The 48,139-nt window shown below is 72.1% G+C and carries 44 protein-coding genes and 1 pseudogene (1 of these 45 only partly in view); 21 read left to right on the top strand and 24 right to left on the bottom strand.

Going from position 1 to position 48,139, the window contains the following annotated elements; genetic code table 11:
* From ABZV34_RS23715 to ABZV34_RS23695, 5 genes are all read left to right on the top strand, one after another.
* Positions 1–660 (top strand): CoA transferase (locus tag ABZV34_RS23715; protein ID WP_356279997.1); only part of this gene is annotated, 660 nt, incomplete at its 5' end.
* A 222-nt stretch (positions 661–882) separates the two neighbouring features.
* On the top strand, positions 883–1,554 hold the full coding sequence (locus tag ABZV34_RS23710; RefSeq protein ID WP_356279994.1) for an enoyl-CoA hydratase-related protein: 672 nt from the start codon (positions 883–885) through the stop codon (positions 1,552–1,554).
* Positions 1,555–1,714: 160 nt separating this feature from the next.
* Complete coding sequence (locus ABZV34_RS23705; RefSeq protein ID WP_356280015.1) at positions 1,715–2,617, top strand: LysR family transcriptional regulator; 903 nt, start codon at positions 1,715–1,717, stop codon at positions 2,615–2,617.
* Between the two features lie 142 nt (positions 2,618–2,759).
* Complete coding sequence (locus tag ABZV34_RS23700; RefSeq protein ID WP_356279991.1) at positions 2,760–3,974, top strand: CoA transferase; 1,215 nt, start codon at positions 2,760–2,762, stop codon at positions 3,972–3,974.
* A gap of 40 nt (positions 3,975–4,014) precedes the next feature.
* Positions 4,015–4,782 carry a crotonase/enoyl-CoA hydratase family protein gene (locus ABZV34_RS23695; RefSeq protein ID WP_356279988.1) on the top strand — a complete coding sequence of 256 codons (768 nt, stop codon included), beginning with the start codon at positions 4,015–4,017 and terminating at the stop codon, positions 4,780–4,782.
* 80 nt (positions 4,783–4,862) lie between these two features.
* Here the strand turns inward: ABZV34_RS23695 and ABZV34_RS23690 are convergent, their stop codons facing one another.
* The 3 genes from ABZV34_RS23690 to ABZV34_RS23680 form a co-directional block, all read right to left on the bottom strand.
* Positions 4,863–5,294, bottom strand: a complete 432-nt coding sequence (locus ABZV34_RS23690) for a TIGR03668 family PPOX class F420-dependent oxidoreductase (protein WP_356279985.1) — start codon at positions 5,292–5,294, stop codon at positions 4,863–4,865.
* The gene (locus tag ABZV34_RS23685; RefSeq protein ID WP_356279982.1) at positions 5,294–6,118 is read right to left on the bottom strand and encodes an LLM class F420-dependent oxidoreductase; all 825 of its coding nucleotides are present in this window, start codon (positions 6,116–6,118) and stop codon (positions 5,294–5,296) included. Before ABZV34_RS23685 ends, ABZV34_RS23690 begins: the two co-directional genes overlap by 1 nt.
* Positions 6,119–6,560: 442 nt before the next feature.
* Positions 6,561–6,899, bottom strand: coding sequence for a MerR family transcriptional regulator (locus ABZV34_RS23680; protein ID WP_356279979.1), 339 nt, complete (start codon positions 6,897–6,899; stop codon positions 6,561–6,563).
* A gap of 483 nt (positions 6,900–7,382) precedes the next feature.
* Between ABZV34_RS23680 and ABZV34_RS23675 the strand changes: the two genes are divergently transcribed.
* A complete protein-coding gene (locus tag ABZV34_RS23675; RefSeq protein WP_356279976.1) occupies positions 7,383–7,757 on the top strand; it encodes a hypothetical protein in 375 nt (124 codons plus the stop codon).
* Between the two features lie 213 nt (positions 7,758–7,970).
* On the opposite strand, the gene ABZV34_RS23670 is transcribed toward ABZV34_RS23675, so the two are convergent.
* The 6 genes from ABZV34_RS23670 to ABZV34_RS23645 form a co-directional block, all read right to left on the bottom strand.
* Positions 7,971–8,288: an SCO5918 family protein gene (locus ABZV34_RS23670; RefSeq protein WP_356279973.1), complete on the bottom strand. Its 318-nt coding sequence runs from the start codon at positions 8,286–8,288 to the stop codon at positions 7,971–7,973.
* A 64-nt stretch (positions 8,289–8,352) separates the two neighbouring features.
* Entirely contained in the window at positions 8,353–8,601 is a 249-nt protein-coding gene (locus ABZV34_RS23665; RefSeq protein ID WP_356279970.1) for a hypothetical protein, read from the bottom strand.
* A gap of 207 nt (positions 8,602–8,808) precedes the next feature.
* Positions 8,809–10,374 (bottom strand): DEAD/DEAH box helicase, encoded by a 1,566-nt coding sequence (locus ABZV34_RS23660; RefSeq protein WP_356279967.1) that lies wholly within the window; start codon positions 10,372–10,374, stop codon positions 8,809–8,811.
* A 361-nt stretch (positions 10,375–10,735) separates the two neighbouring features.
* Positions 10,736–10,939, bottom strand: coding sequence for a cold-shock protein (locus tag ABZV34_RS23655; protein ID WP_030224351.1), 204 nt, complete (start codon positions 10,937–10,939; stop codon positions 10,736–10,738).
* A 362-nt stretch (positions 10,940–11,301) separates the two neighbouring features.
* A complete protein-coding gene (locus tag ABZV34_RS23650; protein WP_356279964.1) occupies positions 11,302–14,274 on the bottom strand; it encodes a CHAT domain-containing protein in 2,973 nt (990 codons plus the stop codon).
* The gene (locus ABZV34_RS23645; RefSeq protein ID WP_356279961.1) at positions 14,274–14,654 is read right to left on the bottom strand and encodes a hypothetical protein; all 381 of its coding nucleotides are present in this window, start codon (positions 14,652–14,654) and stop codon (positions 14,274–14,276) included. Before ABZV34_RS23645 ends, ABZV34_RS23650 begins: the two co-directional genes overlap by 1 nt.
* A gap of 76 nt (positions 14,655–14,730) precedes the next feature.
* Here ABZV34_RS23645 and ABZV34_RS23640 point away from each other — a divergent pair, with 76 nt between their 5' ends.
* The 4 genes from ABZV34_RS23640 (at position 14,731) to ABZV34_RS23625 (ending at position 19,146) form a co-directional block, all read left to right on the top strand.
* Positions 14,731–15,126, top strand: coding sequence for a hypothetical protein (locus ABZV34_RS23640; protein ID WP_356279958.1), 396 nt, complete (start codon positions 14,731–14,733; stop codon positions 15,124–15,126).
* Positions 15,105–16,031, top strand: a complete 927-nt coding sequence (locus ABZV34_RS23635) for a hypothetical protein (protein ID WP_356279955.1) — start codon at positions 15,105–15,107, stop codon at positions 16,029–16,031. The genes ABZV34_RS23640 and ABZV34_RS23635 overlap by 22 nt, the downstream gene beginning before the upstream one ends.
* A gap of 165 nt (positions 16,032–16,196) precedes the next feature.
* A complete protein-coding gene (locus ABZV34_RS23630; protein ID WP_356279952.1) occupies positions 16,197–18,248 on the top strand; it encodes a phosphocholine-specific phospholipase C in 2,052 nt (683 codons plus the stop codon).
* A gap of 52 nt (positions 18,249–18,300) precedes the next feature.
* Positions 18,301–19,146, top strand: coding sequence for a phospholipid scramblase-related protein (locus tag ABZV34_RS23625; protein WP_356279949.1), 846 nt, complete (start codon positions 18,301–18,303; stop codon positions 19,144–19,146).
* 66 nt (positions 19,147–19,212) lie between these two features.
* Here ABZV34_RS23625 and ABZV34_RS23620 read toward each other — a convergent pair whose 3' ends face one another.
* Together ABZV34_RS23620 and ABZV34_RS23615 are read right to left on the bottom strand one after the other, a co-directional pair.
* Positions 19,213–20,190 carry a DMT family transporter gene (locus ABZV34_RS23620; RefSeq protein ID WP_356279946.1) on the bottom strand — a complete coding sequence of 326 codons (978 nt, stop codon included), beginning with the start codon at positions 20,188–20,190 and terminating at the stop codon, positions 19,213–19,215.
* Positions 20,187–21,029 (bottom strand): phosphatase PAP2 family protein, encoded by an 843-nt coding sequence (locus tag ABZV34_RS23615; RefSeq protein ID WP_356279944.1) that lies wholly within the window; start codon positions 21,027–21,029, stop codon positions 20,187–20,189. The genes ABZV34_RS23620 and ABZV34_RS23615 overlap by 4 nt, the downstream gene beginning before the upstream one ends.
* A gap of 221 nt (positions 21,030–21,250) precedes the next feature.
* Here ABZV34_RS23615 and ABZV34_RS23610 point away from each other — a divergent pair, with 221 nt between their 5' ends.
* On the top strand, positions 21,251–21,865 hold the full coding sequence (locus tag ABZV34_RS23610) for a TetR/AcrR family transcriptional regulator C-terminal ligand-binding domain-containing protein (RefSeq protein WP_356279941.1): 615 nt from the start codon (positions 21,251–21,253) through the stop codon (positions 21,863–21,865).
* Between the two features lie 161 nt (positions 21,866–22,026).
* Here ABZV34_RS23610 and ABZV34_RS23605 read toward each other — a convergent pair whose 3' ends face one another.
* Positions 22,027–23,028, bottom strand: coding sequence for a DUF2510 domain-containing protein (locus ABZV34_RS23605; RefSeq protein WP_356279939.1), 1,002 nt, complete (start codon positions 23,026–23,028; stop codon positions 22,027–22,029).
* 433 nt (positions 23,029–23,461) lie between these two features.
* On the opposite strand from ABZV34_RS23605, the gene ABZV34_RS23600 reads away from it, so the two are divergent.
* Positions 23,462–26,143, top strand: a complete 2,682-nt coding sequence (locus tag ABZV34_RS23600) for an AAA family ATPase (RefSeq protein WP_356279936.1) — start codon at positions 23,462–23,464, stop codon at positions 26,141–26,143.
* A gap of 168 nt (positions 26,144–26,311) precedes the next feature.
* On the opposite strand, the gene pcaD is transcribed toward ABZV34_RS23600, so the two are convergent.
* The 4 genes from pcaD to pcaH all read right to left on the bottom strand — a co-directional run bounded on the left by pcaD (position 26,312) and on the right by pcaH (position 30,274).
* Complete coding sequence (pcaD, locus tag ABZV34_RS23595; protein WP_356279933.1) at positions 26,312–27,523, bottom strand: 3-oxoadipate enol-lactonase; 1,212 nt, start codon at positions 27,521–27,523, stop codon at positions 26,312–26,314.
* Positions 27,520–28,815 carry a 3-carboxy-cis,cis-muconate cycloisomerase gene (gene pcaB, locus ABZV34_RS23590; protein WP_356280012.1) on the bottom strand — a complete coding sequence of 432 codons (1,296 nt, stop codon included), beginning with the start codon at positions 28,813–28,815 and terminating at the stop codon, positions 27,520–27,522. Before pcaB ends, pcaD begins: the two co-directional genes overlap by 4 nt.
* A gap of 122 nt (positions 28,816–28,937) precedes the next feature.
* Positions 28,938–29,501 (bottom strand): protocatechuate 3,4-dioxygenase subunit alpha, encoded by a 564-nt coding sequence (gene pcaG / locus ABZV34_RS23585; RefSeq protein WP_356279930.1) that lies wholly within the window; start codon positions 29,499–29,501, stop codon positions 28,938–28,940.
* A complete protein-coding gene (gene pcaH / locus ABZV34_RS23580; RefSeq protein ID WP_356279927.1) occupies positions 29,498–30,274 on the bottom strand; it encodes a protocatechuate 3,4-dioxygenase subunit beta in 777 nt (258 codons plus the stop codon). Before pcaH ends, pcaG begins: the two co-directional genes overlap by 4 nt.
* 610 nt (positions 30,275–30,884) lie before the next feature.
* Between pcaH and ABZV34_RS23575 the strand changes: the two genes are divergently transcribed.
* Positions 30,885–31,355: a MarR family transcriptional regulator gene (locus ABZV34_RS23575; protein ID WP_356279924.1), complete on the top strand. Its 471-nt coding sequence runs from the start codon at positions 30,885–30,887 to the stop codon at positions 31,353–31,355.
* Between the two features lie 136 nt (positions 31,356–31,491).
* Complete coding sequence (locus tag ABZV34_RS23570; RefSeq protein WP_356279922.1) at positions 31,492–32,235, top strand: phosphotransferase; 744 nt, start codon at positions 31,492–31,494, stop codon at positions 32,233–32,235.
* A 137-nt stretch (positions 32,236–32,372) separates the two neighbouring features.
* On the opposite strand, the gene ABZV34_RS23565 is transcribed toward ABZV34_RS23570, so the two are convergent.
* Complete coding sequence (locus ABZV34_RS23565; RefSeq protein ID WP_356280009.1) at positions 32,373–33,293, bottom strand: DUF3048 domain-containing protein; 921 nt, start codon at positions 33,291–33,293, stop codon at positions 32,373–32,375.
* Positions 33,294–33,680: 387 nt separating this feature from the next.
* On the bottom strand, positions 33,681–34,751 hold the full coding sequence (locus tag ABZV34_RS23560) for an ATP-dependent DNA ligase (RefSeq protein ID WP_356279919.1): 1,071 nt from the start codon (positions 34,749–34,751) through the stop codon (positions 33,681–33,683).
* A 74-nt stretch (positions 34,752–34,825) separates the two neighbouring features.
* Between ABZV34_RS23560 and ligD the strand changes: the two genes are divergently transcribed.
* Both ligD and ABZV34_RS23550 read left to right on the top strand, forming a co-directional pair.
* Positions 34,826–35,848, top strand: coding sequence for a non-homologous end-joining DNA ligase (gene ligD / locus ABZV34_RS23555; RefSeq protein WP_356279916.1), 1,023 nt, complete (start codon positions 34,826–34,828; stop codon positions 35,846–35,848).
* A 265-nt stretch (positions 35,849–36,113) separates the two neighbouring features.
* A complete protein-coding gene (locus ABZV34_RS23550) occupies positions 36,114–37,160 on the top strand; it encodes a LacI family DNA-binding transcriptional regulator (protein ID WP_356279913.1) in 1,047 nt (348 codons plus the stop codon).
* A 215-nt stretch (positions 37,161–37,375) separates the two neighbouring features.
* Here ABZV34_RS23550 and ABZV34_RS23545 read toward each other — a convergent pair whose 3' ends face one another.
* Positions 37,376–38,167, bottom strand: coding sequence for a VOC family protein (locus ABZV34_RS23545; protein WP_356279911.1), 792 nt, complete (start codon positions 38,165–38,167; stop codon positions 37,376–37,378).
* A gap of 282 nt (positions 38,168–38,449) precedes the next feature.
* Here ABZV34_RS23545 and ABZV34_RS23540 point away from each other — a divergent pair, with 282 nt between their 5' ends.
* Positions 38,450–38,698 (top strand): WhiB family transcriptional regulator, encoded by a 249-nt coding sequence (locus tag ABZV34_RS23540; protein ID WP_168531122.1) that lies wholly within the window; start codon positions 38,450–38,452, stop codon positions 38,696–38,698.
* 115 nt (positions 38,699–38,813) lie between these two features.
* On the opposite strand, the pseudogene ABZV34_RS23535 reads toward ABZV34_RS23540, so the two are convergent.
* The 4 genes and pseudogenes from ABZV34_RS23535 to ABZV34_RS23520 all read right to left on the bottom strand — a co-directional run.
* Positions 38,814–39,473 (bottom strand): annotated as a pseudogene (locus ABZV34_RS23535) (hypothetical protein); the annotation flags it as partial.
* A 693-nt stretch (positions 39,474–40,166) separates the two neighbouring features.
* Positions 40,167–41,144: an acyl-ACP desaturase gene (locus tag ABZV34_RS23530; protein ID WP_356279909.1), complete on the bottom strand. Its 978-nt coding sequence runs from the start codon at positions 41,142–41,144 to the stop codon at positions 40,167–40,169.
* 321 nt (positions 41,145–41,465) lie between these two features.
* Positions 41,466–42,242, bottom strand: coding sequence for a dimethylargininase (gene ddaH, locus ABZV34_RS23525; protein ID WP_356279906.1), 777 nt, complete (start codon positions 42,240–42,242; stop codon positions 41,466–41,468).
* Positions 42,243–42,433: 191 nt separating this feature from the next.
* Positions 42,434–44,059 (bottom strand): ABC-F family ATP-binding cassette domain-containing protein, encoded by a 1,626-nt coding sequence (locus tag ABZV34_RS23520; protein ID WP_356279903.1) that lies wholly within the window; start codon positions 44,057–44,059, stop codon positions 42,434–42,436.
* 315 nt (positions 44,060–44,374) lie between these two features.
* Between ABZV34_RS23520 and ABZV34_RS23515 the strand changes: the two genes are divergently transcribed.
* Complete coding sequence (locus tag ABZV34_RS23515; RefSeq protein WP_356279900.1) at positions 44,375–45,055, top strand: GPP34 family phosphoprotein; 681 nt, start codon at positions 44,375–44,377, stop codon at positions 45,053–45,055.
* A 281-nt stretch (positions 45,056–45,336) separates the two neighbouring features.
* Here the strand turns inward: ABZV34_RS23515 and ABZV34_RS23510 are convergent, their stop codons facing one another.
* Positions 45,337–45,753 (bottom strand): SsgA family sporulation/cell division regulator, encoded by a 417-nt coding sequence (locus ABZV34_RS23510; protein ID WP_356280006.1) that lies wholly within the window; start codon positions 45,751–45,753, stop codon positions 45,337–45,339.
* Positions 45,754–46,021: 268 nt separating this feature from the next.
* Between ABZV34_RS23510 and ABZV34_RS23505 the strand changes: the two genes are divergently transcribed.
* The 3 genes from ABZV34_RS23505 to ABZV34_RS23495 all read left to right on the top strand — a co-directional run.
* The gene (locus ABZV34_RS23505) at positions 46,022–47,113 is read left to right on the top strand and encodes an oxidoreductase (protein ID WP_356279897.1); all 1,092 of its coding nucleotides are present in this window, start codon (positions 46,022–46,024) and stop codon (positions 47,111–47,113) included.
* 112 nt (positions 47,114–47,225) lie between these two features.
* Positions 47,226–47,915, top strand: a complete 690-nt coding sequence (locus ABZV34_RS23500) for an endonuclease V (protein ID WP_356279894.1) — start codon at positions 47,226–47,228, stop codon at positions 47,913–47,915.
* An 83-nt stretch (positions 47,916–47,998) separates the two neighbouring features.
* Positions 47,999–48,139, top strand: the 5' portion of a protein-coding gene (locus tag ABZV34_RS23495) for a hypothetical protein (RefSeq protein ID WP_356279891.1). The gene runs 24 nt beyond the window's last position; 141 of the gene's 165 nt are visible here — the first part of the coding sequence; the start codon lies at positions 47,999–48,001; the stop codon falls past the right edge of the window.

Here is a 48,139-nt window from a genome sequence, read left to right as displayed (position 1 = left end):
CACCGCGAACGGACCGGACAAGGCGCCAACGTCGGAACGTCGCTGCTCGCCACGGGCGTCTGGGCCACGGGAACACTCGTGGCCGGCGCACTCGCGGGCGGCACACCGTTCGAGCTGCACGACCGGAACGTACCGGTGAACGCGCTGACCAACCCCTACCGGACCGCGGACGGCCGGTGGTTCATGCTGGCCACCTCGTCCGCGCACTGGCCGGGACTGGCGCGGGCCATCGGGCGTCCCGAACTGCAGGCGGATCCCCGTTTCGCGGACATCGAGGACTTCGCGAAGAACGCCGCCGCGCTGAGTGAACTGCTCGACACCGCGTTCCGCACGCGTCCTTTCGCCCACTGGCAGGACGTCCTGACCCGGGAGCGCATCACCGTCGGCCTCATCCAGACACCGGAGGAGGCCGCGAAGGACCCGCAACTGCGCGAGAACGACGTCGTCGTGCCCCTGGAAGGGGTCGAGGGGCTGACGGAGACCATCAGCAGCCCGGTCAACCTCCGCGGAGTACCGAAGGTCCCGGCCAGGCGGGCACCCGACCTGGGCGAGCACAACGACGAGATCCTCGCCCAGCTGGGATTCGGCCCCGCCGAGATCACCGAACTGCGCGCTCGGGGCGCGATCCCCGGCACGACGGAAGCCGAAGCGGCGTCATGAGCGCGGGCGGCGGCCGGCAGACGGGGGCGACCCGCCGGCCGCGGTAACGGGTCCGTACGCGGGCCCGTACCCCCGGCGGCCTCGCCGGCGCCCACCGCACCGAAGCGGGTGCGGGCGTTCGCCCTGCACGCCGTTACGACACCTCCCATGCTGGAACTGCGACACCCCGCTGCCCGGTCTCGTCCGTCCCCCGACACCACGCAACCCCCGCAGGAGCGCACCATGCCTACCCTCGACCGCCAGGACAACGTCTTCGTGCTCGACCTCGGAGACGGAGAGAACCGCTTCCACCCCGACTGGCTCGCGTCCGCCGACGCCGCCCTGAACGAGGTGGAGAAGGCGGAAGGGCCGCGAGCCCTGGTGACCGCCGCGACGGGCAAGTTCTACTCCAACGGCCTGGACCTGGAGTGGCTGTCCGCCCACGCGGACCAGCACGACGACTACATCGTCTCCGTCCACAGCCTCTTCGCCCGCCTGCTGTCCCTACCGATGATCACCGTGGCAGCCCTCCAGGGGCACACCTTCGCCGCCGGCGCGATGCTCTCCCTCGCGCACGACTTCCGCGTCATGCGGAGCGACCGCGGCTTCTGGTGTCTGCCCGAGGCCGACATCAACATTCCCTTCACTCCCGGCATGTCCGCCCTGATCCAGTCCCGGCTGGCGCCACAGACCGCGCACGAGGCCATGCTCACCGCTCACCGCTACGGAGGGTCGGACGCCGCGGCCGCGGGCATCGTCGACCAGGCGGTCGCCGAGGACGTCGTACGGTCCACGGCCGTGGAGATCGCCCACGCTCAGCTGAGCAAGGCCGGCGACACACTCGGCACCATCAAGGCGCGGATGTACGGCCCGGCTCTGGCATCCCTGCGCGACACGGCCGGCCCACGCGGCTGAGAAGCGGGCTTTCCGGCGAGGCGGGTGACCGGGACCGCGCCGTGCCGGCGATCCCGCGACCGGCCGCGGGGCCTCCCACGGTTTCGCCGCGACAGCCACCGCGCCGACGCGCGACGCCTCGGAACCGACTCGTGGATCGGGTTAACGTGTCAGTGTGGAGATGCTGCATCTGCGCTACTTCGTCGCGGTTGCCGAGGAGCTGAACTTTTCCGCGGCGGCCCGTCGGCTGCACATGGCCACGTCACCGCTGAGCCAGCGGATCAAGGATCTGGAGCGGGAACTCGACCTCCGGCTGTTCGAGCGTGACACGCACAGTGTCAAGCTCACGCCGGCCGGAGAGGCGCTGCTCCCGATCGCACGGGACGTACTGGAGCGGGTCAACCGCATTCCGTGGCGGCTGCGCGAGGTGACGCGGGCGGAGCGCGGCACCATGTTCGTGGGCATTCCGTCCGGGCTCCACCCCAGACTGAGGGAACTCGTCAACATCCTCGCGGAGCGCGCCGACGAGTGGTGCGAACTCCTGCGCTGGCCCGGCACCTCCAAGGCTCTGGTCACCGGCGTGTGCGAGGGGAGGCTGGCGCTCGCGCTGGCCCGGTTGCCGATCAGTGACCCCGCACTGGACATGCTGCCCGTCATGTCCGAACGGCTCGGAGCGATCGTGCCCGCCGACCAGTTCATCGGACGGGATTCCGTGGCGCTGGCCGACCTGGCCGATCTCAGCTTCGTCGTCGCACCGCAGGAGTTGAGGTTCCCCTATTTCGATCAGCTCGACCGGGAAATCTCGGAGCGGGGAATCAAGAAGCGCATCAAGCTCACCGACTCCGGTTATGGAGGAATCGCCGAAGTGGTTTCCAGCGGGATAGCGTTCTACTTCTCCATGCTCAACGCGGAAAGCCCCATGCACGGCTACGCCCTGGAGAACACGCGGGTCCTGCCGTTCACGGATTTCGAGCCCGTCCTGGACACCGCCCTGATCTGGCGGCGGGACCGGGCCTCCGGTGGTGACCTGGACGACATCGTCGCAGCGGCCCGTGAGGTCTTCGCCGATCCGCTGCACATGTGAGACGAGCGGCATCCGGATTCGATACCGATATCGGCGTGACCGCTGCGGTCACGCCGATATCAGCAATATGATGATTCCATTCTCCGCGCAGCTCCCTTAGCGTTTCATGTCAGAGGCAGCCGAGACATGAAAGGACGCGGCAATGGCGGACACACACAGTTCCGGACCGCTCGAAGGCGTGCGGGTCATCGACCTCTCGACCGTGGTCATGGGCCCGTACGCGGCCCAGATCCTCGGAGATCTGGGCGCCGATGTCATCAAGATCGAGTCCCCCGCCGACTCCCTGCGCGTGGGCCAGTACCGCAACACGCCCGGCATGACCCCGCTGCACCTCAACGTGAACCGCAACAAGCGCAGCGTGTCCCTCAATCTGAAGGACGAGGCCGAGCACGCCCAGGCCCTCGAGCTCATCCACACCGCCGATGTGCTGATCACCAACATGCGGCCGCGCGCGCTCGCCCGGCTGAGCCTGACCTACGACGACCTCGCCGCCGCCGACCCGGGCCTCGTCTACGCGCACGCCGCGGGGTTCCGCGGTGACTCCGACCGGGCCGACGCCGCCGCCTACGACGAGACCGTGCAGGCCGCCTCCGGGCTGGTCGACATCGCCGACCGCGCGCTGGGCACGCCGCGTTACCTGCCCAGCATCCTCGCCGACAAGATCTCCGGCCTGACCATCGTCTACAGCGTGCTGGCCGCCCTGGTGCACCGGGACAGGACCGGGCACGGCCAGCAGATAGAGATCCCGATGGCCGACACGCTGATCGCGTTCAACCTGGTCGAGCATCTCGCCGGCCACACGTTCGAGAAGGCGACGGGTCCCACGGGCTACGCGCGGTCGCTGTCCGAGCAGCACAAGGCGCGGCGCACCAAGGACGGCCTGGCGGCCGTGCTCCCGTACACCCCCCACAACTACCGTGACTTCTTCGCCGCCGCGGGCCGCCCCGACCTGGCCGCGGACCCACGCGTCAACGGTCCCACCCTCGACCCGGCCGACGCCGACGACCTGTTCGCCCTGGTCGGCGAGTGCACCCCGGCGCTGACCACGGCGGAGTGGGCCGAGGTGTGCGCGAAGCACAGCATTCCGATGGGTCCGGTGCTGGAGCTGGAGCGCGCGCACGAGGACCCCTACGTCCGCGACGGCCACCTCCTCGAAACGATCGCGCACCCCACCGAAGGCCCGCTCCGCACGATCGGGATCCCGGTGAGGTTCTCCGCCACCCCCGGCTCGATCCGCCGCCTGGCCCCGGTTCCCGGCCAGGACACCGCGGAGGTCCTCGCCGAGCTCGTACCGCGGCGGGCGACGTCCGCGACGGGGCGGACCTCGCCCGCCGCGGCGCGAGCTGTCTCCCGCTGAGCCACAGAATCGCGTAGGAGAAGCCACGACCAGCAACGGTGTGCGTGTGCAGCGGGTCTGTTCGACCCTGCTGATCACCATCGACCGCCCCCAGGCACGCAACGCGGTGAACGCCGCGGTCGCCGCCGCCCTGGCCGCCGCGCTGGACGAACTGGAGGCCGACTCCGCATTGCGCGCCGGTGTCCTGACCGGAGCGAAGGGCACCTTCAGCGTCGGCAAGGACCTCAAGACCACGGACCTCAAGACCGCACTGAACGGCGAGTCACCGACGATCCCGGGCCGCGGGTTCGGCGGCCCGGACGGGGCCGGACGCACGAAGCCGCTGATCGCCGCCGTGGAGGGGGTCGCGCTGGGCGGCGGACTCGAACTCGCCCTGGCCTGTGACCTGATCGTCGCAGCCGAGGACGCGACGTTCGGCCTGCCCGACGTCGAGCGCGGTCCGATCGCCGTCGGAGGCGGTGTGACCCGGCTGCCCGAGCGCGTCCCGTACCACCTGGCGATGGAGTTCCTGCTCACCGGCGGGCCGGTCAGCGGTGCCCGCGCCGAGCGGCTGGGTCTGGTCAACCGGGTCACCGGGCCCGGCGAAGCGGTGGCCGTCGCCCTCGGGCTCGCGGAGCAGCTCGCACGCAACGCGCCGCTCGCACTCGCCGCGGTGCGGAACCTCGTACGGGCCGCCGATGGTGTGCCGGAGGCCGACCTCTTCGCCGTGCAGCGCGAGGAACTCGGCATCCTGATGGCCTCGGCCGACGCACGCGAGGGCATGACCGCCTTCGCCGAGCGTCGCGCCCCGCGGTGGACAGGGAAGTGACGTGAGGATCGAGGACGGCGACCCGTGGGGGGACAGGCGGGCTTCCTGGACGGTGTCGCGGCGCAGGAACCCGGGGCGACTCAGCTCGCCCGCCACCCCGTCCAGCGGGTGACGAGCACCTCCACCACCTCGCCCGCAGGGGGACGGCCGGTGTACTGGAGCGGGTACTTCTCGGTGAGCAGCTCCGCGTAGTGGGCCGCGTCGGCGGACCGGCCTGCGGGTGGGAGCACGCGGGCCCGGCCGTCGGCGCGGGTCCACCAGAGCTGGTCCCAGTCCTCCTGGTAGTGGTCGGCGAGGAGCGAGACGGCGGGGTTGGCGAGGATGTTGGAGAGCCGTTTGAGGTGGGCCGACCGCTTGGGCTTGTGGTCGACGGCCATGGCCACCGTGTCCCCGGTGACCACGAAGACCACCGGCACCAGGTGCGGGCGGCCTTCGGTGTCGGCGGTGGCCAGGCGGGCGACCCGGGACGCCGCGAACCGTTCGCGGGCCTCGGACGCGGTCAGGAGGGGCATCAGCGGAAACGGGCGGCGACCTCGGCGAACTGGTCCAGCTGTGCGAGCGTCGCCGGCTCGGGATCGGACGGCAGATAGAACAGCACGCGCTCGACGTCCAGTTGTGCGTAGCCCTCGACCGCCTCGGTGGTGGCGGGCACACCGTAGACCGTCACCGGGACCGCGCGGCCGGCCATGGCCCGCATCTCCTCGATCTGCGGGGCCAGCACCTCGGGCGGGACGCCGTTGGCGAGCCAGACGTCGCCGAGTTCGGCGACCCGGGGGAAGGCGCCTCTGCCACCGCCGACGAAGAGGGGCGGGTGCGGCTTCCGCACCGGCTTGGGCCAGGCGTAGACGGGGTCGAAGTCGACGAACTCCCCGTGGAACTCGGCCTTCTCCTTGGTCCACAGTTCGAGGATGGCGCGCAGCCGCTCGTTGACGAGCTTGCCCCGGGTGGCCGGGTCGGTGCCGTGGTTGGCCATCTCCTCGCGGTTCCAGCCGACGCCGACACCGAAGACGGCCCGGCCGTCGGAGACCAGGTCGAGCGAGGCGACTTCCTTGGCGGTGTGGATCGGGTCGCGCTGTGAGACCAGGGCGATGCCGGTGCCCAGCAGGAGTCGTTCGGTGACGGTGGCCGCCGCGGTCAGCGCCACGAAGGGGTCGAGCGTGCGGTAGTAGATGTCGGGCAGGTCCCCGCCCGGGGGATAGGGAGAGCGGCGGTCGACCGGGATGTGGCTGTGCTCGGCGATGAACAGCGAGTCGAACCCGCGCTCTTCGATGGCGCGCCCGAGGGGGGCCGGCCGGGTGCTCAGATCGGTGATGAAGGTGGAGATCCCGAATTTCACGCGGCTCCTTCGTCGCTGGTTCCCGCTGGTGCCTGGTGGACTGTGGCCCCGGCCCGGCCGTACCGTCCGGACCCGGATGCCGCCGGTGCCACGGGCTGCCGCCCATTGTCAGCGAGGGGGGCGGGCGGCGGGCGGGTGGCGCGCCGGTCCGTGCTCCGACCGCGCGTGACCGTCGACGCCCGCGCGCCGCTGTCGCGGGAATGTCTGCGGGGCCCATGTGGTTTTCACCCATGTGGTGGTGAAGGGAACTGTGTCCCCGGGCCTCACCTTTATGCCCATGAGGACGATCGTTCGGCTGAAGCCTCATGGAGCCCTCGCCGCGGAGGCGACCGCCCTTCACTACCACGCCTGTAGGTGTGCCCCTTCCGGGGTACGGCGAGGAGACCCGTGCCTTCGGCGGTACGCGATCGCTCGTTCGGGCTGCTGCATCGCCTCGGTGTACTCAGCCCGCGTTCTCGGTCCCCTTGTCCGTGGAGCGGCGGTACTCGGCGTTGATGCGCTGTGCTTCCTCGAGCTGGTCCTCGAGAATGATGATGCGGCACGCGGCCTCGACCGGGGTGCCCTTGTCCACGAGCTCGCGGGCGCGCGCAGCGATCCGCAGCTGGTAGCGGGAGTAGCGCCGGTGTCCGCCCTCCGAGCGGAGCGGAGTGATCAGCCGGGCCTCGCCGATGGCTCGGAGGAAGCCGGGGGTGGTGCCGAGCATCTCGGCGGCCCGTCCCATCGTGTACGCGGGGTAGTCGTCGTCGTCCAGACGGCCACCGAGCGGAGTATCTGCTGTCATTTCACCTCGTTGAGCAACGCGTCGAGGGGCCCCGATGCCGTACGGCACCAGGGCCCCGAAGGAAATTCAACACCATCTGTCGGCCTTACCGCTGCGCCGACCTTCTGTTTCCGCTGACCGGCCCCGGGGAGGGGCGGGAGTGCGGGGATCGAGGATGCGTGACCGGGGACCACCTTCCGTTCCGGGTTCGGTGCGGTACCCGGCCGTTGGTGCTCGGGCCGGGCGATCTGATGGTGTCTGTTCCTCCGTTCTTCCTCTGCGTCCGCCACGCGTCACTTCGGTGCTGCCGACGGCCCCTCCGGTTGCGGGCCGTCCACGTGGCGGTCATGTCTACGTGAGAAACTTTAGCCATGCTGCCGACCAATGTCTACTCTGACAAAGACAGATTTTGGCGTCGGCGTGTCGCAGGTATTGTGGGGTCCGCGGGCCACCAGGATCGCGTTCGCGTCCGACCGGCCGGCGACGCCCATAGAATCGGCTCTCATGTCGAACCCTGACGAGCTGCTCGTGGACATCTCCGCCATGGTGGAGACCGGGCAGAGCAATCAGATGTCGCTGACCGTGGTCGCCGGCGGAGCCGTCATCACCGGCCGGCTGGCTCCCGAAGCCGTGTGGCGGGAGCGTGTCTCGGACGTCCTGAAGGACTCCGACCGACTCGGCCCGTTCTCCGATGTCTTCACCGCACGACGGGCGGAGAGCCGGGCGGATCGTGGCGAGCCGCCCACGCATCTGCACTTCCACCTCGCCCGGATCCTGCAGGGGAACGTCGGGATCCCGGAGACGGGCGGAATGTACCGCGTCGCGATCAAGGACGTCAGTGCCTGGACCGTGGGCGACTTCAGCTACTTCGACCAGTGAGACGCCGCGCTGCCGGATCGGCCCCGTGCGGCCGGTGGTTGTCGCCCGGACGGTGGCGCACGACGAGGGCCCGGCCGACATGTGTCGGCCGGGCCCTCGTCGTCGTCCTGTCGGCGGTTTCCGTCAGTCGCTACCGCCGGACGGCTCCGTCGGTCCGCACGGTCGCGGAGTCCGCGCGTCCTCCTGGTGCCGCGGCGCCAGGCCCTCGACTCCTCAGAGTCCCAGCGTGGCCGGGCTGCCGAGCAGTGCCGACGCGTTCTGCAGCGGCGTGAGGACACGGGTGGGCTGTACCGCCTCCTGGCCGTCCTGGCAGGTGAAGCCGAGGCGGGTCATGGCCCGGGTGACCTCCCCGCTGGTGAAGTCGCGGCGGTCCTGGCGGGTGATGACCTCGCCCACCTGCTTGACGGGGTAGTGGCGGCGGCCGATCAGGACGGACTCACCGGTGATCGGCTCGGGCTTGACGCCCTTCATCGAGGCCAGCACCCCGTTCTTGGAGAGGTCGAACGGGAACCTGGCGATGACGCAGCGCATGATGCCTCACAGGGGAACTGGGAACAGGGGAGAGGAAGAAGTGGGTCCGACCGGGTGGGACGGATCAACCGACGAGGGAGGGAACACCCGTGACGCGGTCGTGTCCGCCGGCGCCGAGGACGTCCCGTACCCGGATCCGGTCCGTGTAGGCGGAGCTGTCGCGGACGGCGGCGAGCTGGGCGCGGGTGATCGCGCCCGTGCACTGCTCGTCGTCGTCGCACAGGAGCAGGTACCCGACACGGGCACTGGCCATGACGGACAGGGCGACTTCGACGGTCATGTCGCCGACGACCCGCGGTCCGGATACGTCCATGGCGTCGATCGGGGCCGGGGCGGTGTCCGCCGGGCGTCGCCGCGTCTGAACCGTCGTCAGTGTCAAGGCCGGTGCCAGTGTCAAAGGATGCCTCCTGCGCAGTGGGGTGAGCTGTCCCGTCATGAAGTGCGACGCCGCCGGTGCCGGTGCCGCGGTACCCGGGCGTGCCGCGAGAGTCCCGCCTGCCCCGCGACGCCCGGCAAGCCCTCAGGCCGCGGAGTCGAGGGCCGACGGTCGCCGTGCCGGACGGCGCGCCGCCTCGCCGGTGGGCCGCTCCTGCCCGGCGCCGCCACGCCGGCCCCGGGACGAGCCGGAGCCCCGGGAGGACGAGCCGCGGGACGCGGAGGAACTCCGGGAGGCGGAGCCGCGGCGGGTGCGTTCCACGGCCGGCGCGGTGATGACCACCGGTACGCCCGAAGGAGCCTGGGCGCCCGTGATCCGGCTCAACTCGTCCTCACCCGAACGTACTTGGGTGGTCAGAGGGGTGATGCCGGCCGCGGTCATCAGCCGGCTCATGTCGCGGCGCTGCTGAGGGGTCACCAGGGTGACGACGCTGCCGGACTCGCCGGCCCGCGCGGTACGACCGCCGCGGTGCAGGTAGTCCTTGGGGTCGCTGGGCGGATCGACGTTCACGACCAGGTCGAGGTTGTCGACGTGGATCCCGCGTGCCGCGACGTTGGTCGCGACCAGGACCGTCACATGCCCGGTCTTGAACCGGGCCAGCGTCCGGGTGCGCTGCGGCTGGGACTTGCCCCCGTGCAGGGCCGCCGCGCGGACACCGCTCTGGAGCAGATGCTCGGTCAGCCGGTCCACGGCGTGCTTGGTGTCCAGGAACATGATCACCCGGCCCTCACGCGCGGCGATCTCGGTGGTCGTCCGCTGCTTGTCCGCGCCGTGCACGTGCAGTACGTGGTGCTCCATGGTGGTGACCGCGCCCGCGGACGGGTCGACGGAGTGGACCACGGGGTCGGTGAGATAGCGACGGACGAGCAGGTCGACGTTGCGGTCCAGGGTGGCGGAGAACAGCATCCGCTGGCCCTCGGGGCGTACTTGGTCGAGCAGTGCGGTGACCTGCGGCATGAAGCCCATGTCGGTCATCTGGTCGGCTTCGTCGAGGACGGTGATGTCGACCTGGTCGAGGCGGCAGTCGCCGCGGTCGATGAGGTCCTTGAGACGTCCCGGCGTGGCGACGACGACCTCCGCACCGCCGCGCAGCGCGCCCGCCTGCCTGCCGATCGACATCCCGCCGACCACGGTGGCCAGCCGCAGCCGGACGGCGCGGGCGTACGGGGTGAGCGCGTCGGTGACCTGCTGGGCGAGTTCGCGGGTGGGCACGAGCACGAGGGCCAGCGGCTGCCGCGGCTCGGCGCGCCGTCCGGCCGTGCGGGCCAGCAGGGCGAGACCGAAGGCGAGGGTCTTGCCCGAACCGGTGCGACCGCGGCCGAGCACGTCACGGCCGGCGAGCGAGTTCGGCAGGGTGGCCGCCTGGATCGGGAAGGGTACGGTGACGCCTTCGTGCCCGAGCGCCTCCAACAGCGGTGCGGGCATGGCGAGATCGGCGAAGGCCTCGACGGCGGGCAGCGCCGGGGTGATCGTCGCCGGCGGTGCGAACTCGCCCTGCGGCGCGCTCTGTCGACGTCCCTGGCCCTCGGAGCGTCGCGGACCTCCGGAGCGGCCGGCGGTCGAAGCCCCGAAGCGGCTGCCGCCCCTCCCGGAGCCCGAACCTCCGGTGCGGGTACGGGAGTAGCGGTCGTTCGTGCGCGTGCGGTTCATGTGGAACCTTCCTTGATGCGGCGCGTATCAAGGAATTCCCGCAGCAAAGAGCAGCGCAGAGAATCGCAAGAACGAGCCGGGACAGTGCGGAACCGATGCGGTTCCGCCGGGGAATGCTCACGGGAAACATCGCTCAGATAAATGGCGCGGTTCCGGTGGCGGGGCCCGGGCACTCGATGAAGAGGGTGGACAGGCGCACCCTGAGTGTCGACGGGGCATTCCCGTGGGTTGGGCGGTGAATCCTCTGCGTCATGCCGCGGGTGAGAACGCGGCGGACCGGCGGAGGGACCGTGCCCGAAAATGCCGCGAGCCAGGGCCCGCACCCCATGGTGCGGGCCCCGGCTGCGAAGTACGTGACGCGTCAGGCGGGAACGATGTTCTCGGCCGTCGGGCCCTTCTGGCCCTGAGCGATGTCGAAGGACACCTTCTGGCCTTCCTGGAGCTCGCGGAAGCCCTGGGCGGCGATGTTCGAGTAGTGGGCGAAGACGTCGGCGCCGCCGCCGTCCTGCTCGATGAAGCCGAAGCCCTTTTCCGCGTTGAACCACTTCACGGTGCCGGTAGCCATGTAGATCTCCTTCGGGGCGGTGTTCGGAATGCGCGGTGTGCGGACTCCGCGTCGCCGTGATGATCACCCCGCCGGAAAATGAATTCCGGAGATAAAAAGGAGCTCCACCGGCATGAAAGACGGTGAGGGCACTCGCAAGTTTTAGGGAACCACAACTGCAACTGACATCGACAGTAGCACGGTGCGATCGATCATGTGCGCTGGATAACTCTGCTCCGCCTGTCGGGCGAGGAATCTTCCTTGTGCGTCATATTCATTTCTCACGTCGCGGTCACAGATATTGTGCGCCGGGCGGCGTCCGCGCGGTGCCCCGGTGCCCCCGTGCCCCGGACACAGGGCGACCGCGGCCGCGGGTGCGGCGACTACGGCCCGACGTGGATGTAGGGAGCCCACAGGCTGGGGTTCTCCCGGACCCCCTCGACGTTCTCGCGGATCTCGCGCACCGCCTCGCGCAGCGCGTGTGCCGTGTGCCCGGGGAAGGGGTGGGAGGGGCCGAAAGCCGCGTAGAACCGCTCGCTCACCTCCAGAGAGGTGTCGTCCGCGACCGCCCACAGGGTTCCGACGACATGGGTGAACCCGGCCATGTGGAACGCCCCGGTGATGTGCAGCGCCTCGTCGGCGAACTCCCTGCGCCCGCTCGTGGTCTCGCACGCGGAGAGATAGGCCAGTTCCGCTTCCGGGAGCCGGAGCCGGGCGATGTCGGAGAGGGTGAGCGGAGCCGTCGCGTGGTCGTGCAGCACGACGTGACCGGCCGCGGCTCCGGAGAGCGCGCCGACGGCGTGACACGCGAAGTGCGCCCACGCGTGGCGGGGGAGCGCGTCCAGCACGGACCGCCGCACCGCGTCCTGGGCCAGGAGCACGCGGGCGCCCGGTCGTCGGGCCAGCCGAGCCGCCTCCTCCCGTACGCCTTCCAGCGCTGGAGATCCGGAACCCGGCGCCTCGGCGACGGCGACGATCAGCGGGGCGCTGGGCTCGGGCCGGACCGCCGCCGGGCGTCCGGCCTCGCGCCGCCGGGCGCGCACGAGACTGTTGACGGTCGGGGCGTACGAGCAGACCACGCGGTCCAGCAGACTGTCCCCGTCCTCCTCGTGCCGGCCGGCCGCGTGCAGGGGCAGCGCGGTGAGCGGGCCCGTCGGAACCCACCAGAGGCGGCCCGGTCCTCCCGCGGAATCGTCCCCGGGCCATCCCCAGTGGGCGAGCGCGTCCAGGACCGGTTCGGCGAGGGCCGTCCACAGCCATCCGAGCGTCTCCCGGATCTCTGCCTGCGCGTCCCGCTGCGCGGACAGGGGCAGGCCGTGGTCGCCGGTCGCCCGGATCGCGGCGAGGAAGGCGTCCGCCCGGTGTTCCGCCTCCGCGTGACGCAGCCCCTCCAGCCGTACGGGCCGCACGCGCCCCCCGTGCAGGACGAGCGCGTCGCAGCGCAGCGGGCTGACGTTGACGACGACGACCGGGCCCGTGTCACCGATCCCGGCGAGCATCTCGTCCGTGCGGGGGAGCCGCAGGAAGTCCTCGCAGCCCGGCACCCGCCGGATCGACTCCACGAGCCGCTCCCATCGCTCGGCCAGGGCGTGCCGGTCCTCGCCCGTCAACGGGTCCTCCGCCGTGGGGTCGTTCGCCCCTCCCGGCTCCGACGAGGTGAAGACGGCGGCCTCGGGGCGGTCGAGCTGTGGGAGCAACCGCCGCCACTCGACGGCGAGTTCGTCGGGCACCAGGCTCAGCAGCTCCGAGGTCTCGGTGCGGGCGTCGAGCGCCTGCCCGAGCAGCACACCGCGGCCCTGCTCGAGAAGCCGCAGGGCCAACTCGGTGCCGACCGCGTCTGGTTCCGCGTCGGCCGCTCCCTCGTGGGCGGCGGCCGCGTCGGGTCGCCGGGCGTCGGCGAGGTCCAGCGCACACGCGGCCGCGTCGCAGGCGAGACCCGCGAAATCGCCCAACTGGCGTGCGCGGTCCATGCGTCCGACGCGGTAGGAGGCCGTACGCGGCAGCAGCTCGACCGCGAGCCGGTACGGTTCCATCGCCGCGGCCCGGCCGTCCGCCGGTGAACCCCCGCCGCCGTCGAGGACACTCAGCGCCCACAGCCGCGCACAGCCCACCCGGACGCTCACGTCCATGGCGGGATCGCGCGCGGCCCGCCGGTACAGCGCGATCGCCGCGTCCCGGGCCCGCGCGTCGTCCTCGGTCGCCGCCTTCGTGGCCAGGGCCGAGCCGTGGTGGAGCAGGGCGAGTCCACGCAGCGCGTGCCCTTCGGGGGTGGCGGCGTACGCCTGACCGGTGGCCCGGATCCACGCGCGCAGGGCGCGTCGCTCGCGCCGGGCCGGACGGCCACGGGCCCCGGAGCCCGCCGGCACCCCGCCGGCGTCGAGGCGCCCGGTCGTACCGGAACCGCCGGGGTCCGTGACGTCGAGGCCGGTGGCTCGGCGGCCGGCGCGGACGAGTTCGAGACGGCGCACGGTCGCCAGTACCGCGTTGCGCTGCACGAGGTTGGGATGTCCCGCCGGGGTGGCGGCGACCGCACGCCGGGCGGCGCGGGCGGCCTCGCGCAGGTCGGCGGGGTCCGAACGGGCGGTGTGCCGGTCGGTCAGGACCAGGGCGAGGTTCGACAGGAACCGCGGATACAGCCGGTGGCGCCGGGAGACCCCGGCGAGCACCTCCCGTGCCAGCGCCGCGGCTTCGTCGAGCGCCTCCGGGGCGCCGTCGGGGGACCAGCGGTGATGATGGCGGAGGGCCTCGGCGAGGCTGGAGCGGGCCCAGACACCCTCGTCCCTCCCCGGTCCGCTACAGGCCACCGCCTCCCGGAAGCTGCTCACGGCCTCGGCGAGCGCGCTGGAGTCACCGTGCAGCTGGAAGAGGGTGAGCAGCGCGTCGCCCAGGCTGTTGAGACGGTTGGAGCGCAACGCGCCGCGGGACGGCGTCGAGGCCAGGGCCGTCCTGACGGCGTCGACGGAGGCGCCCAGGTCGCGTGCGTCACGGGTGCGCAGCCAGCGCAGCCGCAGCGCGCCGGACAGGTTCGTCCAGTAGGAGGGCGTGGTGACGGTGACTTCCGCTCCGTAGGGGGCGAGGGCCTCACGGAACAGGGTGATGGCCCCGTCCAGGTCGTCCGGCTCCCCGAACCGCTCGTAGCGGGACCAGAGCACCATCCCGACGCCGTTCATGGCGGCGCTGCGCAGGTCGATGTTCTCGGCTCTCGTCAGCAGCGCGTCGAAGAGCACCAGGGCGCGTTCGAGATCGGAGAGGCGGCCGGCGCGCTCGTAACGGGCGAGCGCCTCCTCGGCACCCCCCAGGACGGCCAGCAACTGCTCGTACCCGGGTGTGCCGAACAGGTCGTACGGGGTGGCCATCAGTGAGCGGGCCGGCCCGGGGATCCCGGAGCGTCGTCCTCGTCACGCCGCTCCCGGATGCGCCGGGCCATCGCCTCGCCCATCGGGCCGTTCCGCTCGAACCACGCGGCGGCCTCCTCGCCCCGGCCCAGCGAGAGCAGGGTCAGGGCGAGGTTGGCCGTGGCGTCCTGATGGCCGCCCTCCGCCGCCGGGGTGAGTACTTCGACGGCCTCCTCGAGGCGTCCGTCGATCCGTAACTTGACGCCGTACTGGTTCAGGGCCTGTGGGGATCCGGTCTCGGCCGCCCGGCGCAGCTCCGCCTCCGACGGCAGCGCGCGGAAGGTGAACCGCGCTCCGCCCTGCTCCGCCGGACGTCCTCGTGCGCGTCGACGCCAGAACATCGGCATCACCCCCCGTGATCGTCGGTGTGCGCCCAGTATCCTCGCAACTCGGTTGTCGTGTAGGGAGGTTGCACGGATGGGTGACACCGGCACCGGTGACGGGAGCGGGAGGGCCACGGCGATGCGGTCCGACGTCTGTTCCCGGCTGGACGAGATCCGGGACGTCGTTCCCGCCGACCACGGGCCGGAGTTGGAGGAGATCCTCGCCCTGTTACGGGGGAGCGGCGACCCGGCGGGTCCGCAGGCTCAGCTGCACCGGCTGCTGCGCCGCAGCGGGGTGGCGGCCGGCCTGCGAGCCTTCCGGGGCGCGGGGATCGGCGGGCTCCCGGCGGCCGTCGAGGGGCACCCCGTGGTGGAGGCGTACGTCTGTCCGTGCGAGCGGTGCGACCGGCGGAGCCCCGCCCGCAACCAACCGGTGCCGCCCGTCTGCCGGCTGTACGGCGAGCCGCTGTGCCGGCGCAGGGTCTCGTGAACGCCGTCCTCGCCGAACTGGGCAGGAACCTCGCCGCGCGCTGGCTCACCTACCTGGTGCCGTCGGGCCTGCTGTTCCTGGCGGTCGCCGGGGCCGGACGACTGCTCGGGCAGGCGCACTGGTACGACGTCGGACGGGTCACCAGGGCGCTCGACGAGCTGGCCGGGCACCCGGCGAGCCGGTCGACCGGAGGGGTGGTGCTGGCGGCCTCCGCGACGCTGATCGCCTCGGCCGGACTGGGTCTCGCCGCGCAGGCCCTGGGCGGTGTGGTGGAGCGGTGCTGGGCGGGGGACTGGCGGGGACCCGCGAGGGTGCCGGGGCGCCTGCTGGCCGAGCGCAGGCGGCGGAGGTGGCGGGCGGCCGAGGACGCCTACGCCCGGGTGGAGGCGCGCGCCGTCGAACTGGGAGCGCCGCTCGACCCCGGCACCACCGCGGACCTGGCGCGCCACGCGGCGGCCCGCAACCGGATCTCCCTGGAGGAGCCCGTCCACCCCTGCTGGATCGGTGACCGGGTGCGCGCGCTGGACCTGCGGATCCACCGGGCGTACCGGCTCGACCTGGACTCGGCCTGGTCCCGTCTCTGGCTCGTCCTGTCCGGCGACATCCGCACCGAACTGCGCGGCGCGCGTGACGTCTACGACGCGGCCGTCCGGCTTGCGGCCTGGAGCGGGCCCTATCTGCTGGTCGCCGTCCGGTGGTGGCCGGCCGCGCTGATCGCGGTGGGCCTCGCGGCCGTCGGCCTGCGCCGGGGTCGGGCCGCCATGGACGCGTTCGCCGAGCTGGTGGAGTCCGCGGTCGACCTGCACGGTCGTGAACTGGCCCTCGCGCTGGGTGTTCCGTGCCCGGACCGACTGGACCGGGAGGCCGGGTCGGAGATCACCGCCATCCTGCGCAAGGGCGTCTGAGACTCCGCTCCGGCGCGGGAGGCCGGGGCGCCGCTGTTCGCATCGCGGACTCCCGGCGGTCACACAAGCGCCACGGGGTCTTCCCCGGCGTTCGTTCCTCTTGGAACACTCCCCCCGCGCAGGTCTCATCCAACGCACCACGTCAGGACAAGAGGTCACCCAGACATGCCTCAAGTGAACCGACGTCGATTCCTCCAACTCGCCGGTGGCACAGCGGCGTTCACCGCGCTGTCGAACAGCGTCGAGCGTGCCGCCGCACTGCCCGCGCACCACGCGTCCGGCACGATCGACGACGTCGAGCACATCGTCGTGCTGATGCAGGAGAACCGGTCCTTCGACCACTACTTCGGGTCGCTGAGAGGTGTCCGGGGCTTCGGGGACCCGCGTCCGGTCACCCAGCCGAACGGCAAGTCGGTCTGGCACCAGTCGGACGGCACCAAGGACGTGCTCCCCTTCCGGCCCGACGCCGACGACCTGGGCCTGCAGTTCATCCAGGACCTGCCGCACGGCTGGAGCGACGGCCACACCGCCTTCAACCAGGGCAGGTACGACAAGTGGGTGCCCGCCAAGTCGACGACGACGATGGCGTACCTGACGCGTGAGGACATCCCGTTCCACTACGCGCTCGCCGACGCGTTCACCATCTGCGACGCGTACCACTGCTCGTTCATCGGCTCCACCGACCCCAACCGCTACTACATGTGGACGGGTTACACGGGCAACGACGGCAAGGGCGGCGGCCCGGTCCTCGGCAACGACGAGGCGGGGTACGACTGGACGACCTACCCGGAACGGCTGGAAGCGGCCGGGGTGTCGTGGAAGATCTACCAGGACGTCGGCGACGGTCTCGACGCGAACGGTTCCTGGGGCTGGATCCCGGACGCCTACCGGGGCAACTACGGCGACAACTCGCTGCTGTACTTCAACCAGTACCGCAACGCCAAGCCCGGTGACCCGCTCTACGACAAGGCCCGTACCGGCACCGACGCCCGCAAGGGCGAGGGTTTCTTCGACCAGCTCAAGGCGGACGTGAAGGGCGGGAAGCTGCCCGAGGTCTCCTGGGTCGTCGCACCCGAGGCGTTCACCGAGCACCCCAACTGGCCCGCGAACTACGGAGCCTGGTACATCGCGCAGGTGCTGGACGCGCTCACCTCCGACCCCGAGGTGTGGGCCAGGACGGCCCTGTTCGTCACGTACGACGAGAACGACGGCTTCTTCGACCACCTGGTGCCGCCCTTCCCGCCGCAGTCCGCCGCGCAGGGCAGGTCGACGGTCGACGTCGGCCCGGACCTGCACAAGGGCGACGCCAACCACGCCGCCGGGCCCTACGGACTGGGCCAGCGGGTGCCGATGCTGGTCGTCTCGCCCTGGAGCAAGGGCGGTTACGTCTGCTCCGAGACGCTCGACCACACGTCGATCATCCGGTTCATGGAGCGTCGCTTCGGGGTGCACGAGCCCAACATCTCGCCCTGGCGCCGCGCGGTCAGCGGCGACCTCACCGCCGCCTTCGACTTCTCCCGCAAGGACGCCGGGCCGGTCGCGCTGCCGGACACCGACGGCTATCTGCCGCCGGACCACGACCGCCACCCCGACTACGTGCCGACCCCGCCCGCCCACCCCGTACTGCCCCGGCAGGAGCGTGGCTCGCGCCCGGCACGCCCGCTCAAGTACGCGCCCCTGGTGGATGGTTCGGCGGATCCGGCGGCCGGGAGGTTCACGCTCACCTTCGGCTCCGGTGCCAAGGCCGGTGCCGCCTTCCTCGTCACCTCCGGCAACCGCGCCGACGGCCCCTGGACGTACACCGCCGAGGCGGGAAAGACGGTGTCGGACACCTGGAACTCGGCGTACTCGAACGGCTCGTACGACCTGACGGTGCACGGTCCGAACGGCTTCCTGCGCGTCTTCAAGGGTCCCGGCAAGGCCGCGGGACCCGAGGTCACCGCGCGCCACGTCGGCGAGGACGTGGAGCTGACCTTCACCAACAGGGCTGCGGGCACGGCCGATCTGAAGCTCACCGACGGCTACGGAGGGCGGCCCCGTTCGTTCAAGGTGCGGCCGGGCGCGACGGTACGGCATCGGGTGGAGCTACGGGCGAGCCACCGCTGGTACGACCTGACCGTCGAATCCGCCGCGCACACGGGCTTCTCGCGGCGGTTTGCCGGACATGTCGAGAACGGCCGTCCGGGTGTCAGCGACCCCGCCATCGTCACCGGCTGATGGCTGTCGGGACAGGGGACAATTTCCGGCCGACGCGAGGTAGTGTGCCCCGGTGACCACGCATTCGAACACTCCTGCAGGTTGGTACCCGGATCCGCACGGAACGCCCCAGACACTCCGGTACTGGGACGGCTCGCAGTGGACCGAGCAAACGCATGCGGACCAGCAGGCGCCGGCCGGACAGCAGGTTCCGCAGCAGGCACAGCAGCCGTACGGACAGCCGGCCGCGGCACCCGACCCGCGCGCGCAGAAGCAGGTGCAGCAGCAGGCCGGGATCGCGCCCAGCGGCGCCGGCGGCGGCACCCTGTTCACCGAGCCGGTCCTGGTGGTGAACCAGAAGGCGAAGCTGATCGAGCTGACCAACGAGTACAAGGTCATGGACCAGCAGGGCAACCAGCTCGGTGCGGTCGTCGAGGTCGGTCAGAGCGGCCTGAAGAAGGCGCTTCGCTTCGTCTCCAGCGTCGACCAGTACATGACGCACAAGCTGGAGATCCGTGACGCCCACGGGCAGCCGGTGCTGCGGCTCACGCGTCCCGCGAAGTTCATCAAGTCGCGGGTGATCGTGGAGCGTCCGGACGGGCAGCCGGTAGGCGAGATCGTGCAGCAGAACATGATCGGGAAGATCAACTTCGCGATCAACGTCAACGGCCAGCAGGTCGGCGCCATCAAGGCGGAGAACTGGCGTGCCTGGAACTTCGCCATCGTCGACCACAGCGGCAACGAGGTCGCCCGGATCACCAAGACCTGGGAAGGTCTGGCCAAGACGATGTTCACCACGGCGGACAACTACGTCCTGCAGATCCACTACCAGCTTCCCGAGCCGCTGCTCAGCCTCGTCATCGCGACGGCGCTGACCGTGGACACCGCGCTCAAGCAGGACTCCCGCGGGCTCGGCTGACCTGGCGCATACGACGAAGGGCGGCCGCGGATTCCTCCGCGGCCGCCCTTCGTCGTCGTGTCCTTCTCACAGGGGTGTCAGATGCCCCGGGTTCGTCCGATGTCCCGGCTCCGGCTGGTTCGGGATGAACGAGGGCGCGTACTTGGCGGCCTCGGCCTCCAGCGCCAGCACCGCGGCGACCGGGTGCTCGTCGTCCTCGAAGGGCCCGGGTGCGGCGGCAACGGGCTCCGGCGCCGAACGTGACAGCGTCACCACGCCCCAGGCCGCCACCCCCGCGCCGAACGCCGCGAGCAGCAGGCCCGCCGGACCTCCCTGGAGCTGCTCCCCGAGCAGGCAGAGGCCTATCGCCGCGGCGGCGACCGGATTGGCGAGCGTCACGACGGCCAGAGGAGCGCCGAGTCCACCCCGGTAGGCGGTCTGCGACAGGAGCAGTCCGGCGGTCGCGAAGGCCGCCACGAGCAGCGCCACCACGATGACCTGGACGCTGAGGATCGGTCCGGACCGGTCCGTCACGGCCACCGTCACCGTCTGGGTGAGGGCCGAGGCGACACCCGAGGCGAACCCGGAGGCGGTCGCGTGCCGCAGTCCCGGCCGGGTGCCGGGCCGCGACAGGACGCCGATCGCCACGGAGGTGGCGGCGGCCACGGCCAGTGCCTGCGGCACGCTCAGCACGTCGTCGGGCGCCGGTCCGGACGCCGTGACCAGCAGGGCGGACAGTCCGACCAGGGTGAGCGCGGTTCCGCGCCACTCGACCACGCTGACCCGTCGTCCGGCCACCCGCGCGCCGAGCGGCACCGCGGCCACCAGCGTGAGCGCGCCGAGCGGCTGCACGAGCGTGAGCGTCCCGTATTTGAGGGCGGCGACGTGCAGCAGCGCGGCGGAGGCGTTCAGCGCGACCGACCACCACCACGCGGTGTTGCCGAGCATGCTCAGGACGCCCGGTTCGGTGGTCCGGGAGGCGAGCCGTTCCTGTGCCACGGCCGCGGCGGCATAGGCGACGGCCGAGAACAGGGACAGTACGACGGCGGCGAGAGTGGCGTTCATCGTCCTGCCCCCACGAGCTCCGGTACGGACTCCTTGATGTCTCCCGCGACCGCGCGCTCCCGCGCGCGCCCGGCCGTCGTCCCGGTCCGGTGCGGAAGGTGGATCACGGCGAGGGCGACCCCGAGCAGCGCGGCCGCGGCCACGGCATCGAACCAGTAGTGGTTCGCGGTGCCGACGATCACCGCCAGGGTGACCAGTGGGTGCAGCAGCCACAGCCAGCGCAGCCGGGAGCGGGTCGCGGCGATCAGGCCGATCGCCACCATCAGCGCCCAGCCGAAGTGCAGTGAGGGCATCGCCGCGAACTGGTTCGCCATCTCGTCGGTGGCCGGGTGCGCGCCGTACACCGTGGGCCCGTACACCTGTCCGGTGTCCACCAGGCCCGCGGCGGCGAGCAGCCGGGGCGGCGCGAGCGGGAAGGTGAGATGCAGCACCAGGGCGGCTGAGGTGATCACGGCCAGGACCCGGCGCGCCCACACGTAGTGGACCGGGCGGCGCAGGTACATCCAGACCAGGAAGGCCGCCGTGGCCGGGAAGTGGACGGTCGCGTAGTAGGTGTTCGCGATGTGCACCAGGGTGTCGCTGTGCAGCAGCGCGCCTTGTACGGCGCCCTCGCCCGGCAGGTGCAGGGTCCGTTCCCAGTCCCAGACGTGTCCGGCGTTGCGGAAGGCCTCGGCCGTGTGTCCGGTGGCCAGTTGCCGGCCGACCTTGTAGACGACGAAGAGTCCTGTGACGAGCAGAAGCTCGCGGACGAGCGGCGGACGAGCGGCGGTGTCGCGCCGCGACGGCCGCCGTACGGCCGCGGCGGGCTCCGATTCTGCAGGCTCGGTTCGGGAATCCATCCCCCGGCCCCTTTGCTGACGTTCTTATGTGAGGTGGTGCGCGGTGAGCCCAGGACAGGCTCCACTCGGCGTCTCTTCGACGGAGGGGTGGATCCTGACCAAGGCTCATCGATACGACAGTGTACCGATACGCCAGTGTACCGATACCAAAGCGTTCCGGTACACTGGCGTATCGATTAGACTCTGTGAAACGGACCACCCCACGAGCGAGGAGAAGCCCCATGACGTCGCAGGCCGCGGAGGGACCGGAGTCGGTCATCGCCTCGCGCCGCTCCAAGATCACGCCCGAGCGTGAGCAGGAGTTCTACGACGCCGTGCTCGAGCAGATCCGTACGTGCGGGTATGACGCGTTCACCATGGAGGGCGTGGCCGCGAGCACACGCTGCAGCAAGTCCACGCTCTACCGGCAGTGGAAGACGAAGCCCCAGTTCGTGGCCGCCGCGCTGCGCTCCAACCGGTGTCCGCGGTTCTCGGGAATCGACACGGGCTCGCTCGTCGGTGATCTGCGCGCGATGGCGCGGGCCGCCGGGGGCTGGTCGAGCCGTGACACCCAGCTGCTCCAGGCACTCGGCCACGCCGTGCTGCAGGACAAGGAACTGCAGGAGGCCCTGCGCGGGGCGCTCATCGAGCCCGAGATCAGCGCCGTCAAGGAGATCATCGCCCGCGGGGTCGCCCGGGGCGAGGTCCCCGCCGACCACCCGGCGCTGGAGTTCATCCCGGCGCAGCTGTTCGGTGTGGTGCGGGTGCGCCCGGTTCTGGAGGGCGAGTACGCGGACGCGGCGTATCTCACACAGTTCGTGGAGGCCGTGGTGATTCCGGCACTGGGCCTGACCTGAGACCCAGGCCGCCGTCCGCGGGATGACCGGACGGTGGCCTGCTCGCGCCGCACCGTGGGGACGGGGGCGGCGCGCACCCCCCGGCCGGGTGGGGCTCCTCTTGAGCGGAGAGGTGCTCCACCCGGCCGAACTGTGTCCGGGGGCGGGCGCGGGCGCCGAGGTCAGGCGTTCTGTCCGGCGCCGCCCACTCCGGACGCCGGCTTGATGCCCTTGGTGATGTCGTCGATCACGGACTGCTGAGGGCCCTTGGAGCCGGCGTCGACGCCGAAGCGGATGACGACCAGCGCCTTGGGGTCGGCGGGGGAGGGGAGGACGAGTGATTCGACGTAACCGTCGTCGCCCTTGCCGGTGACGACCTTCCAGCGGACGAGATAGCCCTTCTCGCCGGCCACGGTGACCGCCCGGGAGGCGAGTTCCGTGTGCGATGTGATCTTGCCGTAGCCCTTGCCGTAGGACTCCTGGGCGTTCCTGGGGATGTCCTCCTTGGCCGCCGCCTCGGCCGTGGTCGACTTGATGCCCTGGTACCGCGCGGGCGCCGAGTAGGCGCCGCCCCGCTGACACTTCTGCGAGGTGTCGCCGGGACACTTGTAGGTGTCCTTGGTCGACAGCACCGCGCTTCCCATGCCGCTCTGGCCGGTCCAGTTGTCGGGCACCGGAATACTGATGCCGCTGTACGCGTCCGTGGCGTAGCCGTCCTCGGTCCGCGGAACCCCGGATCGGCCCGGAGCCGGAGTCTGCCCCTCGGGGCCGCCCGAGCCGCCCGATCCGCCGGGAGCGCCGCCCGGACCGCCCGAGCCGCCGCCCTGTCCGCCGCCGGATCCGCCCTGGCCGTTCTGGCCGTCGGGTCCCTGGGCACGGGCGCTGTTCCCGCCGTTGCCGTCGTTCTTGGTGAGGGCGTACACACCACCCCCGATGCCCGCGAGGACCGCGATCGCGGCGGCGACGGCGATGCCGGTGCGCAGCCCGCGTCGCCGGGGCCCGGGGGGTGGGACCGGGTACGGCCCGGCGGCCGGCGGCTGTCCCGGGGGACCCCACGCGGCGCCGGACCCGAGGGGGCGGGTCTGCTCCGTCCATGCACTGCCGTCCCACCAGCGTTCGGTGGCGGGACTGTCACTTGTCTGCCCGGGGTCGGGATACCAGCCGGGGGGAGTCACCTGCGTCATGGACCCCACCGTATGAGCCCCGGGTGAAAGGCGGATGAGAGGGCACCGGTCCCACCGTCCGCGGTGGCCGGAACCCCCGCCCGGGACCCGCCGGCCTGCGGCACCGTGCGGCGGCGGTGGGTCCGCCGGGTCGACCGCGCCGTACGACGCCCCGTGCATCGGGCCGGTCACCCGCTCCTGCCCAACTCCCGCGACCCGTAAGGGATTTCTCTCGGATCCGTACCGAGTCCGCCGACGGCGGGGCGGGACGCACCCCGGCGGCAGCCGACCGTCCATGACCTCCCCGCCCCCGCTCCGCGTCCTGTCGCGTCGCCCTCGGGCGCGCGCCGTCACCCGTCTCGGCAACAGGGGCCCGGACCCCCCTCCGTATCGGCTCGGGGACGGCTAGGCTCGATGCCTGTACGTCGTCCGTGCGGCCTGGGGAGGTAGCGGTATGACGCAGGCGCGGCCGGGACCGGCGGCCTCCGCCTCCCTCTGGGAGCGCGAGACGGAGATCGCGGATGTCGCACAGGCCGTGGACGCGCTGCGCGCGGACGCCTCGTCCTCAGGCAGTCTGCTGGTGTTCGGCGGTGAGGCGGGCATCGGCAAGACCGCGCTGCTCGCGGAGGCCCGCAGGACGGCCGAGGCCAAGGGCTGCACGGTCTGGTCGGCCCGCGGCGGCGAGACCGTCACCTCCGTCCCCTTCAACGTCATTCGTCAGCTCCTCCAGCCGGCCATCGTCTCGCTGATGCCGGAGGAGGCCCGCGAATACCTGGGGGACTGGTACGACATCGCCGGCCCCGCCCTCGGCATCGCCGAGCCGGGCGACCGGCAGGCCGACCCGCAGGGCGTGTGCGACGGTCTGGTCGCGGCCGTGCGGCGGCTGGCCCGGCGCGAGTGGCCGCTCGTCCTGATGGTCGACGACGCGCAATGGGCCGACCAGGAGACCCTGCGCTGGCTGGCCGCGTTCGCCGAGCGCCTCGACGACCTGCCCGTCCTCGTCGTGGTCGCCCGCCGCCCCGGAGAGGCGACCGGTGAGCAGGCCCGTCACCTCGACGCCGTCGCCGCCGCGGCCCGCCCGATCGTCACCCTCAGCGCGCTGACCCCCGATGCCACCGCGGGACTGACCCGCGCCACGCTCGGCGGGCACGCGGACGCCCCGTTCTGCCGCGAGGTGTGGGCGGTCACCGGCGGCAACCCCTACGAGACCGTCGAACTCCTCGCCAAGGTGCAGGACACCGAGCTGGAACCGGTCGAGGCGTCGGCCGCCGAACTGCGCGCCCTCAACCGCTCGGCGCGTGGCCGCGGACTCGTCGCCCGCCTCGAAGGGCTCGGCATCGACGCCACCCGCTTCGCCTGGGCGGCCGCGATACTCGGCACGGGCATCTCCCTCGACCTCGCCGCCCAGCTCGCCGGAATGCCGCGCGACGAGGCCGAGCGCTGCGCCGAACTGCTCGGCGCGGCCCGGATCCTCACCGACGTCGAGCCCACGAGCAGTCAACTGATCGGCAGCGAGCTGGAGTTCGTGCACCCGCTGATCGCCAGCGCCGTCTACCGCTCGATTCCCGACGCGTTACGCACCGCGATGCACGGCCAGGCCGCCTGGGCGGTCACCGAGTCGGGCCGCGGCGCCGCGGCCGCCTCCCGCCACCTCCTCGAAGTGCACCCGGACGACGACCCCGAGCTCGTCGAGCAGATGCGCGAGGCAGCCCGCGAACACCTGGCCGTCGGCGCGCCCGACGCGGCCCGCCGCTGCCTGGAACGCGCGCTCAGGGAGCCCCCGCTCCCCGAGGTCCACGCGCGCGTGCTCTACGAACTGGGCTGTGCCACCCTCCTGACCGCGCCCGCCACCACGATCGGGCATCTGCGCGCCGCGCTCGACCGGCCCGGCCTGGTGGGCGACCTGCGGGTGGACGCCGTCTTCCGCCTCTCCCAGGCGCTGGTCCACAACAACCAGTTGGACGAGGCCGTGCGCACCGTCGACGCGGAGGCCGCCCGGCTCGCCCCCGGCCCCGCCCGGATGCGGCTGCAGGCCGTGCGCTACATGTGGGAGGGCATCCACGCGGGCGAGGACCACGTGCCGGGACGCTCCCGGGGGCTCGCCGAACTCGCCGGGACCTGCACCGGGCGCGACAACTCCGAGCGCGCCCTGCTCATACTGCGCGGCTTCGACGCGATGACCCGGGGCGAGAACGCCGAGGAGGTCGTGGAGCTCTGCGACCGGGCCCTCGTCAACGGCCGTCTGGCACCCGGACTCGGCTGGACCGACACCGAGTGGGGCCTCGAACTCCTCATGATGCTGGGCAGTTCGTACGCCTACGCGGACCGGCTCGACCGGGCCGAGAGCCTCTTCTCGGAGGCGCTGCGCTCGTACACGACCGCCGGCTGGAGCGGCGGCCATCTCTCCCTGGCCCACGCCTTCGTCGGTCTCGCGCACCGCAGGCGGGGCCGTCTGAGGGACGCCGAGACCACCCTGCGCGAGTCACTGCGCATCGCCGAGCGGGTCGGACGCGGGCTGCCCCTGTACTGGTCCGCGACCTGCGGACTCGTCGACACGCTGCTCGCCCGCGGCGACGTCCGGGAAGCCTGGGCGATCGCCGAGCAGTACGGCTTCGCACCGCCGTACCCGACCACGATCGTGCTGCCCGACACCCGATCCGTACGCGGCCGCCTGCTGATCGCCGTCGGCCGGGTCAAGGACGGCGTCAACGAACTGGAGGCCGCCGAGAAGGCCTCCGCGGTGCGGGGCCACCACAACACGGTGATGGCGCCCTGGTCGATCGACCTCGCCCGCGCGCTCGCCTCGGAGGATCCGGTACGTGCCGCCGCGCTGGCCGTCGACGCCCGGCGGCGGGCCGAGCGCTTCGGTACCGACACCGCCATCGGCGAGGCACTGCGCTGCGCGGCGGCCCTCGAGACGGGCCAGCGTGCGGTACGCCTCGCGGCGCAGGCCGTCGCCTATCTGGAGGCCTCGCCCTGCCAGTACGAACACGCGGCGGCCCGCGTCGAGTACGGCATCGCGGCGCGCTCGGTCTCGGAGCTCAACAAGGGTCTGACGCTGGCGCGTTCGTGCGGGGCCGACGGACTGGTCGCGAAGGCGGAGGCAGTCCTGGAGACGGGTCGGGGACTGCGGTAGCCCTCCGTCCGGCCACCTTCCGAGGAGCCCGTCCCGCCACCGGCTCCGGGCACACCGGACCCGGCCGACGGCGACGGCGGGCGTCCGGTCGGGCGTCAGGGGTGGTCGCGGGGCGGGTGCGGTCGCGGGGCGGGTGCGGTCGCGGCACGGCACGCCCGTGGGGACCGCTCACGCCTCCCCGGAGCCCTTTGCCGCGTCGCGTCCGCCGTGTTCACCGCGTGCCTCACGTTCATCGCCCTCGGGTGCGCCTGGCGCATCGAGTTCGTCGAGCACCCGCTGGGCCACCGCGAACGCCGAATTGGCCGCCGGGACACCGCAGTACACGGCTGTCTGGAGCAGCACGGCCCCGATCTGCTCGGGGGTCAGACCATTGCGGCGCGCCGCCCGGACGTGCGTCGCCAGTTCGTCGAGGTGACCGTGTGCCACCAGCGCCGTCAGCGTGATCAGGCTGCGCTCGCGGTGCGACAGCGTCGGATCCGTCCAGATCTCCCCCCAGGCGTATCGCGAGATGAAGTCCTGGAAGCGGGCGGAGAACGAGGTCTGCCGGGCCTGCGCGCGGTCCACGTGCGCGTCGCCGAGAACCGCGCGGCGTACCTCCATGCCGCGCGCCGGATACCCGGCGAAGTGCCCGCGCAGCGCGGCAGTCACGGCCTCCGGCCGCTCCACGGGCGCCAGATGCGAGGCACCCGCGATCTCGGTGAGCGAGGAACCGGGCACCGCGTCCGCGATCTCCCGCAGATGCGCGGGCGGCGTCGCCGGGTCCTCGCGGCCGGCGACCAGCAGGGTCGGCGCGGTGATCGACGGCAGGCGGTCGCGCAGGTCGAAGGCGGCGAGCGCGTCACAGCAGGCGGCGTACGCCTCCGGGTTCGCGGTCCGCTGGTCCTCGATCAGCCGCGGAACGCTGAACCCGGGGGTGAACCAGCGGGAGTTCGCGCTCTCCGCGAGCGTGGCCAGGCCCTCCCGGCGTACCGTCCGCGCCCGCTCCTCCCAGGGCCCGGTGCCGTTGAAGTGGGCCGAGGAACAGATGACGGCGAGGGCGGCCACCCGGTCGGGGTGGTGCACGGCGAGGTGCAGGCCGACCGCGCCGCCGAGGGAGACGCCCGCGTAGGCGAACCGGTCGACGCCGAGCGCGTCGGCGAGGGCGAGGACCAGCGCGGCGAGGTCGGCGACGGTCGCGCCGGGCCCGATCAGGTTCGCGGGGGACCCGCCGTGCCCCGGCAGGTCCCAGCGCACCACCCGGTGGGTGACGGACAACTCGGGCGCGACCTCGTCCCACAGGGCGGTCGAGGTGCCGAGCGAGGGGCCGAGAAGAAGTGGGGGAGCGGTGGCGGCCCCCTCGGCGCGGTGGTACGGCAGCCTGCCTTCGGGCCAGGTCTTCAACGTCGCTCCAGAGCACGGTCGGTGAGGACTCCGGCGGAGCCCGTGTAACGGGTCGGGTCGGTGAGATCCACCAGGTCGACATCCTTGAGCCGCGGCTCCTCGCCCAGTACGTCCACGAGGGGACGGCCCTCGGCGACGACCCGCTCGGCGGCCCGGGTCAGCAGTTCCCTCGCGCGGGCCCGTCCCAGCACGGGGGCGAGCGCGACGGCCAGCCGCTCAGAGACGATCAACCCGTGGATGAGGCCGAGATGTTCACGCATGGCGTCCGTGTTCACCCGCAGCCCTTCGGCCAGTTCGGCGGCGCCGCGGGCGGCGCCGCCGACCAGCCGCAGCAACTCGCGCAGCGGCTCCCACTCGGCGTGCCAGGCACCGGCCGGCCGCTCGTCCTCGGCGGCCATCGACGCGTACAGCGTGGCGGCGAGTCCCGGTGCGCGCCGGGCGGCGGCGGCGATCAGCGTGGCCGCCACCGGGTTGGCCTTGTGCGGCATGGCGGACGAACCGCCGCCGCTCCCCTCGGTCACCTCGGCGATCTCGGTACGGGAGAGGGTGAGCACGTCGGCGGCCGTCTTGCCGAGGGCTCCGGCCGTCAGGGCCAGTGCCCCGGCGAGGTCACCGATCGGGGTGCGAAGGGTGTGCCACGGCAACGCCGGTTCCACAAGACCGAGTTCGCGGGCGTACGAGGCCACCAGGACCTGCGGGTCCTCGGCGCCGAACGCGGTGAACGCGGCCAAGGTCCCCGCCGCGCCACCCAGTTGGGCGGGAAGGCGCAGGGCCGCCAGCCGGTCACGCGCGTCCAGGACCAGCGCGCGCCACCCCGCCGCCTTCAGTCCGAAGGTCGTCGGCACCGCGTGCTGCGTCAGCGTCCGGCCGGGCAGCACCGTGTCCCGGTGGGCGGCGGCGAGGTCTCGCAGCACCCGCGCGGTGCGCTCGAGGTCTTCGAGGACCGGCCGAAGTGTGCGCCGGGCCACCAGCATCATCGCGGTGTCCATGATGTCCTGGCTGGTCGCGCCCCGGTGGACGTACGGGCCGTACTCGGCGCCCACGGCCGCTGTCAGATCCGCGACCAGCGGGATCACCGGGTTGCCGCCCTCCCGGGCGCGCAGCGCGATCGACCGCACGTCGAGGTCCGCGGCGGTGACGGCGGACAGGGCCGTCGCGGCCGCGGCGGGGGCCAGGGCGAGTCCGGCCCAGGCGCGCGTCAGCGCCGCCTCCGCGTCGATCAGCGCTTGCAGGAACGCCCGGTCCGAGGCCGAGGACGACGCGGGGGAACCGGCCCGTCCGGGGGCGAGCAGACCGGCGTCGGGGTCACCGGAGTCGCCGTGATCGTTCCGGCGGCCGGAGTCCCCACGGGAGTTCCGGTCGGCGGGATCGGTGAGATCGGCGGGGCCCGCGGGACCGGCCGGGTCGGCAGGTGTCACTGGAACTCCAGGAAGACCGTTTCGCCTTCGCCCTGAAGACGGATGTCGAAACGGTACGTGCGGTCCGGCCCCCTGGCCGCGATCAGCGTGGCGCGCCGGTCGGCGGGGAGCGGGTCGAGCAGCGGGTCCGCGCCGTCGGCGAGGTACGCGCGGGTGAAGAGGTGGTGGGTCAGACCGCGGGCGAACACGCACAGAGCGAGGTACGGCAGGCCGGCGTTGCCCGGTGGCAGCGTACGCAGGGCCCAGTGCCCGTCGGCGTCCGTACCGACCCGTCCGAAGCCCGTGAAGTCGACGCCGTCGCGGCCGAGGAAGGCACCTGTCGAGGGATCGCGGCGCATCGAGCCGGGGGCGCCCGTCAGTGAGCCGTCGGGCGCCGCCTGCCAGAAGTCCAGGAGGGCGTCGGGTACCGGACCGCCCGCGCCGTCATACACGTACCCGTGCACGGTGATCGTGTCGGGGTGCCCCGGGGGCGCCACCTGCTCGCCGCCGGGGAAGGGGAGCGCGTGGCCGTAGAAGGGGCCGATGGTGTGGGACGGGGTGGGGAGCAACCGCTCGGTCATGCTCGACGGCCTTCCTCGGTCCAGGTGGCGGAGGGACCGTCGAGGACGATGTCCCAGGAGTAGCCGAGTGAGAACCCGGGCTCGGACAGACCGTGGTCGTAGGCGGCGATCAGCCGGCCGCGGGCCGCCTCGTCCGTCACGGACCGCAGGATCGGGTCGTACGGGAAAAGCGGGTCGCCGGGGAAGTACATCTGCGTCACCAGGCGCTGGGTGAACGCGGCGCCGAAGACGGAGAAGTGGATGTGCGCGGGCCGCCAGGCGTTGGTGTGGTTCCCCCACGGGTACGGCCCCGGTTTGATCGTGGTGAACCGGTACCTCCCCTGATCGTCCGTCAGTGTCCTTCCCACGCCGGTGAAGTGGGGGTCGAGCGGCGCCGGGTGCTGTTCGCGCAGGTGCGCGTAGCGGCCGGCCGCGTTGGCCTGCCAGATCTCGATGAGCTGGCCGCGGACCGGCCGCCCTTCGCTGTCCAGCACCCGGCCGGAGACGGTCGTGCGCTCGCCGACCGGCTCGCCCCGGTGCTGCCGGGTCAGGTCGTTGTCGATCTCGGTGATGTCGGTGACGCCGAAGACCGGACCCGACAGCTCGACGGTCTCCGGGTCGCCGCCGTCGACCGCGACGAGCGGCTGGTGGGGGTGACGGAGCCGGGAGCCGCGGTACGGGGGGTAGTCGCGCTCCGGATGGTGCCGGACCGGAGCGCCGCCGGCGACCGCCTTGTCGTACGCGTCCTGGCGGTCCTTGATCTCGGTGTCGATGTCCGACTGGGTGAGGGCCATGCGGGGGCTTCCTGTCGTTCGGGGGCGAGGGCGAGCCCTTCGGGCGGGGGCGGGGGCGGGGGCGAGGGAGAGGCGAGGGCGACGGCGACGGCGAGGTCCTGGCCGACTCCGATGCACAGGACGGGCGGGCGGGCGAGGAGTTCCCGGCGGGTGTGCGCGGGCGGGTCGTCCGGGCGGACGGCGGCCCGCGAGCCGTCGTACCTGCCGAACGGGGTGCGGTCGGTGTCGACGACGTAGCCGTGCTTCATGACGGCTCCCGCGGGGTGTGCGGCCCGGCGCCGGTTCTGGCGGTGACCTCCCGTACGGCCCGTACGGTGACGCAAGGCGCCGTCTCCACCAGGACGACCACCTCGTCCATCCGTGAAGCCCTCCCTCTCCCGAGCGTCCCGAGCCGACCCCGAACAGGGGCGTAAATAGTCAGGGCACTGAGTATGTGCCCAAGGATTCGTTCACGCTGCCACCGGGGCCTCCAGTCGTCAATACCCCGCTCAAGGCGGCCTGAACAGTTTTGATCCGTGCGGAAGACAGGTCGGTGTGCGGACGGTATTGTTCAGTGCACATACCAAAAAATGCTGGGCATACGACCGTGCCGACGATCCCTGGAGCGCACATGGCCGCGGTGGACCTCTCCACCCACCCCGGGCACCTGGCCCGCCGGCTGCAGCAGGCGCACTACCTGCTGTGGAACACGATGGTCTCCGAGGAGATCACCTCGCCGCAGTTCGCGGTCCTGAACGCGCTCGTCGCGGAGCGGGGGCTGGATCAGCGCACCGTGGGGGAGCGGGTGGGCCTGGACCGTTCCACCATCGCCGAGGTCGTCAGCAGGCTCGGCCGCCGGGGTCTGCTCGACAAGGTGCGCGACCCACAGGACGGCCGGCGCTCGGTGCTGCGCCTGACGGACGACGGGACGCGCACGCACCGCAGACTGACCGTGCGCACGGCACGGATGAACCAGATCTTCCTGGCCCCGCTCTCCGCCGAGGAGCAAACCGTGTTCTTCGACCTCATCCGGCGGGTGTCGGACGCCGCGGAGGGTCTCCGCAATCCGACGGAACCCCTGCCTGCTCCTCAGAACTCCTGACAGCCGTTGCGGACTTGACCTGGTCAGCGGTCGGTGCCGTGCGCGAGGCCGCCGGGTAGCGGGACGCGGTCGGCCGTGCCATCGCACGCGACGGACCCGGCGACGCAGACGGTCATCCCCGGGATACTCGTCGCTCATGGATGAGGTCGAGGTTGTCGTCGCCCATTCCGAGCGCGCGACCCTGCGCGTCGGCGATGTGTTCCTGAAGGTGGATGCCGATCAGGCGCGCATCGACGTGGAGGTCGCGGCGATGGCCCTGGTGCCGGTCCCGACCCCGGAGGTCCTGTGGCGCAAGCCGCCCGTGCTCGCGATCGCCGCGGTCCCGGGGACGGCACTCGGCCGCCTCGGCGAGCCGTCGACCGCGTCCCCGGCGGCGTGGGCCGCGGCCGGTGCCGCCATCCGGAAGGTGCACGAGGCGCCGTTGCCGCCCTGGCCCGGCCGGGGAAGGGGTCTCGACGAGTTGGCGGCGGATCTCGACGGCGAGTGCGAGTGGCTCGTGACGAACGGCGTCCTGCCCGCCGACCTGGTCACCCGCAACCGGGAGGTCGCCGAGGCCGTGTTCCGGCCGTGGACCCCGATGTTCACGCACGGCGACCTGCAGATCACTCATGTGTTCGTCGACGGTGACGAGATCACTGGCATCATCGACTGGTCCGAGGCGGGCGAGGGCGATGCCCTGTCCGACCTCGCCACCTTGACGCTCGGACACGAGGAGCGCCTCGGTGACCTTGTCGCCGGCTACGGCACCGACGTCGACCTCGCCGTGATCCGCGCGTGGTGGTCGTTGCGAAGCCTGCTGGTGGTTCGCTGGCTGGTCGAGCACGGCTTCGACCCGTTCGCGCCGGGCTGTGAGGTCGACGTGCTGAGATCCCGGATGTGAGGCCGCGCGGGCCTGACTGACATGAGCGCGTTCGGGCACATCGAGCAGGCCCTCCGCTGGGGTGCATCGCCTGCCCGTACTTCCGACGAAGGCCGGTGTGCCGGACCCGGTCCGGCACGGCCTCTTCGCGGGGAGTCTCACGCGGACGCGAAGACCACCCACACCTGGCCGCTCGCGAAGTTCATCGGCGCGCCGTCGTTCGTCGTGAACTCCGTGCCGTCCGTCGCGGTCGGCCGCTTCCAGTCGGCGTCGAAGGCCCGGCCGTCGCGCAGCACCTTCGCCGTTCCCGAGCCGACCGTCTGCGTGAAGGGTGTGTTGTTGCCGAGGACGTCGTGGTACTTCGACTTGCGCAGTTTCACGTACTGCACGACCACGGTCGCCGGGGCCACCCTCTTGCCGTCCGTCGTGACCGTCGGCGTCCCGTCCGTCGACACCAGCCAGCGGTGCGTGCTCGCGGACCAGGAGAAGGTGAAGCGGGCGGCCGGGAAACGCACCGTCCGGGACGTCTCCGGGGTGCCGCCCGCCGGGGCCGCGCCGAAGCGGAACCCGGTGGTGAGGGCGTCGGCGCCGGGGGCCGACCGCAGCAGTCGGCCGGGCCGCACATAGAGATTGTGGGGGGCGGGCTTGGCGGTGCCGCGGTAGTAGGCGTCGGCGTTCCGCTCGGGCGGCGCCGGCCGCAGCGGTGCCTTGTCGATGACCGGCAGCAGCTTGTGCTGGGCGCCCGAGAAGGCGAGCGTCGGCTCGTCGAACTGGCGCAGCAGCTCCAGGTCGGACTCGCGGGCGCTGCGCACCGGTCCGACCGCCTTCGGCAACCGGGTCGCGTAGATCGCCATCAGCCGGCTCAGGCCACCCTCGACCTGTTCCGCGTACACGATGTCCGCCGCGTCGAGGCCCGTCTGGGGGCGGGCCGCACCCACGTTGTCGATCTTCACGGCGAGGACGGAGCCGACACTGTCGGCACTGGCGCGACCAGGGGTCGGCCCCGGCGACTGGCTCTGGCCGGGAGTCCGGGCGCGCCCGTCGGCGTGCGCGCCGCCGCCCGAGGCGCAGCCCGTCATCAGGGAGCCCGTCGCCGCGACCGCCAGCATCGCCGCCGCCATCGCGCGGCACCGCATCGGGGTCTTCTGTCGTATGCCCACCGTGCCGCCCTTTCCTGTGCCATCGATTTATATGTTCATATGTTCATCGGTGCTCATACCCGTTCTTTTTGAGGTCGTGCGCGATGAGCGGACCGGATCGACGCACGGATTGCTCCGCCGCCGATCCAAGGCGAGGGCCGGCCGGGCGCGGCCGGTGGGGCCAGTGGGTTCGGTGGGGCCAATGGTTTCGGTGACTTCGCTGGGGCCCCCTTGGGACTGGCGGATCGGCGGGTGGGACGGGACAAGGGCCGGGCCGGGCGGGGCTGGGCCCGGAGAGACCCGGAGGGGAAACCGGGTTCGTGGTCGTCAGTCCGGCGGCCCGAGGATTTCCGCGAGGTCGTACCCCACGGGCTCGTCCAACTGGCCGTAGGTGCAGCTCTCGGCGGTCCGGTCAGGGCGCCAGCGGCGGAAGCGGGCCGTGTGGCGGAACCGTACGCCGTTCTCCATGTGGTCGTACGCCACCTCGGCCACCCGTTCCGGCCGCAGCGGTACCCAGGAGAGGTCCTTCTTCGCCGACCATCTGCTGGGCGCGCCCGGCAACCGGGCGGACTCGTGCGCCGACTCCTGCGACCAGGCGGCCCAGGGGTGCTGCTCGATGTCCTCCATGCGCAGCGGCTCCAGTTCCGCCACCAGCTCGGCCCGCCGCTTCATGGGGAAGGCCGCGCTCACCCCCACGTGCTGGAGGACGCCCGCGTCGTCGTACAGCCCGAGCAGCAGGGAACCGACGATCGGGCCACTCTTGTGGAAGCGGTACCCCGCCACGACGACGTCCGCGGTGCGCTCGTGCTTGATCTTGAACATGGCCCGCTCGTCCTGCCGGTACGGCCCGGTGAGCGGCTTGGCGATCACCCCGTCGAGCCCGGCGCCCTCGTACTGTTCGAACCACCGTTGCGCCACCTCCCGGTCGGTGGTCGCCGGTGCCAGATGGACCGGTGCCGTCGTCCCCGACAGCGCCGTCGTCAGCAGGGCGCGCCGGTCGCCCAGCGGCACGTCGAGCAGTGACTCGTCGGCCAGCGCGAGCAGATCGAAGGCGACGAAGGAGGCGGGGGTCCTCTCCGCCAGCGTCCGCACCCGCGACTGGGCCGGGTGGATCCGCTCGGTGAGCGCGTCGAAGTCGAGCCGGCCGTCCCTGGCGATCACGATCTCGCCGTCCATCACACAACGCTCCGGCAGCCGCTCGCGCAGCGCCTCCACCAGCTCGGGGAAGTACCTGGTCAGCGTCTTGCCGGTGCGGCTGCCGAGCTCGACCTCGGCTCCGTCGCGGAACACGATCGCGCGGAACCCGTCCCACTTCGCCTCGTAGTGCATGTCCGGCGGGATCTTCGCCACGGACTTGGCGAGCATCGGCTTCACGGGCGGCATCACCGGCAGATCCATGCTTCGATTCTGCGGCGACACGGAGCGGTTCGCCCGGTGTGCGAGGCGGGCGGGGTGCGCCTACCGTGGCCCGCATGGGCGAAGCGGTGGAACTCGAGGCAGCCGGCAGGACCGTACGTCTGTCCAGCCCGGACAAGATCTTCTTCCCGGAGCGCGGCTTCACGAAGCTGGACCTCGCCCAGTACTACCTCGCCGTCGGCGACGGCATCCTGCGCGCCCTGCGCAACCGCCCCACCACCCTGGAGCGCTACCCGGACGGAGTCGAGGGCGAGAACTTCTTCCAGAAGCGGGCGCCCAAGAACATGCCGGACTGGATCCCGACCGCCCACATCACCTTCCCCAGCGGCCGCAGCGCCGACGAGATGTGCCCCACCGAGGTGGCGGCCGTGCTCTGGGCCGCGCAGTACGGCACGCTCACCTTTCACCCGTGGCCGGTGCGCCGCGACGACGTCGACCGCCCCGACGAACTCCGCATCGACCTCGACCCGCAGCCCGGTACGGACTACGAGGACGCCGTGCGCGCCGCCCACGAACTGCGCGAGGTTCTCCACGAGTACGGGGACCTGCGCGGCTGGCCCAAGACCTCCGGCGGGCGCGGCCTGCATGTCTTCGTGCCGATCGCACCGCGCTGGACCTTCACCCAGGTGCGCCGCGCCGCCATCGCGGCCGGGCGTGAACTGGAGCGCCGGATGCCCGACCGGGTGACCACGGCCTGGTGGAAGGAGGAACGGGGCGAAAAGATCTTCGTGGACTACAACCAGACGGCCCGGGACCGCACCATCGCCTCCGCCTATTCGGTACGTCCCCGGCCGCACGCCCCCGTCTCCGCACCGCTGCGCTGGGAAGAGGTGGCGGAGGCCCGCCCCCGGGACTTCGACCTGGCGACCATGCCGGGGCGCTTCGCCGAACTCGGCGACGTGCACGCGGACATGGACGACCACGCCTTCTCCCTCGAGGCGCTGCTGGAACTGGCCGCCCGCGACGAGCACGACCACGGTCTGGGGGATCTGCCGTATCCGCCCGAGTACCCGAAGATGCCGGGCGAGCCGAAGCGGGTGCAGCCGAGCCGGGCCAAGCGGGCGGAAGGCCAGGCGTAGACCGGCGGCCCGCCGGGCGCGGGTGACGGGCGCGGGTGACGGGTGGCAGGCCGCTCCCGTCGCGCGGGCGCCGTCGGGCAGGGCGTCCTGAGCGCGGTTGCCTTCGGCCCGGCAGGGCGTCGTCGGCGCTGTTGCCTTCGGCCGGGCAGGGCGTCCTGGGCGCGGTTGCCTTCGGCCGAGGGCGCGGGGCCCGGCGCCGGGAGCGCTCTCATCGGGTGCTTCCCGGGGCTATCCTGATCGGCAACCGCCGAGGAGGAGCCCTGAGGTGACCGAGACAGCGTCGCGCCCCACACTGGAGGCCGTGGCCGCCAGGGCGGGGGTCTCCCGGGCCACCGCGTCGCGTGTGGTCAACGGCGGCGACGGAGTGCGCGAACCACTCGTCGAACGGGTCCGGCAGGCCGTCGAGGAACTCGGTTACGTCCCCAACCAGGCTGCCCGCAGTCTGGTCACCCGGCGCCACGACGCGGTCGCCGTCGTCATCGCCGAACCGGAGACCCGGGTCTTCGCCGACCCCTTCTTCGGTCTCCAGCTCCGCGGCATCAGCAAGGAGTTGACGGCGCACGACTCGCAACTCGTCCTGCTGCTCACGGAGGGCCGCGACGACCACGCGCGGGTGGGCCGGTACCTCGCCGGCGGACACGTCGACGGCGCGCTCGTCTTCTCGCTGCACCTCGACGACCCGCTGCCCGAGCTGATCCACGGCGCCGGCGTGCCGACCGTGTTCGGCGGACGGCCCGGCTGGGGCGACGGCACCCGCGACGCCGCGGCCCCGGTGTACGTCGACAGCGACAACCGGGGCGGCGCCCGCGCGGCCGTACGCCACCTGGTCGCCCTGGGGCGTACCCGCGTCGCGCACATCACCGGCGCCCTCGACCAGACCTCCGCCGTCGACCGGCTCGACGGGTTCCGCGACGTCATGGCCGACGCCGATCCGCGGCTCGTGGTCGAGGGCGACTTCACGCCCGCGGGCGGCGAGCGTGCGATGCGCGAACTGCTGGAGCGCTGCCCGGACGTCGACGCGGTGTTCGCCGCGAACGACCTGACCGCCTCGGGAGCCCTGCGGGTGCTGCGCGAGCGGGGGCGGCGGGTGCCGGAGGACGTCGCGGTGATCGGTTTCGACGACATGCTGCCGGTCGCGGAGCAGACGGATCCGCCGCTCACCACGGTCCGTCAGGACATAGAGGAGATGGGACGGTTGATGGCTCGTCTGCTCCTGCGGGATCTCGACCGGCGTACGGCGAAGGAGAGCGCGGTGCGCGGCCCCACCGACGTGATCCTGCCGACGACGTTGGTACGACGGGCCTCCGCGTAGCCGGACCGAACGGTGCGGGCGCCAGGACCGCGCGGCGACGCCGGGCTGCCGGGGCCGACACGGGACTGTGCGACGAGGGGAACGGCGGGGCCGGCCACGGGGGTCGGGGACGGAGCGGGAATGCGGGGGACGGAGCGTCGGGAGCCGGTGACGGGCCGGCCGGCCCTTGGCGGGGCCGGCCGGCCCGTCCGCTCCCGGCGTCGCCGCGGCGGGGCTCAGCTCGGCCGCGGGGCGCTCTTGATCACCGCGAAGCGTGCCCCGTGCGGGTCGGCGAGCTTGGCCATGCGGCCGACGCCCTCCAGATCCGTGGCGGGCATACGGACCGTGCCGCCCAGCTCCTGCGCCCTGGAGACGATCGCGTCCGTGTCGGTCACCTCGAAGTACGGCAGCCAGTACGCACCGGACGCGGCCTCGGTCGGGTCGTCGGCCAGCGGGACGACGCCGCCGAACATGTCCGTCTCCTCGGTCCCGGCGGGATTGACGCAGGTGTACGTGCCACCGGGGAACGGCGCGGCCGAGGTCTCCCAGCCGAACACGGAGTTGTAGAACGCGGCGGCCGCTGCGACGTCCGGGGTGTAGAGCTCGACCCAGCACAGCGAGCCGGGGTCGCCCGCCACGTCGACGCCCTTGGTCCGGGCGGGCTGCCAGAGGCCGAAGGGCACGCCCGCCCGGTCGGTCAGAATCGCCATGTGGCCCTCGCCCATGACATCCATGGGCAGGAAGACCGCACTGCCCCCGGCCTGCTCGGCGGCCTTGGTGGTGGCCTCCGCGTCGGGGGTCTGGAAGTACACCGTCCAGGAGGGCGGCCCCTGTTCGGAGGTGGTCTGCATGCCGCCTGCGACGGTCTTGCCGTCGAGCTGGAAGAAGCCGTAGCCGCCGGCGTCGGGCCCCGCCGACTGGAATCGCCAGTCGAAGAGGCCTCCGTAGAAGGAGGTGGCGCCGTCGATGTCGGGCGTGCCGATATCGAGCCAGTTCGGAGCGCCGGAAACAAAGCGGGTGGTGAGCATGAGTGCCCTCCTTTGAGGGGTCCCGTTGTCTGCTTCGCCGAGTCTTGCACCGCCCACTGACAATCGCGGCCGGGACGCGGGGCCTGGCGCGGCCCGTGATGCGAGCGATCGCGCCGGTTACCACGGGTGACCGAAGATGTTTGTATTGTTTTCATGGCGCCCGCGCGCCGCCGTGCTCCCGTGCGGTCGGCAGGAGCATCATCGGGGCCGCCGGAACGCTCGGAACGTGGCGTTGATCCGGCGTTGATCGAACGTTTTTCGATCCGGGGCAGGCTCTTCGGCATGCACACCGACACCATCATCCCCGCCGACTCCGACTGGCAGGAGCAGGCGCTGTGCGCGCAGACCGGGGCGGAGTTCTTCTTTCCCGAGCCGGGCAGCTCGGTGCGTGAGGCAAAGCGCATCTGCGGCATGTGCGAGATGCGCCCGGCCTGTCTCGAATACGCGCTGAACAACGACGAGCGTTTCGGCGTCTGGGGTGGCCTCTCCGAGAAGGAACGGCTCAGCCTCCGGCGCGCGGACCGACACTGACCGGCCGCGCTCCCGCGCGTACGGTTCCGGCCCACCCCCACCCGTACTCCGGCACACCCTCCATCCCCCTTCGACGACCGCCGCGCGGCCGGTGCGCCGTCATGCGGTACGGCGGCCAGTCGGCGACGGCCCGGAAGCCGGTGCCGCCTCCGCCGAGGACGCTGCCGCCCGGCTCGAAGGGCGTCACCTCGGCGTCGAAGGACAGCCGGTGCGCCTCGACCCCGTCGATCCGCCCCACGAGGCCAGTGAGCCAGTCGATCACCCGGTCCGGCATGGAACCCGAGGTGTCGTACGCGATGACGAGTGCCTTGTCCCGTACCGGCCCGCGCCGCGAGGGCATCAGCTCCTGACCGAGCGCCGCGAGCAGCGCGCCTCGCTTCTTGGGGCACACGAACCGCTCGCCGTCGTGTACGACACCTCGGTGGCCGTCTCGAAGACGGGGTCCGCGCGCAGCTCCGGGTCGGCGAACAGGTGCCGTCGCACCAGATGCCGCGCCTCGTGGAACAGCACGAACTTCGCGCCGTCCAGGCCGAGTCGTACGAAGAAGTCCGGGTTGTGGAGCAGCAGGCAGGTGCCGTCGCCCGAGGCCACCACGGCCGCCGTGTCCACCGCGGTCGTGGTCAGTTCGATGGTGGCGCTCCGCGCACAGCCAGGACGTCACCGCCGACTCGGTCGGACCGAAGTCCGGCAGCGCGGCCTCCTTGAGCCGCCGCGCCCGCTCGACCACCTCCGGGCCGGCCGACCGGTAGCGGCCGAACGTCCTGCGGTCCGCCAGATCGACGACGGGTGACGACGCCCGCCTCGCACACGAAGTTCACCCACCGGGTCCGGCAGTCTCGGCGCAGCGACTCGGCCACCGGTACGACCTGCCCGCGGCCGGGGCCGTGCGGTATCCCGCGCACGATCGCGCGGCGCATCGCGTCGTCCGCGAAGAGATGCCGCCACACCAGGGCGTTGAGTTCTGGATCGTCCTCCTCCAGAACCCACAGCAGTACGGAGGACGGCACGGGCGTGCGCGTCCACCAGGAGTACACCGAGCGCCGGGCGTCGGTGTCCCGCGCGGACCCTCCCGGCTCCTCGTCGGTCGGCGGGCAGGGCCGCAGGCCGATCCGCCGCCGTACCCGCTCGGCCTCCCCGGCTTCGAGCAGACCCAGCAGGAACCCGGCCGCCCGTTCCGACGTGGTGTGGTCAAGCATGGCCGCATGATGCCGTAGCCGGGGGCGGGCCCGCACCGGGAAATCGGTCCACCGAGCGGCAGTAGGCGGGCACGGCCCCCGTGTGGACCGGGATCCCCGGCGGCACGCCGAGCGCCCGCCGACTCCCTACGGTCACCGTCGCGGCGGCCGGGAGCACCGCGCCGCCACCCGGTGGCCGACGCGCGGGACGCGGCGCCGGCCCGGGTGGCGGCGTAGGGGTGGGGCGACCGTCCGGGGCCGCCGGGCCCCGGTGGTGCGACGTGCGCTGGGTGTCAGCCGGCGGCGCGCGCGGCCATCCGCGCCTTGCGTGCCGCGAGCTTCTCGTCGAACTTCGAGGCTTCCGAGTCCAGGCCGCCCATGAAGAAGCCGAGCTCCTCCTGGGCCTGGAGGCCCTCCGGGCCGAGGCCGTCCATCTCCAGGACCCTGAGATGGCGCAGCACCGGCTGCAGCACGTCGTCGTGGTGGATGCGCATGTTGTAGACCTCGCCGATGGCCATCTGCGCGGCGGCGCGCTCGAAGCCGGGCATGCCGTGTCCGGGCATCCGGAAGTTGACGATGACGTCGCGGACGGCCTGCATGCTCAGGTCGGGGGCCAGCTCGAACGCGGCCTTGAGCAGGTTCCGGTAGAAGACCATGTGCAGGTTCTCGTCGGTCGCGATGCGCGCCAGCATCCGGTCGCAGACCGGGTCGCCCGACTGGTGACCGGTGTTGCGGTGCGAGACGCGGGTCGCGAGTTCCTGGAAGGCGACGTACGCGACCGTGTGCAGCATCGAGTGGCGGTTGTCCGACTCGAAGCCCTCGTTCATGTGCACCATACGGAACGCCTCGAGCTTGTCGGGGTCGACGGCGCGGGAGGCGAGCAGGTAGTCGCGCATCACGATGCCGTGCCGGCCCTCCTCCGCGGTCCAGCGGTGCACCCAGGTGCCCCAGGCGCCGTCACGGCCGAAGAGCGCGGCGATCTCGTGGTGGTAGCTCGGCAGGTTGTCCTCGGTGAGGAGGTTGACGACCAGCGCGATCCGGCCGATCTCCGTGACCTTCGACTGCTCCTTGCCCCAGGCCTCGCCGTCCTCGAACAGGCCGGGGAAGTTGCGCGCGTCGCTCCACGGCACGTACTCGTGCGGCATCCAGTCCTTGGCCACCTTGAGATGGCGGTTGAGCTCGGTTTCGACCACTTCCTCCAGCGCGTACAGCAGCCGAGCGTCGGTCCAGGCCGCGGACGGACTGCCGAGGTGGGGAGAAGTAATCGTCACGGGTGCTCCAGGGGACGTGAAAGTACTGAGCGAGTTACTGAGCGGGATACTGAGTGAGTCACTGAGCGTGTTACCGGGCGAGCTGCTGAAACGAATGACTGGACGTACGACGGAACGTACGACTGGGTGGGGACAAAACCTACGGCATCGTAAGCTACGTATCCGTAGGTTACGAAACCGTAGGTTAAGTTCGCTGTAAAGAGTGCCTGATCAGCGAGGTATTCCAGGCGGTATCGCGTCTCTCGGGGCTCGCTCCGAAGCCCCATCGACCACTCCCGCCTCACCCGCCTCGGGAGCCGAACGGATGGGTCGTTCACTCGTTCAGGTGTACAACTCCCGTAGTCGTACCGAGAGACAGGTCACACAGCCCTCGAGCTTCTCGAACTCGCCGATGTCCACGACGACCGGCTCGTGGCCGAGGCCCGCGAGCAGCTCCGCGGTCTTCGGGGCGCTCGCCGCCATCAGCAGCTTGTCGCCGCCGAGCAGCACCACGTGGGCCCCGGACTCCTCCGGCACCGGCAGGAAGCTCGGGAACAGCGACGGCGTGTCCACCAGCGGCTCGTAGCCGATGACCGTCCCGTCGGGCAGCGCGGTGACCGCCGACTTGAGATGCAGCACCTTGCTCACGGGTACGGGGACGACACGCGCCCCGAGCGGTTCGAGGGCCGCGCGCAGCTGCTGGACCCCGGCCGCGTTGGTACGCCCGCCGAGGCCCACGTACACCGTGTCGCCGACCTTGAGGACGTCGCCGCCGTCCAGGGTGCCGGGCTCCCAGATCCAGTTCACCGAGCAGCCCAGCCGGGCCACGGCCTCCTCCACCCCGGCGGTCTCGCCGCGCCGGGACTCGGCGCCGGGGCGGGCGATCAGCGCGACGTTGCGGAAGACGACGACGGCGTCCTCCACGAACACCGAGTCGGGGCAGTCGTCGGCCGGATCCACCTCGACGGTGTCCCAGCCGTGCGTGCGCAGGGCCTGCGCGTACGCCTCCCACTGCTCCACCGCCAGGTCGACGTCCACCTTCTCGCGCTCGATGTGCGTCACGAGCCCCTCGGTGAGACGGGGGCTGGGCCTGCGGATGAGTGCTTTCTGGCTGGGCACGTGCGGTCTCCGAATCGGCAGGGTGCGTCGGCGCACATCATGCAGCGCCGTTCGCGCGCGCAACACCCCCCGCCGGACGCGACGCGGTCCGGCCCGACGGCAGGAGGCCGCCGGCCGGCCCCGGGAACTTCGGGACCGACGCCGGACGGCCCCGCGTCCCGACCGACGTTAGCCAGCCCCGCGGGTCCCCGCTAGGCGGGATACCCGACAGCTTCCGGCGTCGTTTCTTTCAGTTCTCCTCCTTCCAGCACCAGCCAGCGTGTGATTCCGATCGACTCCAGGAACGGCACGTCGTGGCCGGCGACCATCAGCGCGCCCTCGTACGAGTCCAGGGCGGTGGTGAGCTGGCGGACGCTCGCCATGTCGAGGTTGTTCGTCGGCTCGTCGAGCATCAGGAGCTGCGGCGCGGGATCGGCCAGCATCAGCGCCGCCAGCGCCGCCCGGAAGCGTTCGCCGCCGGAGAGGGTCGCCGCCCGCTGATCGGCCCGCGCCCCCTTGAAGAGGAAGCGGGCGAGCCGCGCCCGGATCCGGTTGTTGGTGGCGTCCGGCGCGAAACGGGCCACGTTCTCGGCGACCGTCAGCTCGTCGTCGAGGACATCGAGCCGCTGGGGCAGGAATCGGGTCGGCACATGGGTCCGGGCCTCGCCGGACACCGGGGCCAGTTCCCCGGCGATCGTCCGCAGCAGCGTGGTCTTGCCCGCGCCGTTGCGCCCGATCAGCGCGATCCGCTCGGGTCCGCGCAGATCGAACAGGCCTTCTACCCGCGCGCCGTACCTCAGCTCCAGCTTCTCCAGCGTGAGGACGGCACGGCCGGGCGGCACCGCCGTGTACGGCAGGTCGACGCGGATCTCGTCGTCGTCCCGGACCGCCTCCACCGCGTCGTCGAGCCGTTCCTTCGCCTCGGCGAGCCGCTCCTGGTGCATGATGCGGTGCTTGCCCGCGGATTCCTGGGCGGACCGTCTGCGCGCCCCCATGACGATCTTCGGCTCGCGCTTCTGGTCGTTCATCTTCTGGCCGTACCGCTTGCGGCGGGCCAGTTTGACCTGTGCGTCGACCAGCTCGCGCTTCTGCTTGCGCAGATCGGCCTCGGCGACGCGCACCATGCGCTCCGCGGCCTCCTGTTCGTCGGCGAGCGCCTCCTCGTACGCGGAGAAGTTGCCCCCGAACCAGGTGACCTCGCCGGAGCGCAGATCGGCGATCTGGTCGACCAGGTCCAGCAGCTCACGGTCGTGGCTGACCACGACCATGACCCCGGACCAGGCCTCGACGGCCGCGTACAGCCGGCGCCGCGCGTACAGGTCGAGGTTGTTGGTGGGTTCGTCCAGCAGCAGTACGCCGGGCCGGCGGAGCAGGAGCGCGGCCAGCCGGAGCAGCACCGACTCGCCGCCCGACACCTCGCCGATGGTGCGGTCCAGCCCGACGTGGCCGAGACCGAGTTCGCCGAGCGTCGCGAGCGCGCGCTCCTCGACGTCCCAGTCGTCGCCGACGGTCTCGAAGTGTTCCGCGGCAGCGTCGCCCGCCTCGATGGCGTGCAGCGCGGCGCGGGTGGCGGCGATACCGAGCACCTCGTCGACCCTGAGGCCGGTGTCGAGCGTGACGTTCTGCGGGAGGTACCCGATCTCGCCCGCGACACGGACCGTGCCGTCGGCCGGGGCGAGTTCTCCCGCGATCAGCTTCAACAGGGTCGTCTTCCCCGATCCGTTGACGCCGACGAGTCCGGTCCTGCCGGGGCCGAAGGCGATCCGCAGGTCGTCGAAGACGGTGGAGCCGTCGGGCCAGGAGAAGGAGAGTGAGGTACAGGTGATGGATGCAGACATGGGGCCTCGCGGTCGCTTGAGGGGTTCAAGGGCAACGCGTGTGAGACACCGCGGGGCGGCGGACCGCAGAGAGAGGTGAGAGTCCCGTGTCAGAAAGGCGGCTCATGCACCGAGGTCGCACGCCACGCACGGACCGGCCGGAAACGGCGGGTCCGGGGGAGCGGTGTCTTCCGACCTCAGTAGAGCAACGTCCTTCTCCGTTCGACGGCAACAGAACCGCTGTACACCGTAGGAACGGGTACAAGGGCTGTCAACGCATTAACGTGACCGGCCCCCGTCCCCGTCCGTCCCCGTCCGTCCCCCGAAGGAGCCCCCGTGCCCAACGGCCCGCTGTCGCTGCCCGCCCGGCTCTACCTGCTGTCCTGGGACACCACGCGGCTCAAGGTCACCGGCGAGACCCACCTCCACCATCTGGTCCGCGCCGGCGCGCTCACGGAGCTGGCCCAGCGCGGGCTGCTCGCCGATGTGGACGGCATCGCCACGCCGGTGGACATCGACGCCCACACGGGTGACCTCGCCCTCGACGGACTGCTGGAACTCGTCGAGGAGTCCCGGCCGCGCAAGTGGAAGACCTGGGTGACACTCCGGGCGCGCGTCACCCTCGACGCGGTCCGCGCGCAGCTCGCCGCCGAGGGATATCTGACGGCCGGGAAGAAGCGGGTGCTGGGGCTCTTCCCGTCCGTGGACTACCGGCTGGCACGGGTGGAGGCGGTGGACGCGCTGCGGGAGGAGGCACGGGCGGTCCTGCGGGGGCCCCTGCCCGTGACGGAGGTCTGCGACCGGGACGCGGCCCTCGTCGCCCTGGCCGCCGCGGCCGAGCTGCGCACCCTCGCACCGGGCAAGGACCGCAAGCTCTACAAGGAGCGCATCGAGGAGCTCACCGAGCGCAGCGGAGCGGCGGCCCCGGCGCTGAAGAAGGTCATCCAGGAAGTGCGTACGGCGATGATCGTGGCGGCCACCGCGGCCTCGACCGCGGGAGCGGCGTCGGGCGGCTGACCGGGGCGGTGGTGCCGGCCTCTGGTGCCGCGGAACGCACATGCGGCGTGCCGTGCCGCCGGGGCTCGCGGGGTTCGCGTCGCCCGGGCTCGTCGGACTTGCGGGGCTCGCGGGCCGCGTGGGCCTCGCGTCGTCGGGGCCGTCGACCCGCGGACGCTCACCTCGCCCATGGTGTGCGCCCGGGTCCGCTCCGTCCCGTGCTCACCGGCTCGGAGCACCGTCCGCCGGAGGGCCGGGCCGTGCCCGGCTCCGGAAACGCGCGTGCGTGGCGGCGGACCGGGTCAGCAGGTGCCCCGCATGAGTTCCGCCAGGTCGTGGTCCAGGTCGACCTGGAGGTGTTCGTGCCCGACGGGCACCAGCTCGGTCGTGCGCCGCAGGAAGTGCCGCATCTCGCCCGAGCGCACATGCACCACTGCGGTGCCCTCGGGGGCGTGGAACTCCAGAACGGTGCGGTCGTAGCCGTACGGCCGCACCCGGACGTCGCCGTACCCCACGGAGTCCTCCATGCCGGAGGCGAGCAGTTCGCGGGCGAACGTCCAGCACACCTCGACGCCCTCCAGCGTGGCCGGGGCCGGGAAGGTCATACGGACGGCGAAGGGGTCGCTCCGGTCGTAGTGAAGCGTTGCGGGAATGCTCGGCATCCGCGGCACGGCGGCGACGAGACGGGCCTCTACGGGCTGCTCGATGACGGTGGACAACGCCTTGCTCCCTTGTGACGGCTGGACGAACTTCGGGCGGATGATGCCACGCATCTGAAGAGACGAAAGAACGAGCCGTTCAGTGCACCTGGGACCCGAGTGACCTCTGTCACCGAGCCCTCCCACGCGGTCGCCCGCGGCAGACCGTGATGATCCATTTCCAGTCCCCCGCGTGCCCGCGATACCGGAGAGGACACCAACCGGCGCCCCGGGGTTCCCGCCGAGGACATCTGGACGGAGCCGGGCGAGTGGGCTAGCTTCGCCCGCCATGAGGGGCTTGGGGAAGTCGAGACGTACGAGTCGGGCGGTCACCGTGGGACTGTGCGCGGCCGCGTTCGCCGCCGCGCTGACGGCGGCGGCACCCGCGCAGGCGCGCGAAACCGGGAAGGCCGCCCACTGGGAACTCAAGGACAGCGGTACGGACGCACGGTTCCGCGGACTGTCCGCCGTCAGCCGGAACACCGCCTGGGCGGCCGGATCGAAGGGCACCGTGCTGCGCACCACGGACGGCGGCGCGAGCTGGCGCGACGTCTCGCCGCCCGGCGCCACCGAACTCGAGTTCCGTGACATCGAGGCGTTCGACGCACGGCGCGCCGTGGCCCTGACCATCGGAGAGGGAGAGGCGTCCCGGGTCTTCCGCACCGACGACGGCGGCGTCACCTGGGCCGAGTCCTTCCGCAACACCGATCCGAAGGCCTTCTACGACTGCCTCACCTTTTTCGACGGGCGCCACGGCCTGGCGATGAGCGACCCCGTGGACGGCAGGTTCCGCATCCTGTCGACGAGTGACGGCGGGCGCTCCTGGAAGGTGCTGCCCGGTGACGGCATGCCCGCCGCGCAGGAGGGCGAGGCGGGTTTCGCGGCGAGCGGGCAGTGCCTCGTGAGCGCGGGACCGCGAGACGTGTGGCTGGCCACCGGCGGAGGCGCACGCGCGCGCGTGCTGCACTCCGCCGACCGGGGACTGACCTGGAAGGCCTCCGACACACCGATCCCGGCCGGCGACCCGGCACGCGGAGTCTTCGCCCTCGCCTTCCGCGACCGCGCCCACGGCCTCGCGGTCGGCGGCGACTACCGGGCCGACCAGACGTCCCCACGGGCGGCGGCCGTCAGCGGCGACGGCGGCCGCGCCTGGACCCCGGCCGGCCGGCCGCCGCCCGCCTACCGCTCCGGCGTCGCCTGGCTCCCGCACAGCCGTACCTCCGCCCTCGCGGTCGGCCCGACCGGCACCGACCTCACGACCGACGGCGGGCGCACCTGGCGGACCCTGGACACCGGCTCCTACGACACCGTGGACTGCACTCCCGACCTGGGCTGCTGGGCCGCCGGTGAGAAGGGCCGGGTCGCACGTCTGGAGCGCTGACCCGGAGCCGGAGCCGGAGCCGGGGCCGTGCGAGGAGCGGCGGCACCGGGCCGGAGGCGAGCGCGGCCCGGCCCCTCCGCCCGCCGGACGGCCCCGTAGGCTCGTCGGCACCATGAAGACCGTACGCGTTCCCGCGGGTTGGCCCGCGACGGAGGAGCAGGCCCGCGCCGCCCAGGACGAGTTGCGCGGGCGGGTGGTGCTCGACGAGCCGGGACCGCCGCCCGGCACCGGCACGGTGACGGGGGTCGACGTGGCCTACGACGACGAGCGGGACCTCGTCGTGGCCGCCGCCGTCGTGCTCGACGCCGCGTCCCTGCGAGTCGTCGCCGAGGCCACCGCCGTCGGACAGGTCTCCTTCCCGTACGTCCCCGGGCTGCTCGCCTTCCGTGAGATCCCGACGGTGCTGGCCGCGCTCGACACCCTGCCGTGCCCGCCGGGCCTGGTCGTCTGCGACGGATACGGTCTCGCCCACCCGCGCCGGTTCGGCCTCGCCAGCCACCTCGGCGTACTCACCGGGCTTCCCACGATCGGGGTCGCCAAGAACCCGTTCGCCTTCGCGTACCAGGAGCCCGGTGCCCCGCGCGGCAGCGCGTCACCCCTGCTCGCCGGCGCGGACGAGGTGGGACGGGCGCTGCGCACCCGGGACGGCGTCAAACCGGTGTTCGTGTCCGTCGGCCACCGGGTGAGCCTGGACCACGCATGCGCGCACACGCTGGCGCTCACCCCGAGGTACCGCCTCCCGGAGACCACCCGGCGGGCGGACTCCCTGTGCAGGCGGGCCCTCCAGGAGGCAACGCCTTGACCGGTTCGACCCGTTGACCGCGTACGCGTTCTGAGTACCTGTACGGATGTGCCGGCACCCGGGTGACCGGCAGGCTGTGCCGTATGACGACGCACCGATCCCCGAAGCCCGCCGCCCGCCCGGACGGACCCGGCCGCCCCGCACAGCCCGTCGAGCGTGCCGTGACGGCCGCGCTGGTCCTCTCCGTCGTCGCCGGGGTCGGCTGGGTGGGCGGAATGATCTAC

Origin of the sequence: Streptomyces sp. NPDC005195, assembly GCF_040608315.1 — a bacterium.
GTDB lineage: Bacteria > Actinomycetota > Actinomycetes > Streptomycetales > Streptomycetaceae > Streptomyces > Streptomyces kaempferi.
The sequence above is the reverse complement of the archived record's forward strand: the minus strand, read 5'-3'. Positions and strand labels throughout refer to the sequence as shown.

Coding starts and splice junctions, on each gene's coding strand:
- ABZV34_RS23545 (WP_356279911.1), bottom strand. CDS start 38,167: ATGCTCACCACCCGCTTTGTTTCCGGCGCTCCGAACTGGCTCGATATC.
- ABZV34_RS23670 (WP_356279973.1), bottom strand. CDS start 8,288: ATGCGCTGCGTCATCGCCAGGTTCCCGTTCGACCTCTCCAAGAACGGG.
- ABZV34_RS23690 (WP_356279985.1), bottom strand. CDS start 5,294: ATGCCCCTCCTGACCGCGTCCGAGGCCCGCGAACGGTTCGCGGCGTCC.
- ABZV34_RS23505 (WP_356279897.1), top strand. CDS start 46,022: ATGAGGGGCTTGGGGAAGTCGAGACGTACGAGTCGGGCGGTCACCGTG.
- ABZV34_RS23710 (WP_356279994.1), top strand. CDS start 883: ATGCCTACCCTCGACCGCCAGGACAACGTCTTCGTGCTCGACCTCGGA.
- ABZV34_RS23610 (WP_356279941.1), top strand. CDS start 21,251: ATGACGTCGCAGGCCGCGGAGGGACCGGAGTCGGTCATCGCCTCGCGC.
- ABZV34_RS23520 (WP_356279903.1), bottom strand. CDS start 44,059: ATGTCTGCATCCATCACCTGTACCTCACTCTCCTTCTCCTGGCCCGAC.
- ABZV34_RS23500 (WP_356279894.1), top strand. CDS start 47,226: ATGAAGACCGTACGCGTTCCCGCGGGTTGGCCCGCGACGGAGGAGCAG.
- ABZV34_RS23660 (WP_356279967.1), bottom strand. CDS start 10,374: ATGAACCGCACGCGCACGAACGACCGCTACTCCCGTACCCGCACCGGA.
- ABZV34_RS23560 (WP_356279919.1), bottom strand. CDS start 34,751: ATGGATCTGCCGGTGATGCCGCCCGTGAAGCCGATGCTCGCCAAGTCC.
- ABZV34_RS23645 (WP_356279961.1), bottom strand. CDS start 14,654: ATGTTCTGGCGTCGACGCGCACGAGGACGTCCGGCGGAGCAGGGCGGA.
- pcaH (WP_356279927.1), bottom strand. CDS start 30,274: ATGGCCCTCACCCAGTCGGACATCGACACCGAGATCAAGGACCGCCAG.
- ABZV34_RS23650 (WP_356279964.1), bottom strand. CDS start 14,274: ATGGCCACCCCGTACGACCTGTTCGGCACACCCGGGTACGAGCAGTTG.
- ABZV34_RS23700 (WP_356279991.1), top strand. CDS start 2,760: ATGGCGGACACACACAGTTCCGGACCGCTCGAAGGCGTGCGGGTCATC.
- ABZV34_RS23570 (WP_356279922.1), top strand. CDS start 31,492: ATGGATGAGGTCGAGGTTGTCGTCGCCCATTCCGAGCGCGCGACCCTG.
- ABZV34_RS23640 (WP_356279958.1), top strand. CDS start 14,731: ATGGGTGACACCGGCACCGGTGACGGGAGCGGGAGGGCCACGGCGATG.
- pcaG (WP_356279930.1), bottom strand. CDS start 29,501: ATGACCGAGCGGTTGCTCCCCACCCCGTCCCACACCATCGGCCCCTTC.
- ABZV34_RS23600 (WP_356279936.1), top strand. CDS start 23,462: ATGACGCAGGCGCGGCCGGGACCGGCGGCCTCCGCCTCCCTCTGGGAG.
- ABZV34_RS23620 (WP_356279946.1), bottom strand. CDS start 20,190: ATGAACGCCACTCTCGCCGCCGTCGTACTGTCCCTGTTCTCGGCCGTC.
- ABZV34_RS23630 (WP_356279952.1), top strand. CDS start 16,197: ATGCCTCAAGTGAACCGACGTCGATTCCTCCAACTCGCCGGTGGCACA.
- ABZV34_RS23605 (WP_356279939.1), bottom strand. CDS start 23,028: ATGACGCAGGTGACTCCCCCCGGCTGGTATCCCGACCCCGGGCAGACA.
- ABZV34_RS23565 (WP_356280009.1), bottom strand. CDS start 33,293: ATGACGGGCTGCGCCTCGGGCGGCGGCGCGCACGCCGACGGGCGCGCC.
- ABZV34_RS23655 (WP_030224351.1), bottom strand. CDS start 10,939: ATGGCTACCGGCACCGTGAAGTGGTTCAACGCGGAAAAGGGCTTCGGC.
- ABZV34_RS23615 (WP_356279944.1), bottom strand. CDS start 21,029: ATGGATTCCCGAACCGAGCCTGCAGAATCGGAGCCCGCCGCGGCCGTA.
- ABZV34_RS23705 (WP_356280015.1), top strand. CDS start 1,715: ATGCTGCATCTGCGCTACTTCGTCGCGGTTGCCGAGGAGCTGAACTTT.
- ABZV34_RS23540 (WP_168531122.1), top strand. CDS start 38,450: ATGCACACCGACACCATCATCCCCGCCGACTCCGACTGGCAGGAGCAG.
- ligD (WP_356279916.1), top strand. CDS start 34,826: ATGGGCGAAGCGGTGGAACTCGAGGCAGCCGGCAGGACCGTACGTCTG.
- ABZV34_RS23675 (WP_356279976.1), top strand. CDS start 7,383: ATGTCGAACCCTGACGAGCTGCTCGTGGACATCTCCGCCATGGTGGAG.
- ABZV34_RS23575 (WP_356279924.1), top strand. CDS start 30,885: ATGGCCGCGGTGGACCTCTCCACCCACCCCGGGCACCTGGCCCGCCGG.
- ABZV34_RS23680 (WP_356279979.1), bottom strand. CDS start 6,899: ATGACAGCAGATACTCCGCTCGGTGGCCGTCTGGACGACGACGACTAC.
- ABZV34_RS23665 (WP_356279970.1), bottom strand. CDS start 8,601: ATGGACGTATCCGGACCGCGGGTCGTCGGCGACATGACCGTCGAAGTC.